General features: G+C 58.6%; 51 protein-coding genes and 1 pseudogene (2 of these 52 cut by a window edge). 29 read left to right on the top strand and 23 right to left on the bottom strand.

Annotated features, from left to right (window positions below; all coding sequences use genetic code 11):
- A protein-coding gene (locus V0R60_RS16660; protein ID WP_330080093.1) for a YrzE family protein crosses the window boundary here: on the top strand, positions 1-991 show its 3' portion. It extends 26 nt beyond the left edge of the window; only the last 991 of its 1,017 coding nucleotides appear in the window; its start codon lies beyond the left edge, outside the window; the stop codon is at positions 989-991.
- A gap of 598 nt (positions 992-1,589) precedes the next feature.
- Here V0R60_RS16660 and V0R60_RS16665 read toward each other — a convergent pair.
- The 4 genes from V0R60_RS16665 to V0R60_RS16680 all read right to left on the bottom strand — a co-directional run bounded on the left by V0R60_RS16665 (position 1,590) and on the right by V0R60_RS16680 (position 5,846).
- Positions 1,590-1,916, bottom strand: coding sequence for a DUF3325 domain-containing protein (locus V0R60_RS16665; RefSeq protein WP_330080092.1), 327 nt, complete (start codon positions 1,914-1,916; stop codon positions 1,590-1,592).
- The gene (locus V0R60_RS16670; RefSeq protein ID WP_330080091.1) at positions 1,916-3,499 is read right to left on the bottom strand and encodes a PepSY-associated TM helix domain-containing protein; all 1,584 of its coding nucleotides are present in this window, start codon (positions 3,497-3,499) and stop codon (positions 1,916-1,918) included. Before V0R60_RS16670 ends, V0R60_RS16665 begins: the two co-directional genes overlap by 1 nt.
- Positions 3,496-3,801 (bottom strand): DUF3649 domain-containing protein, encoded by a 306-nt coding sequence (locus tag V0R60_RS16675; RefSeq protein WP_330080090.1) that lies wholly within the window; start codon positions 3,799-3,801, stop codon positions 3,496-3,498. The genes V0R60_RS16670 and V0R60_RS16675 overlap by 4 nt, the downstream gene beginning before the upstream one ends.
- Before the next feature lie 74 nt (positions 3,802-3,875).
- The gene (locus V0R60_RS16680; RefSeq protein ID WP_330080089.1) at positions 3,876-5,846 is read right to left on the bottom strand and encodes a ligand-gated channel protein; all 1,971 of its coding nucleotides are present in this window, start codon (positions 5,844-5,846) and stop codon (positions 3,876-3,878) included.
- 215 nt (positions 5,847-6,061) lie between these two features.
- Here V0R60_RS16680 and V0R60_RS16685 point away from each other — a divergent pair, with 215 nt between their 5' ends.
- The 4 genes from V0R60_RS16685 to V0R60_RS16700 all read left to right on the top strand — a co-directional run bounded on the left by V0R60_RS16685 (position 6,062) and on the right by V0R60_RS16700 (position 10,501).
- On the top strand, positions 6,062-6,556 hold the full coding sequence (locus V0R60_RS16685; protein ID WP_330080088.1) for a sigma-70 family RNA polymerase sigma factor: 495 nt from the start codon (positions 6,062-6,064) through the stop codon (positions 6,554-6,556).
- Positions 6,553-7,488, top strand: a complete 936-nt coding sequence (locus V0R60_RS16690) for a FecR domain-containing protein (RefSeq protein WP_330080087.1) — start codon at positions 6,553-6,555, stop codon at positions 7,486-7,488. The genes V0R60_RS16685 and V0R60_RS16690 overlap by 4 nt, the downstream gene beginning before the upstream one ends.
- A gap of 88 nt (positions 7,489-7,576) precedes the next feature.
- Positions 7,577-9,916, top strand: coding sequence for a TonB-dependent Fe(3+) dicitrate receptor FecA (gene fecA, locus V0R60_RS16695; protein ID WP_330080086.1), 2,340 nt, complete (start codon positions 7,577-7,579; stop codon positions 9,914-9,916).
- A gap of 177 nt (positions 9,917-10,093) precedes the next feature.
- The gene (locus V0R60_RS16700) at positions 10,094-10,501 is read left to right on the top strand and encodes an HPF/RaiA family ribosome-associated protein (protein WP_136474606.1); all 408 of its coding nucleotides are present in this window, start codon (positions 10,094-10,096) and stop codon (positions 10,499-10,501) included.
- A 115-nt stretch (positions 10,502-10,616) separates the two neighbouring features.
- On the opposite strand, the gene V0R60_RS16705 is transcribed toward V0R60_RS16700, so the two are convergent.
- Together V0R60_RS16705 and hmpA are read right to left on the bottom strand one after the other, a co-directional pair.
- Positions 10,617-11,087, bottom strand: coding sequence for a phosphate-starvation-inducible protein PsiE (locus tag V0R60_RS16705; RefSeq protein ID WP_136474605.1), 471 nt, complete (start codon positions 11,085-11,087; stop codon positions 10,617-10,619).
- 171 nt (positions 11,088-11,258) lie between these two features.
- Complete coding sequence (gene hmpA, locus V0R60_RS16710; RefSeq protein WP_330080085.1) at positions 11,259-12,440, bottom strand: NO-inducible flavohemoprotein; 1,182 nt, start codon at positions 12,438-12,440, stop codon at positions 11,259-11,261.
- Positions 12,441-12,593: 153 nt separating this feature from the next.
- Here hmpA and norR point away from each other — a divergent pair, with 153 nt between their 5' ends.
- Together norR and V0R60_RS16720 are read left to right on the top strand one after the other, a co-directional pair.
- Positions 12,594-14,147, top strand: coding sequence for a nitric oxide reductase transcriptional regulator NorR (norR, locus tag V0R60_RS16715; protein WP_330080084.1), 1,554 nt, complete (start codon positions 12,594-12,596; stop codon positions 14,145-14,147).
- 80 nt (positions 14,148-14,227) lie between these two features.
- Positions 14,228-15,127, top strand: coding sequence for a chemotaxis protein (locus V0R60_RS16720; protein WP_330080083.1), 900 nt, complete (start codon positions 14,228-14,230; stop codon positions 15,125-15,127).
- A 2-nt stretch (positions 15,128-15,129) separates the two neighbouring features.
- Here V0R60_RS16720 and V0R60_RS16725 read toward each other — a convergent pair whose 3' ends face one another.
- Positions 15,130-16,218, bottom strand: a complete 1,089-nt coding sequence (locus V0R60_RS16725) for a methyl-accepting chemotaxis protein (protein WP_371922306.1) — start codon at positions 16,216-16,218, stop codon at positions 15,130-15,132.
- A 213-nt stretch (positions 16,219-16,431) separates the two neighbouring features.
- Positions 16,432-16,713: pseudogene (locus tag V0R60_RS27035) on the bottom strand (PAS domain-containing protein); the annotation flags it as partial.
- A gap of 201 nt (positions 16,714-16,914) precedes the next feature.
- Here V0R60_RS27035 and V0R60_RS16730 point away from each other — a divergent pair.
- From V0R60_RS16730 to V0R60_RS16760, 7 genes are all read left to right on the top strand, one after another.
- Positions 16,915-18,081 (top strand): efflux RND transporter periplasmic adaptor subunit, encoded by a 1,167-nt coding sequence (locus tag V0R60_RS16730; protein WP_330080081.1) that lies wholly within the window; start codon positions 16,915-16,917, stop codon positions 18,079-18,081.
- Positions 18,078-21,179: a multidrug efflux RND transporter permease subunit gene (locus V0R60_RS16735; protein ID WP_330080080.1), complete on the top strand. Its 3,102-nt coding sequence runs from the start codon at positions 18,078-18,080 to the stop codon at positions 21,177-21,179. The genes V0R60_RS16730 and V0R60_RS16735 overlap by 4 nt, the downstream gene beginning before the upstream one ends.
- Before the next feature lie 9 nt (positions 21,180-21,188).
- Positions 21,189-21,863, top strand: coding sequence for a heavy metal response regulator transcription factor (locus V0R60_RS16740; RefSeq protein WP_136474598.1), 675 nt, complete (start codon positions 21,189-21,191; stop codon positions 21,861-21,863).
- Positions 21,838-23,217 (top strand): heavy metal sensor histidine kinase, encoded by a 1,380-nt coding sequence (locus V0R60_RS16745; RefSeq protein ID WP_330080079.1) that lies wholly within the window; start codon positions 21,838-21,840, stop codon positions 23,215-23,217. Before V0R60_RS16740 ends, V0R60_RS16745 begins: the two co-directional genes overlap by 26 nt.
- Before the next feature lie 187 nt (positions 23,218-23,404).
- The gene (locus V0R60_RS16750) at positions 23,405-23,629 is read left to right on the top strand and encodes a hypothetical protein (protein ID WP_136474596.1); all 225 of its coding nucleotides are present in this window, start codon (positions 23,405-23,407) and stop codon (positions 23,627-23,629) included.
- A 206-nt stretch (positions 23,630-23,835) separates the two neighbouring features.
- On the top strand, positions 23,836-25,170 hold the full coding sequence (locus tag V0R60_RS16755; RefSeq protein WP_330080078.1) for an OprD family porin: 1,335 nt from the start codon (positions 23,836-23,838) through the stop codon (positions 25,168-25,170).
- Between the two features lie 152 nt (positions 25,171-25,322).
- Positions 25,323-26,816 carry a GGDEF domain-containing protein gene (locus V0R60_RS16760; RefSeq protein ID WP_330080134.1) on the top strand — a complete coding sequence of 498 codons (1,494 nt, stop codon included), beginning with the start codon at positions 25,323-25,325 and terminating at the stop codon, positions 26,814-26,816.
- On the opposite strand, the gene V0R60_RS16765 is transcribed toward V0R60_RS16760, so the two are convergent.
- Positions 26,813-27,289: a ferritin-like domain-containing protein gene (locus tag V0R60_RS16765; RefSeq protein ID WP_330080077.1), complete on the bottom strand. Its 477-nt coding sequence runs from the start codon at positions 27,287-27,289 to the stop codon at positions 26,813-26,815. The genes V0R60_RS16760 and V0R60_RS16765 overlap by 4 nt on opposite strands.
- Before the next feature lie 202 nt (positions 27,290-27,491).
- Between V0R60_RS16765 and V0R60_RS16770 the strand changes: the two genes are divergently transcribed.
- Positions 27,492-27,713: a DUF3820 family protein gene (locus V0R60_RS16770; protein WP_136474593.1), complete on the top strand. Its 222-nt coding sequence runs from the start codon at positions 27,492-27,494 to the stop codon at positions 27,711-27,713.
- Here the strand turns inward: V0R60_RS16770 and V0R60_RS16775 are convergent.
- The 3 genes from V0R60_RS16775 to ptsP are packed head-to-tail and all read right to left on the bottom strand — an operon-like array spanning position 27,710 to position 33,252.
- The gene (locus V0R60_RS16775; RefSeq protein WP_330080076.1) at positions 27,710-29,446 is read right to left on the bottom strand and encodes a PTS fructose-like transporter subunit IIB; all 1,737 of its coding nucleotides are present in this window, start codon (positions 29,444-29,446) and stop codon (positions 27,710-27,712) included. The genes V0R60_RS16770 and V0R60_RS16775 overlap by 4 nt on opposite strands.
- On the bottom strand, positions 29,443-30,393 hold the full coding sequence (gene pfkB, locus V0R60_RS16780) for a 1-phosphofructokinase (protein WP_330080075.1): 951 nt from the start codon (positions 30,391-30,393) through the stop codon (positions 29,443-29,445). Before pfkB ends, V0R60_RS16775 begins: the two co-directional genes overlap by 4 nt.
- The gene (gene ptsP, locus V0R60_RS16785) at positions 30,394-33,252 is read right to left on the bottom strand and encodes a phosphoenolpyruvate--protein phosphotransferase (protein WP_330080074.1); all 2,859 of its coding nucleotides are present in this window, start codon (positions 33,250-33,252) and stop codon (positions 30,394-30,396) included.
- Positions 33,253-33,535: 283 nt separating this feature from the next.
- Between ptsP and cra the strand changes: the two genes are divergently transcribed.
- Positions 33,536-34,531 (top strand): catabolite repressor/activator, encoded by a 996-nt coding sequence (gene cra, locus V0R60_RS16790; RefSeq protein WP_330080073.1) that lies wholly within the window; start codon positions 33,536-33,538, stop codon positions 34,529-34,531.
- Between the two features lie 2 nt (positions 34,532-34,533).
- A complete protein-coding gene (locus V0R60_RS16795) occupies positions 34,534-35,322 on the top strand; it encodes a TatD family hydrolase (RefSeq protein ID WP_330080072.1) in 789 nt (262 codons plus the stop codon).
- Between the two features lie 14 nt (positions 35,323-35,336).
- On the opposite strand, the gene V0R60_RS16800 is transcribed toward V0R60_RS16795, so the two are convergent.
- Both V0R60_RS16800 and V0R60_RS16805 read right to left on the bottom strand, forming a co-directional pair.
- Positions 35,337-35,687, bottom strand: coding sequence for a helix-turn-helix domain-containing protein (locus tag V0R60_RS16800; protein ID WP_136474587.1), 351 nt, complete (start codon positions 35,685-35,687; stop codon positions 35,337-35,339).
- The gene (locus tag V0R60_RS16805; RefSeq protein ID WP_330080071.1) at positions 35,684-37,000 is read right to left on the bottom strand and encodes a type II toxin-antitoxin system HipA family toxin; all 1,317 of its coding nucleotides are present in this window, start codon (positions 36,998-37,000) and stop codon (positions 35,684-35,686) included. Before V0R60_RS16805 ends, V0R60_RS16800 begins: the two co-directional genes overlap by 4 nt.
- Positions 37,001-37,336: 336 nt before the next feature.
- Here V0R60_RS16805 and V0R60_RS16810 point away from each other — a divergent pair, with 336 nt between their 5' ends.
- From V0R60_RS16810 to V0R60_RS16825, 4 genes are all read left to right on the top strand, one after another.
- The gene (locus V0R60_RS16810; RefSeq protein ID WP_330080070.1) at positions 37,337-38,743 is read left to right on the top strand and encodes an NAD(P)/FAD-dependent oxidoreductase; all 1,407 of its coding nucleotides are present in this window, start codon (positions 37,337-37,339) and stop codon (positions 38,741-38,743) included.
- 11 nt (positions 38,744-38,754) lie between these two features.
- Entirely contained in the window at positions 38,755-39,102 is a 348-nt protein-coding gene (locus V0R60_RS16815) for a cupin domain-containing protein (RefSeq protein ID WP_330080069.1), read from the top strand.
- Positions 39,103-39,209: 107 nt separating this feature from the next.
- Positions 39,210-40,382 (top strand): aromatic amino acid transport family protein, encoded by a 1,173-nt coding sequence (locus V0R60_RS16820; RefSeq protein ID WP_371922305.1) that lies wholly within the window; start codon positions 39,210-39,212, stop codon positions 40,380-40,382.
- A 62-nt stretch (positions 40,383-40,444) separates the two neighbouring features.
- Positions 40,445-41,941 carry a PucR family transcriptional regulator gene (locus tag V0R60_RS16825; RefSeq protein ID WP_330080068.1) on the top strand — a complete coding sequence of 499 codons (1,497 nt, stop codon included), beginning with the start codon at positions 40,445-40,447 and terminating at the stop codon, positions 41,939-41,941.
- A 34-nt stretch (positions 41,942-41,975) separates the two neighbouring features.
- Here the strand turns inward: V0R60_RS16825 and V0R60_RS16830 are convergent, their stop codons facing one another.
- The 4 genes from V0R60_RS16830 to V0R60_RS16845 form a co-directional block, all read right to left on the bottom strand.
- The gene (locus V0R60_RS16830) at positions 41,976-42,578 is read right to left on the bottom strand and encodes a transglycosylase SLT domain-containing protein (RefSeq protein WP_330080067.1); all 603 of its coding nucleotides are present in this window, start codon (positions 42,576-42,578) and stop codon (positions 41,976-41,978) included.
- A gap of 211 nt (positions 42,579-42,789) precedes the next feature.
- Complete coding sequence (locus tag V0R60_RS16835) at positions 42,790-45,225, bottom strand: TonB-dependent siderophore receptor (RefSeq protein WP_330080066.1); 2,436 nt, start codon at positions 45,223-45,225, stop codon at positions 42,790-42,792.
- Between the two features lie 110 nt (positions 45,226-45,335).
- Positions 45,336-46,268 carry a FecR domain-containing protein gene (locus V0R60_RS16840; protein ID WP_136478877.1) on the bottom strand — a complete coding sequence of 311 codons (933 nt, stop codon included), beginning with the start codon at positions 46,266-46,268 and terminating at the stop codon, positions 45,336-45,338.
- Between the two features lie 8 nt (positions 46,269-46,276).
- Complete coding sequence (locus V0R60_RS16845) at positions 46,277-46,780, bottom strand: sigma-70 family RNA polymerase sigma factor (protein WP_136474579.1); 504 nt, start codon at positions 46,778-46,780, stop codon at positions 46,277-46,279.
- Between the two features lie 447 nt (positions 46,781-47,227).
- Here V0R60_RS16845 and V0R60_RS16850 point away from each other — a divergent pair, with 447 nt between their 5' ends.
- Both V0R60_RS16850 and V0R60_RS16855 read left to right on the top strand, forming a co-directional pair.
- On the top strand, positions 47,228-47,455 hold the full coding sequence (locus V0R60_RS16850; RefSeq protein ID WP_136474578.1) for a hypothetical protein: 228 nt from the start codon (positions 47,228-47,230) through the stop codon (positions 47,453-47,455).
- A gap of 367 nt (positions 47,456-47,822) precedes the next feature.
- Complete coding sequence (locus V0R60_RS16855; RefSeq protein WP_330080065.1) at positions 47,823-48,473, top strand: OmpA family protein; 651 nt, start codon at positions 47,823-47,825, stop codon at positions 48,471-48,473.
- Between the two features lie 181 nt (positions 48,474-48,654).
- Here V0R60_RS16855 and V0R60_RS16860 read toward each other — a convergent pair whose 3' ends face one another.
- The 4 genes from V0R60_RS16860 to V0R60_RS16875 form a co-directional block, all read right to left on the bottom strand.
- Positions 48,655-49,206, bottom strand: a complete 552-nt coding sequence (locus V0R60_RS16860) for a hypothetical protein (protein WP_330080064.1) — start codon at positions 49,204-49,206, stop codon at positions 48,655-48,657.
- A 122-nt stretch (positions 49,207-49,328) separates the two neighbouring features.
- Entirely contained in the window at positions 49,329-50,138 is an 810-nt protein-coding gene (locus V0R60_RS16865) for an N-acyl homoserine lactonase family protein (protein WP_330080063.1), read from the bottom strand.
- Positions 50,139-50,311: 173 nt separating this feature from the next.
- Positions 50,312-51,460 carry an iron-containing alcohol dehydrogenase gene (locus tag V0R60_RS16870; protein WP_330080133.1) on the bottom strand — a complete coding sequence of 383 codons (1,149 nt, stop codon included), beginning with the start codon at positions 51,458-51,460 and terminating at the stop codon, positions 50,312-50,314.
- Between the two features lie 163 nt (positions 51,461-51,623).
- The gene (locus V0R60_RS16875) at positions 51,624-53,072 is read right to left on the bottom strand and encodes a sigma-54 interaction domain-containing protein (RefSeq protein ID WP_375547282.1); all 1,449 of its coding nucleotides are present in this window, start codon (positions 53,070-53,072) and stop codon (positions 51,624-51,626) included.
- A gap of 439 nt (positions 53,073-53,511) precedes the next feature.
- Here V0R60_RS16875 and V0R60_RS16880 point away from each other — a divergent pair, with 439 nt between their 5' ends.
- Positions 53,512-53,739, top strand: coding sequence for a hypothetical protein (locus tag V0R60_RS16880; protein ID WP_330080061.1), 228 nt, complete (start codon positions 53,512-53,514; stop codon positions 53,737-53,739).
- A gap of 114 nt (positions 53,740-53,853) precedes the next feature.
- Here V0R60_RS16880 and V0R60_RS16885 read toward each other — a convergent pair whose 3' ends face one another.
- Positions 53,854-54,507, bottom strand: coding sequence for a TetR/AcrR family transcriptional regulator (locus V0R60_RS16885; protein WP_330080060.1), 654 nt, complete (start codon positions 54,505-54,507; stop codon positions 53,854-53,856).
- A 238-nt stretch (positions 54,508-54,745) separates the two neighbouring features.
- On the opposite strand from V0R60_RS16885, the gene V0R60_RS16890 reads away from it, so the two are divergent.
- From V0R60_RS16890 to V0R60_RS16910, 5 genes are all read left to right on the top strand, one after another.
- On the top strand, positions 54,746-55,585 hold the full coding sequence (locus V0R60_RS16890) for a TauD/TfdA dioxygenase family protein (protein ID WP_330080059.1): 840 nt from the start codon (positions 54,746-54,748) through the stop codon (positions 55,583-55,585).
- Between the two features lie 51 nt (positions 55,586-55,636).
- Positions 55,637-56,407, top strand: coding sequence for a class II aldolase/adducin family protein (locus tag V0R60_RS16895; RefSeq protein ID WP_330080058.1), 771 nt, complete (start codon positions 55,637-55,639; stop codon positions 56,405-56,407).
- 503 nt (positions 56,408-56,910) lie between these two features.
- Positions 56,911-57,138, top strand: coding sequence for a hypothetical protein (locus V0R60_RS16900; protein ID WP_330080057.1), 228 nt, complete (start codon positions 56,911-56,913; stop codon positions 57,136-57,138).
- 78 nt (positions 57,139-57,216) lie between these two features.
- On the top strand, positions 57,217-57,501 hold the full coding sequence (locus tag V0R60_RS16905; RefSeq protein ID WP_330080056.1) for a DUF3077 domain-containing protein: 285 nt from the start codon (positions 57,217-57,219) through the stop codon (positions 57,499-57,501).
- An 85-nt stretch (positions 57,502-57,586) separates the two neighbouring features.
- On the top strand, positions 57,587-57,671 hold the start of the coding sequence (locus V0R60_RS16910; protein ID WP_330080055.1) for a LysR substrate-binding domain-containing protein. Its footprint extends 857 nt past the window's final position; the window shows 85 of its 942 coding nt (coding positions 1-85); its start codon is at positions 57,587-57,589; its stop codon lies beyond the right edge, outside the window.

Genomic DNA, 57,671 nt, shown 5'->3' on the forward strand with positions numbered 1-57,671 from the left:
CGCTGTCTACCCCGAGACGCACTTGACCGCAGCTCCGCTGCTTAAACGCATTTCATGGAGTGCGATTCTCGCAGGCGTTGCTTTAGCGATGGTCGCGTCGCTGATTCTGAATCTACTGGGCACCGCCATCGGCTCTGCCTCCATCGACCCGTTGCAGGAAGCCAATCCCCTGGACGGCCTGGGCAAGGGAACGGCCATCTGGGTGGTGGTCAGCGGGATTGTTTCAGTGTTCGTCGGTGCTTGGATTGCCGGGCGCCTGGCGCAACGTGAAGGAGCATTGCACGGGCTGCTGGTGTGGGCGACCACATCATTGGTGTCCCTCTATCTTGTGTCCAGTGCTGTAAGCGGGATCGTCAGCAGCGGCCTTAACCTTGCCGGCAGTGGGCTCTCGGCTGCGGGTAGCACGATTGCCCAGGCCGCCCCGCATATCGGCAACACCGTGCAGGACCAGTTGCGCAAACAAGGCATCGACTTTGACTTGAGCGATATCCAGAACGAACTCGAAACCGCCATGCGTCAAACAGGAAAACCTGAGCTCAATCCGGAGAACGTAAAAAGAGAAGCACAAGCCACGGAGCAGGATGCGCAACAGACCGCAAAAAACAGTGCGCAAAACCCACAGTCAGCCGATCAGCAACTCAGCGGATTGCTTGACCGTATCAAAGCCAAAGGTGAAAAGGCGTGGGATGCCGCCGATCGTGAAGCCATGGTCAACCTGATCAAGGCACGCACCGGGAAAACCGATGCTGAAGCCAACCAGATGGTCGACCAAGCCCAACAGGCCTACCAACAGGCCTACGCCAAGTATCAAGAGCTCAAGGCAGAAGCTGAGCAAAAGGCTCGCGAAGCTGCGGAAGTTGCAGCCAAGCGTATTTCCCAAGGCAGTTGGTTGTTGTTGATCACCCTGATCGTATCCGGCCTGGTAGCTGCGGGCGCCGGCATGATGGGGCGTCGCACCCAACCTGAAACCAAAGTCGTCGCTGCAGTGTAGGCAGGACGCACGACAAAAAAATGCCCCTACTCCGGGGCATTTTTTTGGTTCTTCACGGAATCCCGGGAACTGCGGAACTTGGCTCGATTGTCGATGGGCATATCCGTTTGATGTGGTGGCGCTACTGGCTGGTTTCGCCTTTACGGCGACCCACTTTTGTCGGGGCAAAAGTGGGCAAAACCCCTTGTCCCTGCATCCGGCCCTGCGCTGCGCTCCGGGTTCCCTCATTCCACCCTTGCTCCCGTGGGGACCGCGCCGAAGGGCCGTCCTGGCCCTGCGGCGCTCGCCGGCCATCCATGGCCGTCGCCCCACTACGCAAGGGTTCCATTCGGCCTACTGAAGGGACGGTTTGTGGCGTCTGCACGATTTGTGTAATTGAAAGCACAGCAACAGCAACAGCAAGGCGCTGGTGTTCAGCTTTTGATGTTGATCTGGCTCTTCATACATCGTCAGCCCAGACACCCTGGATCGTTCCTTCAGTAGGCTGAGTGCAGGTATTGCGTAGTCGGGTGCAGGCCATGGATGGCCCTCCGGCGCGGTCCCCGCGGGAGCAATGCCGGAGCGAAGGGATCCGTGCCGACGAAAATCGACCGGGCACCTAGTGAGGAAATATGAGCAGTACCGGCCCAAGCACCAGGCTCAACCCCACCAGCCCCAGCAACAAGCGTGGCTGATAGGGCAACAGAAATACCCACAGGGTCACCCCTGCCATCAACACTGCGAACAACTCCACCAGCCCCATGGCCCAGCCACTGCCCTGCACCGCCAGGTACAGCGCCAGCAGCTGCAGCAACCAGCCAGTGATGCGCAAGGCGCGCAAGCGCGCGGCGCTGGGTGCGCTGCCAAGCAAGTCCTTGTAATGCTTTTCCATGGCCAGGCACAGGCAGGCAAAACCGACAAAACCAAACAGGGTAACGGCCAGCATCAGCTCACCTCGCTTTCAATCAGGTTGGCGCTCGGTGCTTTTGCAGCTTTGGGCGCACGCTTGGCCGCTACTACCGGTGGGCGCCACATTTTGGCTGCCAACCAGGCCAGGAACAGGCCACTGCCCAAGGCCGTCAGGTCGAAACCTGCCATGGCCCAGTCACCCACCGAAACGGAGTGGATCAGGCCCTGGCTGGTGGTGAGCTGATTGAGCAGCGGCAAGCCGGCCCACAGCAACGCCGCCAATCCCAACTGTTCGGCCCAGGCTTTGCGGCCCGGACGCAGCGCCGCATGCAGTACCGACAACGCCCAAAGCAGGAAGAAACTGTTCACTTCCCAGTCGGCCCGGCCTTGCATACTCACCGGCAGCAAGCGGTTGGCCCAGAAGAACGCCGCAACCCCCAGCAGCAAACCGCTCATGCTGGCAATGTTCAGCACTTCCACCAGCCGCAGCTCGAAAGGTTGCGTGCCGCTCTTGGCATGCTTGAGCTGACGCTTGCCCAGCCACAGCACCAGGCCCGTACCAATAACCACCGTGCCAGCCAGGCCGAAGAAGAAGTACAGCCAGCGCATCCAGGGACCGGCGAACATACCCATGTGCAGACCGTACATGCCGGCGGAGATCACCACGGGCGTCGACTCGGCTTTGCTACCGGACTGCAGCGTGCCGTTGACGCCATCAAAGACCCAGCTCTGGCCACGCTGGTAGGCAATACGATCACCACCATGACGGGAGAACCGCACGCGGGCATTCTGATCTCCCGCGTTCTGCACTTCGATCCAGCCCAGACGCGCGTCCGGTTGTTGCTCGCGGAACTTCTCGTAGAGCGCTGGCAACGGCATCAATGGCGCCGCGACACCGGCCACCTTGACCTGCTCGGGGGCCCCGAACAGATCATTGAAAAAGCCCCGGGTGTTGTCGCCATAGCTGGCGATGATGCTCGCCGGCATGACCAGCGACATGAAAATCACCAGGCTGCTGTAGCTGATCATCAAGTGAAATGGCAGCACCAATACGCCAATGGCATTGTGGCCATCAAGCCAGGAACGCTGGCCCTTGCCGGGGCGGAAAGTGAAGAACTCCTTGAAGATCTTCTTGTGCGTAATGATACCGGTCACCAAGCCCAGCAGCATGATGAAGGCGGCAAAGGTCGACAGCCAGCGGCCCCATGGATGAGGCATTTCCAGCTGAAAATGGAATCGGTAGAAAAAGTCGCCACCGCGTGTTTCGCGAGCCTGCACCTCGGTGCCCGTGAGCGGGTCGAGGGTTTTGTCGATAAAGCCGCGCCGCCCGGCGCCTTCTGCACGCCAGCCGACACTCAGGCCCGGCTCGCGCGCTTCAGGCAAGCGAATGAACCAACTGCCCGCATCGGGTGCATGCGTTTGCAGGTAATTCTGCGCCACAGCCAGGTTTGCCAGCGGGTCCAGGGGGCGCGCCTGTACTTCGGGCTGGGCCCAGTGATTGATCTCTTCCTTGAAGTAGGACATGGTCCCGGTGAGGAAAATCGCAAACAACAACCAGCCGAAGATCAGGCCCGTCCAGGTGTGCAACCAGGCCATGGCCTGGCGAAAGCCCTCTTTCATGAGTTTTTCATCCAATAGGCCAATCCGTTGACCGCGCCCAGCACCAGGCTTGGTACCAACACGCCGCACCAGGCATGCCAGGCCGTACGGCAGGCAAAGCACCAGAGAAAGGCCACCAGGTAAAACAGGAACGACAGCATCATGCCGCTGATCACTGCCTCAGCCTTGGGGATTGGTGCCAGCAAGGTGATACAGACGCTGGCCATGGCTGCCAGCAGATATCCGCCAAACACGGCAGCCAGGCAACGTGATGTCACAGCCAGGCGATAATTCAGGGGCAGCCCGGCGGCTTTGCTTTTCATGGCATCCATCCATTGTGAAGAACCACTAATAATAATGATTTATATTCTCACAAGCAAAGCCGCTGGCAGCTTGATCAGAACGACAGGTCGACGCCAACGGTATAGCGACGACCGTCCAGCACGGTCTGATACTCCTGGTAGTCCACTTCCTTGTTGAACACGTTGTACACACCGGCCAGCAATTTCACGTTCTTGGTCACCCGATAAGTGCCACCAAGGTCGACAAAGGTGTAGGACGGAGTGCCATCAGACATGGTGGTGCGCCCCAGGTAGTCCGAGGTTTTGCCGCGATAGTTCATTCGCGCCCACGTGCCCAACTGGTCGGTCGCCTGCCAGTCCAAGGTGGCGTTGAACATGTGCCGAGGCATCTGGTTCAGTGCCTTGCCTTTCTGCGGGCCACTTTTTTGCTCGGAGGCGGTGAAGGTGTAGTTGGTAGCAAGCTTCACGCTCTGGGTGATGTCCCAGTCCAGCGTTGCTTCTACGCCTTGCATCTGCGCTTCGTCGACGTTCACCCGATCACTGATGAACTTGTACGAAGTACCGCCGATCTGGCACTGGCCCGAAGCATTGCCGGTGCTGTCGGTGCAGCGGCGGGTCTCGGTGATCTTGTCTTTGAAGTCGGTGTTGAACACGGTCAGGCCAGTGGAGAAGCCTTCGAGGTTATCCCAGATGAAACCGATTTCCTGGCTCAGGCTTTTCTCCGGCTTGAGGCTAGAGTTGCCTACGATGATTGCCGGATCGCCACCGCCACCGGTGATCTGCCCCCAATCATCCACTGCCGCGCGAATGTCTGGCGAACGATAACCACTGGACACACCCCCTTTGACAGTCCAGTTCTCGGTCAGGTGATACATCCCGTACAACCGTGGCGACCAATGCGTACCGTAGTTTTCGTCACGGTCCATACGAATGCCGCCAGTCAGGGCGAAGGCTTCGGTCAAGCGCCATTCATCCTCAGCGAACAATGCCCACGACCAGCGCGTCAGTTGGTTGACGTCGGAGGCTGCAGCCAACTGGTTGCCTTCGTCACTGAGGTCTTCGTACTTGTACTGGCCACCAAAGGTGGTGATGTGCGAGTCGCTGAAATACGACATCTGCGTATTGAGCACGGTGTTTTCCAACTCCATGCGCCGACCCGGGTTCTCGATTTTCTCGCGTTGCAGGTAACTGTCGGTGGTGATGCTTTCCCAGCGGCCGGAATGGCTGATGGCGAAGTTGGTGCGCTCATAATCGCTGAAACTATCTGTGGAGCGCGCCGAACGCCCTTGGTGGGCATAGCGATCCTGTTCGGATTTGCCCGCCTCGAAGGTAATGTCGTTGTGCTCATCAGGGGTGAACGAAAGCTTGGCGGTACCGCTGTCGGTGCTCTGCTCGTTGAAGCCGTTGACGATGTGGTCTTCGTCGCGACGCGAACGCTGCCCGTAAAGCTGCAAGCCCACGAGGTTCTCGATCAACGGCCCGGAGACAAAAGCGCTGGTGCTGTTGTAGTCGCCCGAATCGGAGCGGTCCTGGAAGGTCGCTTCAGTGCGCACGCCGCCATACCAGGTCGGCGTCACTTTACGGGTGATGATGTTAATCACCCCGCCCATGGCGTCGGAGCCATACAGCGACGACATTGGCCCACGTACCACTTCGATGCGCTCGATGGCCTCGAGCGGAGGCATCCAGCCTTGTTCGATCCCGGCACCGTCGCTGTTGGGACGAGTTGCCCGCGAGTCCTGGCGCTTGCCGTCAACCAGCATCAGCGTGTACTTGGAGGCCATGCCCCGAATACTGATATCGCTGGAACTGGCGCCACCGGTAACCACGACACCCGGCACATCCTTCAGCGCGTCGGTTACGTCACGGTAAGACTTGTTCTCGATCTGCTCGCGAGTGATCACCGAAATGGACGCCGGCGCGTCCTTGATTTGCTGGGAAAAGCCAGACGCGGTAACCACGACGTTTTCCAGTTCCAGGGCGTTCTGATTGGCAGCGCTGGCCTGGGCGGCATAAATCGAGCAGAGGGAAAGAGCAAGGCAGGATCGAGTGAAAAGCGGGGACACGTGGAGCTCTCCCTGAGATATGTAAAGGTTTGGTAAAGCGTCTTAGGGAGCGAATGCTATTTATTCTCAAATGAGAGTAAAGATTATTTACGTTTTTTACACTTTCATGGGCTATTGCGCCGCCAGTCAGCAGCGGATTGCCGACCGACCCAAGAAAACACTACAATGAGAACAATTCTTATTATGTTGCGCATTCTGGCGCCGGAGAGTTCACGGTGCCCAGCGCCTCTTCCACTTCGCTCGAAGGCCTCTATCACGCCCATCACAACTGGTTGACCGGCTGGTTGCGGCGCCGTCTGGGCTGCCCGGACAATGCCGCCGACCTGGCCCAGGACACCTTTATGCGCCTGCTGCAGGCCCGGGAAACACCGGTGCTCAATGAGCCACGGGCGTTCCTCACCACCGTGGCCAAGCGGGTGTTGTGCAACCACTACCGGCGTCAGGATCTGGAGCGCGCCTACTACCAGGCACTGGCGCAGTTACCGGAAGAACTGGCGCCCTCGGAAGAACACCGGGCGATCATTTTCGAAACCCTGCTGGAGCTGGACCGTCTGCTCGATGGCCTGCCTACGCTGGTCAAGCGTGCGTTCCTGCTCGCTCAGATCGACGGCCTTGGCTACGGTGAAATTGCCGCGCAATTGAACATCTCGCTGGCCACGGTAAAGCGCTATTTGAACAAGGCAGCCATGCGCTGTTACTTCGCCCTGTGAACAGCGCATATCAGGAATTTTCGCCGCAGGTCGCCGAACAGGCTGTGCACTGGTTGATCGAGCTACAGGGCGGTGCGCTCGACCCGCGCCAGCAGCAGGCCATGCAGCAATGGCTGCAAGCCCATGAAGAGCATCGCCGTGCCTGGGAGCACATTCAGCGGGTCAACCAGCGCCTGCGCGGGTTGTCGTCACCGCTGGCCCATGCGGCATTGCAGGCACCGCGCTCGGCCAGTCGCCGGCGCGCGCTCAAGACCCTGTTGATTCTGGGCGTGGGGGGGGCTGTCGGCTTGACCGTGCAGCAGCACAATCCCCTACCGACCCTGCTTGCCGACTACCGCAGCCCGGTGGGCGAACGTCGTCGCCAGCGATTGGAAGATGGCAGCCAACTGCACCTGAACACGCGCAGCGCCGTTGATGTGCGCTTCGATGCACAACAGCGCCTGGTGCGCCTGCTCGAAGGTGAAATACAGCTCGCCGTCGCCGCAGATGCTCGCCCATTGAATTTGCTCACCGACTTCGGCCAGCTGCAGCTCGCCGAAGGTCGCTACAACCTGCGCCAGTTCCCGCGCTACAGCCAGCTCAGCGTTCACCAGGGCAGCGCCAGCCTTGCCGGCGATGTGCTCGCAGCCGGTCGTCAGGCGCGTTTCAACGGCCCGCAGTGGCAAGCCCTGCAACTGCTCGACAGCAATGCCGGGGCTTGGGTCGACGGCATGCTGCTGGCGGCGCACATGCGCCTTGGCGATTTTCTCGATGAGCTTGGCCGCTACCGACGCGGCCAACTCAACTGCGCGCCCGAGGTTGCCGAACTGCTGATTTCCGGCAGCTATCCATTGGCTGACAGCGAGCGAATTCTCGACCTGCTGGAGATCGCCCTGCCAGTGCGCGTACGGCGTTTTACCCGCTACTGGGTGACAGTCGAAGCCCGGGTCTGATTTTTTTCACATTACCTGAGCCGATTTTTCATCTCGCGTGACAGAGAAGGCAGAACCCTTTGCTTTGACCTTCTCAAGGACCCCTTGCATGCCCCTTCGCCCGAGTCCACTTGCCCACGTTCTACGCGCTTTGTTATTCGGTACAGGCCTTAGCGTTATTGCTATCCCTGCCTTGGCTGAGCAGCCCGCAGCACGCAGCTACCACATCGCGCCGATGTCGCTGGAAAACGCTCTGAACCAGTTTGGCCGAGAAAGCGGCGTCCTGATCTCGTTTGGCTCGCAGGTCACCAGTGGCGTGCAGAGCCCAGGCCTTGAAGGCCAGTACAGCCCGCAGCAGGCACTCGACATCCTCCTGCAAGGCAGTGGTTTGCAAGCCCGTGCCGAAGGTGACAATGCCTTCAGTCTGCAACCACAAGCAGCGCTCGGCGCGCCGGTGGAGTTGGGCGTTTCCACCGTCGTCGGCGACTGGCTGGGCGCAGCCCAACAAGACAATGTGTTCGAACATCCCGGCGCCCGTGATGTAATCCGCCGCGAAGAATTCGAGCGCCAGGGCGCGATCACTGCCCGCGAAGTGCTCAACCGTATTCCTGGCGTCAACGCCCCGGAAAACAACGGCACCGGCAGCCATGACATGGCGTTGAACTTCGGAATCCGTGGCCTCAACCCACGCCTGGCCTCACGCTCCACGGTGCTGATGGATGGCATTCCGGTGCCCTTCGCGCCCTATGGCCAACCGCAGTTGTCATTCGCCCCGGTCAGCATGGGCAATATGGACGCAGTGGATGTGGTGCGCGGTGGCGGCGCCGTGCGCTACGGCCCGCAGAACGTTGGCGGTATCGTCAACTTCGTGACCCGGGCGATCCCGGACGAGCCCACCGTCAAGGCCGGCTTCCAGACCCAGACCAGCCCCTCGTCGAGCCATGACGGTTTCAAAACCAGCGCCAACCTGCTTGCTGGCGGCACCAATGACAATGGCCTCGGTGGCGCCCTGCTCTACTCCGGCACCCGCGGTGGCGATTGGCGCGAACACAGCGACACGCAGATCGACGACCTGATTCTCAAGGGCAAATTACAGCTCGACGAGGCCAACAGCCTGCACGCCATGGCCCAGTACTACGAAGGTGAAGCACAAATGCCCGGCGGCCTGAGCGTCGCCGACTACGATGCCGACCCGTACCAGTCGACGCGCCTCCAGGACAAATTCTGGGGCCGTCGCAGCATGTTCAACTTCGGCTACGACTACAAGGAAGATGCCCGGCAATTCAGCGTCAACAGCTTCTTCACCAAGACCTTGCGCAGCGGTTATCTGAACCAGGGCAGCTTCGTTTCGCTGTCGCCACGCCAGTACTGGGTGCGCGGTATCGAAACCCGCTTCTCGCAAGGTTTTGCCCTCGGCGAGAGCTGGCATGAAGTGGGCGTCGGCTATCGCTACATCAACGAAGCCGGACACGAGCTGCGTTACCGCGAGCCGCTGGCCGCCAACCAACTGCCGACCACTGCCAGCCGCAACGACCGCGACACCCGCGGCAGTACCGAAGCCCACGCAATTTTTCTCGATGACCGTATCGACATCGGCAAGTGGACCATCACCCCGGGCATTCGCTACGAGATGATCGACTCCGAGCAGTCGAACAAACTCAACGGCCAGCGCTATCAGGGCGACTACAACACCGCGCTACCGGCGCTGAACGTGATGTACCACCTCACCGACAGCTGGAACCTCTACGCCAATACCGAAGGCTCCTTCGGCAGCGTGCAGTACAGCCAGATGCCCAATCGCGTCAGCAGCGGCGAAGTCAAACCGGAAAAAGCCCGTACCTGGGAACTGGGTACGCGCTACGACGATGGCTTGCTGCAAGCGGAAATCGGCGCCTTCCTGATCAACTTCGATAACCAGTACGAAAGCAACCAGACCAACGATTCGGTGATCGCCCGCGGCGAGACCCGTCATCAAGGTATCGAGACCAGCGTGAAGTACGCGTTGGAGGGTTTGAATCCCGCACTGGCCGGTTTCGACGTGTATGCAACCTATGCCTTTGTCGACGCAAAAATCCGCGAAGATGGGCCGAACAAAGGCAATCGTGTGCCCTTCTCCTCACGGCACAAAGGCACCCTCGGGGTGGGCTACACTCAAGGCCAATGGAAGCTGAACCTGGACAGCACCTACCAGAGCGACCAGTTCGCCGACAACGCCAACACCGCGACGGAAAGTGCCGACGGCAGCAACGGACGCATCCCTGGCTACATGCTGTTCAGCAGCCGCGCAGCCTATGATTTTGGCCCGCAATTGTCGAACCTGAACGTTGCCGTTGGGGTGAAGAATATCTTCAATCACCAGTACTACACGCGCTCGTTCGATGACAACAACAAGGGCAAGTATGTCGGTGAACCCCGTACGGTATACCTGCAGACATCTGTCGCGTTTTGACCCAGCGCATGCAAAAGCCCGGCCGGCGCCGGGTTTTTGCAACAAGAAATTTATCTTTCAAAAGGGCTTGAAAAGTTGCGCCAAGTGCCTGACCTTGTAGTCAAGAGGCGATGGTTTCCACAGGCCGAAAAGGCCCCATCGATTCTCTTGCGAGCTAGCTGAATAAGGGATTGAACTATGCAAATCCAAGTCAATAGCGACAACCATATTCAAGGCAACATTCGACTGGAAGAGTGGGTCCGCAGCACCATCGAAAGCATGCTCGAACACTTTGAGGAAGATATCACCCGGGTCGAGGTTCACCTGCGAGACGAGAATGGCGACAAGCCAGGTCCGCACGACAAACGCTGCCAGATGGAGGCACGCCCAAAAGGCCATCAACCGATTTCCGTAAGCCACAAGTCTGCATCGCTCGACCAGGCTGTCGAGGGAGCAGCACTGAAGCTCAACCATGCCCTGGAGCATTTCTACGGCAAGCTACGCAGCAAACGCGCCGTCACTCAACAAACCGCCAATGAGGCCCAGAATGACGGCCTGCTACAGGAAGAATTCCTGGAAAACGAGCAAGCTCGCAGCATCAGCTGAATGACATAACGCAGACGGTAAAAAGGCGAGCCAGGGGGCTCGCCTTTTTTTATCGGCATTGTCTCCGAGATCGACTGCATCCCTTCAGTGCCCCATCGCAGCAACAGCCACCGAGTTACTTACCCTCTTCGATTTCCTTTCCACTGGCATCGATAGCCTTGGTCGACGGGTACTGGTAAGAAGCATAACGCACCACCAGAATCGCGAACGCCAACAGTAGAATCCCACCACACACATACAGCAGACCGACATCCGGCGCCTTGTGATGCGAGACATCGCCGATCAATAGGCGGGTCAGCGCCGTGATCGCCACATACAGCAGGAAGCGAATCGGCATGTGGTTGGTCTTGAAATAAATCCCGACCATCGCCCCCAGCTCGAGGTAGATGAATAACAGAAGAATGTCATCAACACTGACGCCACCCTTGCTGAGCATATCGATGAAGGTCGCGACGGCTGCATAAGCGGTAATCGCACCAATGCCGAACAAGGCCAGGTAGTGAAACGCTTCGACGCAGAGATTGCCCAGCGAGTCGGCCGAGCCATGCAGGCCCTTGCGCAGTTTGTCTGCCCATTTGATGTTCACGATTGCGGTTTCCTTGATACGGCTGGGAGGATGATGCGCCACGCGCATGACGTTTTTTCTGCATGCAGTAAAAAGGCCAGGCAGCCTGTTTGAGAAGGCGACCAAACGTCGCAAGGCACAGCCATTGCTGGCTGTGCCTTGCGATTGCAACCGTAGGTGGGGAAAACCGGGTTATTCGAGCGCCGAGGCCGGGCCGAAGAACTCGTAGCGGCTCTGCGCCTCAGGTACGCCCAGGCCCTTGAGGTGACCCTTGACGGTAGCCATAAAGCCTTTTGGACCGAGGAAGTAGGCGTCTACGTCTCGCTCTTTAGGCAGCCATGCGTTCAACTGTTCGGCAGTCAGCAGGCCGACCGCATCGGCAGGCTCGCTGACGCCATCGTCTTCGGCGTAGCAGTAGAAGCGCTTGACCTGTGGATGACGCGCCGCCAGACCATCGACCCAGTCACGGAACGCATGCACCGCACCGTTGCGCGCGCAGTGGATGAAGTGCACCAGACGACCGCTTTCCAGCGCCGCTTCGAGCATCGGCAGGGTCGGGGTAATGCCCACACCACCGCTGATCAGCACCAAAGGTTTGTCGCTGGCGCTCAAGGTGAACTCGCCCGATGGCGGGAACAGTTTGATGCTGTCGCCCACTGCCATTTGCTCGTGCAGGTAATTGGAGACCTTACCACCGGCTTCGCGCTTGACGCTGATACGGTATTGGCCGGCATCGCTCAAGGCCGACAGCGAATAGTTGCGACGCTGCTCGGTGCCATCGATGATCAGTTGCAGGCCGATGTATTGACCCGGCTCGGCTTTAAGAATCGCGCCGCCATCAACGGGAGCGAAGTAGAAAGAAACGATTTCGCTGCTTTCGTCGACACGCTGCACCAGTTTGAAGTCCCGCGCACCGCGCCAGCCGCCAGGGGCTGCTTCTTTCTGCGCATAAACATCGGCTTCAGCGCCGATGAGGATGTCGGCCAGTTGCTGGTAGGCTGCGCCCCAGGCTGCAATAACCTCAGGGGTGGCGATTTCCTTGCCAAGCACTTCTTCGATGGCGCGCAGCAGGCAGCTACCCACGATCGGGTAATGTTCCGGAAGAATCTGCAAGGCCACATGCTTGTTGATGATCTGGCCGACCAAGCCACCGAGCTGTTCGAGCTGGTCGATGTGACGGGCATACATCAGTACACCATTAGCCAATGCACGTGGCTGGTCGCCGCTGGCCTGGTGGGCCTGGTTGAACAGTGGGCGCACTTCAGGGTATTCGCTGAGCATCAATTTGTAGAAGTGAGTCGTCAGTGCTTCGCCACCGCTTTCGAGCAGGGGAACAGTGGCTTTGACGATCGCACGATCCTGGGCATTAAGCATTAAGTGACTCCTGAGCCTATGGCTTCTGATGAATACGTTCGCTAATTCAGTTTTCGTGCCAACTTTTAAACCCTTTAAAATCAATGAGTTAAAAATAACAGAGTCATAAAGACCACATCTGATATATAGTCATTAAGACCAACAGGAGTCTTTATGACCGCAAAACCCCTGCTAACCGCCCTGCTGCCACTGGTCAGCGATCTGTCCCGCGACTTGCCCGAGCGCGAACGCTATCGACGTCTGCTCGAAGCCATGCGCAGCCTGTTGCCGTGCGATGCTGCCGCGCTTCTGCGCCTGGATGGTGATTGGCTGGTGCCATTGGCAGTCGATGGTTTGAGCACGGACACGCTGGGGCGACGCTTCAAGGTCAACGAACACCCGCGCTTCGAGATCATTCTCAGCCATAACGCCCCTACTCGCTTTGCCAGCGACAGCGAGCTGCCAGACCCCTACGACGGATTGGTCGAAGGCCTGCACCAGCACCTGGAAGTTCATGACTGCATGGGTTGCCCGCTGTTTGTCGACGAACAACCCTGGGGCCTGATCACCCTCGACGCACTCGACCCGGAGCAGTTCCAGCAAGTTGAACTGGACGCCCTGCAAGCCTTTGCCAGCCTGGCCGAAGCCACGGTCAATGTTGCCGAGCGCATCGCGCGCCTGGCGCTGCGCGCCGAGGATGAGCACGAACGCGCCGAGGTGTATCGTCAGGCCAGCGGCCAGCAGTACAAGGAACTGATCGGCCAGAGCAAGCTGCACAAGCGCCTGCTGGAAGAGATCCACTTGGTCGGCAGCAGCGACCTGACCGTGCTGATTACGGGTGAAACCGGGGTCGGCAAGGAACTGGTAGCGCAGGCCATACATCAGGCTTCGGGCCGCGCCAACAAACCGATGATCAGCCTCAACTGCGCGGCGTTACCCGACACCCTGGTAGAGAGCGAACTGTTCGGCCATGTGCGGGGTGCCTTTACCGGCGCGGTCGACGAACGACGCGGCAAATTCGAACTGGCCAACGGCGGTACGCTGTTTCTCGATGAAGTCGGTGAGCTTTCGCTGACGGTGCAAGCCAAGCTTCTGCGTGTGCTGCAGAGCGGGCAATTGCAGCGACTGGGTTCAGACCAGGAACACCGCGTCGACGTGCGCCTGATCGCTGCTACCAATCGCGACCTGGCTGATGAAGTGCGGGCTGGCCGTTATCGTGCCGATTTCTACCACCGCCTGAGCGTTTACCCGCTTCGGGTGCCGCCGTTGCGTGAGCGTGGGCGCGATGTGTTGCTGCTCAGTGGCTACTTTCTCGAACACAATCGCTCACGCATGGGCCTGGGCAGCTTGCGCCTGAGCGCGGAAGCCCAGGCCGCCCTGCTGGCGTATGACTGGCCAGGAAATGTGCGAGAGCTCGAACACCTGATCGGGCGCTCGGCGCTCAAGGCCCTGGGCCAGCACCGTCAGCGTCCGAAAATACTTACCCTCAATGCCACGGACCTGGACCTCAAGCCCATCGAAGCACCGCTCAGCCAGGAACAGGCGCCGCTCACCGCGACGGCTGACTTGCCGGTGGGCGACCTGCGCCAGGCTCTCGACGTTTATCAGCGCCAACTGATCCAAGCCTGCCTTGAGCGTCATCAGGGCAATTGGGCCAGCGCCGCCCGCGAACTGGGCCTGGATCGGGCCAATCTCAGTCGCCTGGCCAAGCGCCTGGGTCTACGCTGATTTACGCAAGCCATTAAAGCCCCGGGCTGTCGGGTCGATAACCCGGCATCTCCCCCGTTCAACCTGACCTGAAGGTACCCATGGCCACGCAAAATGCCCGCGCGGACTCGTTGTCGCTGCTGCTGTTCACCCTGCGCAGCGGCAAGCTGATGGCTATCAACCTGCTCAAGGTCAGTGAAATCATTCCTTGCCCTGCGCTGACCAAACTGCCGGAGTCACATCCCCACGTCAAAGGCGTTGCTACCCTGCGTGGCAACTCGCTGTCGGTGATCGACCTGTCCCGGGCCATTGGCGAGCGGCCGTTGGAAGATCCCCAGGGCGGCTGCCTGATCGTTACCGATATCAGCCGCTCCAAACAGGGCCTGCATGTACAGGCGGTGAGCAAGATCGTTCATTGCCTGACCACCGACATCAAGCCACCGCCTTACGGTTCGGGCAGCAAGTCGTTCATTACTGGCGTGACCCGGGTCGACAATGCCCTGGTCCAAGTGCTGGATATCGAGAAGGTCATTCACGGTATCTCCCCGCCCCCTCACGAGGTCGCGGGCAGCGAATTGAGCGCCGATGATGCAGCGGTGCTGGCCGCCACCAACATTCTGGTCGTCGACGACAGCCTGGTGGCCTTGCAGCAATCGGTGCACACCTTGCGCGGCCTCGGTATCGAATGCCACACCGCGCGCAGCGCCAAGGATGCGATCAACACCCTGCTCGAGCTGCAAGGCACCGAGCAGGAGATCAACGTGGTGGTCTCGGACATCGAGATGTCCGAAATGGATGGCTACGCCTTCACCCGCACCCTGCGCGAAACCCCGGACTTCAAGCACCTGTACGTGCTGCTGCACACCTCGCTGGACAGCGCGATGAACAGCGAAAAAGCCCGGCTCGCCGGGGCCAACGCGGTGCTGACCAAGTTCTCTTCACCGGAGCTGACCGACTGCCTGATCGTTGCGGCGCGCTCAGTAGCCTTCGAAGAGCACTGACATCAATGACAGCGCCGCCAGAACTCGGCAGCCAGGCGGCGCAAGTCTTCGGCAATCGACGCCACATCACTGGCACTGAGATGGCTTTGCTGGCCAACCTGCACGGTTGATTCGCTGGCCTGGCGGATGGTGATGATGTTGCGGTTGATGCTCTCGCTGACCTGGCTTTGCTGCTCCACCGCCGCTGCAATCTGCAAGCTCATCTCACTGATCTGATTGACCCGCAGGCTGATGCCGTCCAACGCGGTGGCGGCGCGCCGGGCCTGATCGACACTGTGCCCGGCGTGCTCGCTGCTTTGCTGCATCACCTGCACAGCGTCGCGCGCGCCATTTTGCAGCACGCTGATCATGCGCTGAATCTCATGGGTCGATTGTGCCGTGCGCTGCGCCAAGCTGCGCACCTCATCGGCGACCACCGCAAAGCCGCGCCCCTGATCACCCGCCCGGGCCGCTTCGATAGCGGCGTTGAGCGCGAGCAGGTTGGTCTGCTCGGCAATCCCACGGATCACCTCCACCACACCGGTGATCTCACTGCTGTGGCTCTGCAGGTTGTGGATAACTTCAGTGGCGGCATCCAGCGAGTTGGCCAATTCCTGAATCGCACTGCGATTGAGGTCGACCAACTGATGCCCGGCACGGGTTTCATCTTCGGCTTGATCGGCCGCCTGCGAGGCTTGCTGGGCGTTGCTGGCGACCTCAGCCACGCTGGCCGCCATCTGATTGATCGCGGTGGCGATCTGATCGGCTTCGCCCTGCTGCTCCAGGCTAGTACTGTGACTGCTTTGCAGCGACTGCGCCAACGAACCACTATGCCCGGCCAGACGCCGCGAGGTGTCGCTGATTCGCCCAACCACCGCGCCGAGCTGGCCCTTGAGCATGCGCAGGGCAAAATCGATCTGGCCGATGCCGTCGCGACGGCCAGTGTACAACTGCTGGCTCAACGGATTGTCGGCAATCGCCTTGGCCTCAGCACACAAACGCTGGAAGGGCTTGAGCACCGCCAGGATCACCAGCGCACTCAGGCCGCTGGCCAACAACACTTGTACTGCCCCTTGCCAGGGTATCACCGGCAACAACAGGTGGCTGAGCACCGAGGCCAGCACCAACCCCAGGGTGACGCCCGCCCACAATTGCCCGCCAAGGCCGAACACCGGCAAGCGTTGCCACCAGGCCTTTCGACCGCTGCGTAAATCGCTGTAGCAGCGCTCGGCAGCTTCAACCTGCTCAGCACTTGGCTTGGTTCGGATCGACTGATACTCCACCGTTTTCCCTTCACTGGCGATGGGTGAAACGAAGGAACTGACCCAGTAGTGATCACCATTTCTACAGCGATTCTTCACCAAGCCCATCCATGACTGACCGTTCTTGAGGGTCTGCCACATCTGTTCGAATGCCTGGGGTGGCATATCGGGGTGACGCACCACATGGTGAGGACTGCCCAGCAGTTCTTCACGACTGAATCCACTGATCTTGACGAAGTCGTCATTGGCGTAGGTGATTACGCTTGAAAGGTCGGTGGTAGAAAGGATATTGGCGTCACCGGGATAATCCACATTGCGACCGGTCACAGGCATATTGCTCTTCATCGGAGGCACTCGTTGTTTTTCGGGAGAATCGGCAGGGCGTACGACTTTAGTGACAAACCGGCTGATTTCCTTGATCCAGCTCACGTATTTGGCAATTTGCCATCACTGGCTTTCAGCTAGCTGTCAGCGCTGTCAGTTAGCGGTCACGCTGCTGACCTGATCGAGCCGCTATAAATTAGGCATTGCCCTGGAATTTCACCTATGCGTATTCAGCCCCGCTCTGTTGTGATCTGCGTCGGCCTGTTGGTTCTGGCCGGGATTGGCTTTTGGTTGTTGGGTCGCTCGGGTGAAGAGAAAGTCGCTCACAGCCCCGCTATCCCGGTGCGCGTCGTTGCCGTCAAACAACAAGACGTGCCACGTTTTGCCAGCGGTATCGGCTCGGTGCTGTCACTGCACAGCGTGGTGATTCGGCCTCAGGTCGAAGGCGTATTGACCCGCCTACTGGTCAAGGAAGGCCAATGGGTCAAGCAAGGTGACTTGCTGGCTACCATCGACGACCGCGCCATTCGCGCTACCCTCGAACAAGCCAAGGCGCAATTGGGGCAAAGCCAGGCACAACTGCAGGTTGCCGGTGTCGATCTCAAGCGCTACAAGCTGCTCAGCACCGACAACGGCGTATCGCGCCAGACCCTCGATCAGCAGCAGGCACTGTTCAATCAACTGCAAGCCACGGTGCTCGGCAACCAGGCCGCTATAGCCGCGGCCCAGGTGCAGTTGTCCTACACCCAGATTCTTTCGCCGGTGACCGGCAGGGTGGGTATTCGTAACGTCGATGAAGGCAATTTTTTGCGCGTGGCCGATACCCAGGGGCTGTTCAGCGTCACCCAGATCGACCCGATCGGGGTGGAGTTTTCCTTGCCGCAAAACATGCTGCCGACCTTGCAGGGGCTGCTCAAGGCGCAACCTGCCGCGGTGGTTCAGGCTTACCTGGAAGGCGATGGTGACAACAGCGGCACCTTGCTTGCCGAGGGTCACCTGACCCTGATCGACAACCAGGTAGCCGCCCACACCGGAACCATTCGGGTCAAGGCCGAGTTCGCCAATCCCGACGCCCGCCTCTGGCCGGGCCAACTGGTCACCCTGAAGCTGCAGACCGCGCTCGAGCAGAATGCATTGGTGGTACCGCCACAGGTGGTGCAACGCGGCATCGACGGCCATTACGTCTACAAACTGGTCGGCGACAAGGTCGAAAGCGTGCCGGTCACCGTGGTCTATCAGGACAGCACCCTGAACATCATTGCCGGGGTCGGCCAGGGTGACAAACTGGTCTCCGATGGTCAGTCGCGGCTCCGGCCTGGCGCCACCGTAGAAGTGGCGGCTGAAGCCGCTGCGCCAGAAGAAGTGGCTAAACGTCGGGAGCAGCCATGAAAGCCCGCGGCTCGATTTCGGCCTGGTGCATCGACCGCCCGATTGCGACCCTGCTGCTGACGTTCGCCCTGGTACTGCTCGGCGTTATCGCCTTCCCGCGCCTGCCGATTGCGCCATTGCCCGAAGCCGACTTCCCGACCATTCAGGTCTCCGCCCAACTGCCCGGCGCCAGCCCGGAAACCATGGCCTCGTCGGTGGCCACACCACTGGAAGTCCAGTTCAGCGCCATCCCCGGCATGACCCAGATGACCTCCAGCAGCGCCCTGGGATCGACCAACCTGATTCTGCAGTTCAGCCTGGAAAAAAGCATCGATACCGCTGCCCAGGAAGTTCAGGCGGCCATCAACACCGCCACCGCCCGCCTGCCCCAGGACATGCCCAGCCCGCCCACCTGGCGCAAGGTCAACCCGGCCGACAGCCCGGTACTGATCCTCACGGTCAGCTCGTCGCAGATGCCCGCCAACGAATTGAGCGACTACGCCGAAACCCTTCTGGCTCGGCAACTGAGCCAGATAAACGGCGTCGGCCTGATCAACATCACCGGGCAACTGCGCCCCGCTATCCGCGTGCAGGCCCAGCCGGAAAAACTTGCAGCGTTGGGGCTGACCCTCGCCGACCTGCGCCAGGCTATCCAACAGACCAGCCTGAACCTGGCCAAAGGTGCGCTGTATGGCGACAGCAGCGTTTCCACCCTGGCCACCAACGATCAGTTGTTTCATCCCGAAGAGTACGCGCAACTGATCGTCTCTTACCGTGACGGCGCCCCGGTGCACCTGAAAGATGTCGCCAAGGTTATCAACGGCGCCGAGAACGCCTACGTCAAGGCCTGGTCCGGCGAGCAGCAGGGCCTGAACCTGGTGGTGTTCCGCCAGCCTGGCGCCAACATCGTCGAGACAGTCGACGGCATCATGGAGGCGTTGCCGCGGCTCGAACAGATGCTGCCGGCAGCGGTCGAGGTCTCGGTGCTCAATGACCGCACGCAGACCATTCGCGCGTCCCTGCATGAAGTAGAAGTAACCTTGCTGATTGCCGTAGCGCTGGTGATCGGGGTGATGGCGCTGTTTCTGCGCCAATGGTCTGCGACCTTGATTGTATCGAGCGTGCTCGCCGTATCGCTGATCGCAAGCTTTGCGCTGATGTACCTGTTCGGTTTCAGCCTCAATAACTTGACCCTGGTCGCCATTGTCATCGCCGTGGGCTTTGTGGTCGATGACGCCATCGTCGTGGTGGAGAACATTCACCGTCATCTGGAAGCCGGCGACAGCAAGCGCGAAGCAGCAATCAAGGGTTCCGGCGAAATCGGCTTTACCGTGGTCTCGATCAGTTTTTCCCTGGTGGCCGCGTTTATTCCGTTGCTGTTCATGGGCGGCGTTGTGGGCCGCTTGTTCAAGGAGTTCGCCCTCACCGCAACCTCGACCATCCTCATTTCGGTGGTGGTCTCGCTGACCCTGGCGCCGACCCTCTGCGCGCTGTTCATGGAACGCCCCGAACACAAGGACCAGCACGGGATCACTTTCGGTGAGCGCTTGCTGGGCTGGTACGAGCGCGTGCTGGTCAAGGCCCTGGCGCACCAACGCTTAATGATGGGTATCTTCGCCGTCACCCTGGCCCTGGCAGTGGCCGGCTACGTCGCCATCCCCAAGGGCTTTTTCCCGGTTCAGGATACAGGTTTCATTCTCGGTACCTCCGAGGGTGCTGCCGACATCTCCTACCCCGACATGATCAAAAAGCACCAGGCGCTGGCCAAGGTCATCGAGACCGACCCGGCGGTACGCGCGTTTTCTCACGCTGTCGGGGTAACCGGCAGCAACCAGACCATCGCCAACGGCCGTTTCTGGATCGCCCTCAAGGACCGTGGTGACCGCGATGTGTCAGCCAGTGAGTTCATCGATCGCTTGCGCCCGAAACTGGCCAAGGTGCCGGGTGTCGTGCTGTATCTGCGCGCCGGCCAGGACATCAACCTGAGTTCCGGGCCCACCCGTAGCCAGTACCAGTACGTGCTCAAGAGCAACGACGGAGCGGCGTTGAACGAATGGACGCAACGCCTCACCGAGCGTCTGAAGGCCAACCCGGCATTTCGTGACCTGTCCAACGACTTGCAACTGGGCGCCAGCGTAACCCGCATCGAAATCGACCGCCGCGCCGCTGCTCGTTTCGGCCTGACCACCACCGACATTGACCAGGCACTGTATGACGCCTTCGGCCAGCGTCAGATCAGCGAGTTCCAGACCGAGACCAACCAGTACAAGGTCATCCTCGAACTCGACGCCCGTCAACGCGGCAAGGCCGAAAGCCTCAACTACTTCTACCTGCGCTCGCCACTGACCAATGAAATGGTACCGCTGTCAGTGCTGGCTAAAGTCGCGCCACCGAGCACCGGGCCATTGTCGATCAGCCACGATGGCCTATTCCCGGCCGCCAACCTGTCATTCAACCTGGCGCCCGGAGTAGCCCTGGGCGACGCCGTGCAGATACTTGAACGCACCCAGCGTGAACTAGGCATGCCCGATTCGATCATTGGAAACTTCCAGGGCGCGGCCCAGGCCTTCCAGAGTTCGCTGTCGAGCCAGCCCTGGCTGATCCTCGCGGCGCTGGTGGCGGTGTACATCATTCTCGGCGTGCTCTACGAGAGTTTCGTGCACCCATTAACGATTATCTCCACCCTGCCCTCGGCCGGCCTTGGTGCACTGGCGCTGTTGTGGCTGTCGGGGCAGGACTTCAGCATCATGGGCCTGATCGGCATCGTGCTGTTGATCGGTATCGTCAAGAAAAACGGCATCCTGCTCATCGACTTCGCCCTGGACGCCCAGCGCACCCTGGGTCTAAGTCCTGAGGAGGCGATCCACCAGGCCTGCCTGACGCGCTTTCGGCCGATCATGATGACCACCCTCGCGGCCCTGCTCGGTGCCGTGCCTCTGATGTTCGGCATGGGTGCCGGTGCCGAGCTGCGCCAGCCCTTGGGGATAGCCGTGGTCGGCGGCTTGCTGGTCAGCCAGGCGCTGACATTGTTCACTACGCCGATCATATACTTGGCCCTGGAGCGTCTGTTCCATCGGCGCAAGACGCCGCAAAGCGTGGCGCAGCCCACTGGCAGTTGAGAACCGATCATGCGTGTGCTGATTATTGAAGATGAAGAAAAAACCGCTGACTACCTGCACCGCGGCTTGAGCGAACAGGGCTTTACCGTGGACCTGGCCCGCGACGGTATCGATGGCCTGCACATGGCCCTGGAAGGCGACTACGCCGTGATCGTGCTCGATGTGATGCTGCCCGGCCTGGACGGTTACGGCGTACTGCGCGCCCTGCGCGTGCGCAAGCAAACCCCGGTGATCATGCTCACCGCCCGCGAGCGCGTCGAAGACCGAATTCATGGCCTGCGCGAAGGCGCCGACGATTACCTCGGCAAGCCGTTTTCGTTCCTGGAACTGGTCGCCCGCCTGCAAGCCTTGACTCGCCGCAGCAGCAGCCAGGAGCCGGTGCAGATTCAGGTCGCGGACCTGTGGGTCGATTTGCTCAGCCGCAAGGCCAGTCGTGCCGGGCAACGCCTGGACCTGACCGCCAAGGAGTTTTCCCTGCTCAGCGTACTGGCCCGGCGGCACGGCGAAATTCTCTCCAAGACAGCCATCGCCGAGTTGGTCTGGGACATCAATTTCGACAGTGATGCCAACGTCGTCGAAGTAGCGATCAAGCGCCTGCGCGCCAAGCTTGACGGGCCATTCGAAACCAAACTGCTGCACACTATCCGAGGCATGGGCTATGTTCTGGAAAACCGTGCCGACTAACTCCATCGCCCTGCGCTTGAGCGCATTGTTCACCCTGGTGGCGCTCGGCGTGTTCCTGTTGATTGGCAGCGCCCTGTACAAGCAGGTCGATCGCAGCCTGGATTTGCTGCCGGCTGCGGAACTGGAGGCGCGCTTGAGTGTGCTGGAGTCATCGCTGACGCGTTACGACACCACCGAGCACTGGGCCAAGATCACCAACAAACTCAACCTGCTCAGCGAAGAAGATCGGCGGATTCGCTTCTGGGTGGTGAGCGGCCACAGCACGTTTGAATACGGTCACCCCGATGACAACCTCCGCGCCTTCGCCCTCGGGCCGCTGGGCATGCGCGACCTGCGCCTGGCCAACAACCCTTACCCGTACAAGGTACTGGTCAGCGAGCTGCCAGCCATGGGCGCGCGGCCGTCCATGCGCTTTTTAATCGCCATCGATACCGAAGCCTTCTGGCAGACTCAACACACCTTGCTGGTGGCCATCGTCAGCCTGTCGGTGTTCGGCGTACTGCTGGCCTCGGTGCTTGGCTACTGGGTCGCGAGGGTCGGGCTGAAGCCGCTGCGCACACTATCTGCCGAAGCGCAGAAACTTGCGCCACCGCGCCTCAGCGGACGCTTGCAGCTATCGGACCTGCCACCGGAAGTGGCGCAATTCGCCAGCGCCTTCAACTCCACCCTGGAACGGGTGGACCAATCCTATACCCGCCTTGAAGCGTTCAACGCCGACGTCGCCCATGAACTGCGTTCGCCGTTGACCAACCTGATCGGCCAGACCCAGGTGGCCCTGACCCGCGGGCGCAGTGCCGAGCACTACTTTGAAGTGCTGCAGTCCAACCTGGAAGAACTTGAACGCCTGCGCACTATCATCAACGACATGCTGTTCCTGGCCAGCGCCGATCAGGGCAGCAAGGCCACGGCCCTGACCTGCTCCTCGCTGGCCGAAGAAGTGGCCGCGACCCTCGACTACCTGGACTACATCCTTGAAGACGCACAAGTGCGTGTCGAGGTCAGTGGCGATGCCCAGGCGCACATCGAAAAGGCCCAACTGCGGCGGGCGCTGATCAACCTGTTGAACAACGCCGTACAGCACACCGCCGCCCGTCAAGTCATCCAGGTGCATATCAAGCAGCAGGACGGCCAGATCAGCATTGCCGTGAGCAACCCGGGGCCGGCGATTGACCAGGAACACCTGCCGATGCTGTTCGAACGTTTCTACCGGGTGGATGCTGCGCGCAGCAGTGGTGGTGGCAACCATGGCCTGGGCCTGGCCATCGTCAAGGCCATTGCCCTGATGCATGGCGGTAGCGTGTTTGTACGCAGCCAGGCCGGCGCCAATACCTTCGGGATTGTGCTGCCGGCTTGATCCAACTGCCACCCATTGGGTGGGCGCGGATTCATCCACGAAGGACTACGACGCAATCCTATCGCCGCGTTGACTATTGCTTTTAACGCAACAGTACTTCTCGAAAAAGTCACTGTTTCTTGCCTGTGTTTCCGACTAATTTAGTCGGACCTACTTAACACTTGCACCGCAAGAAGGCTGTTTCAAAATGTCCAACAGTATGGGTGTTGCCAGCGTATTCGTCCTGTCTTCCCTGTTATTGTCCCCTCTGGCCATGGCCGAGGAATCCCAGGCGTTCGTCGCTCGCAATGCACAACTTGCCGCCGTCCACGAGCAGGCTCGCGAGGCCTTCGCCGCCGAGCGTGACCAGTCGTCACAGCCCGCAGAACAGACCGCTTCCAAGGTTTCTTCGAGTGACGCAGCAGAGAGCTGATAGACCCCTCGTTTGTCTCTTTGACTCCCTTGGTAACCGCACAGGTGACTTGAGCGCCTGTGCGGTTGTCTTTCAAAGCCGCTAATGATCAGCGGCTTTTTTTTCGCGTGTCGAAAAGTGCCAGTCCGCGGGTGCGTTTGTTCATAACAAGATCACGATTCGCACAATAAAAAATTGCCTTACCGTCACCTCAAGGAGTCCACCCGGTGAACACTGCTTTACGCTTCACGCCCCTCTTCGTTGCACTGGCTGCAACGATCCCTTTCAACGCCCAGGCCGATGAGGAAAAAGCCGAAGGTTTTGTCGAAGGGTCCAGCCTTAACGTGCATTCACGCAATTACTACCTGAACCGCAACCAACTGAACCGCGGCGTGCGTGACAACCGGGAATGGGGACAAGGCTTTATCGGCAAGTTCGAGTCGGGTTACACCCAGGGCACGGTCGGCTTCGGCCTTGATGCCCATGCCATGCTCGGCCTGAAACTCGACGGCGGCGCCGGCACCTCCGGCAGCAGCATTCTACCGATCAATACCCAGGGCGATAACGAGCCGGGAAAAGCCCCTGATGCGTTTTCGACCGCTGGGGCAGCGCTAAAACTCAAGGCGTTCGATACCGAGCTCAAAGCCGGCGACTTATTCTTGACCAACCCGGTAATTGCCGGTGGCGAGTCGCGCATGCTGCCGCAGACCTTCCGTGGTGTAAGCCTGACCAACAACAGCTTCAAAGGGCTGATGCTCGAAGCCGGCCAGGCCAGTTTCACCAAGCCGTACAACCAGAGTGGCCACCGGCGCATCGACACCTTCTACGGGGCCTTGCCGGATGATCGCGAAAGCCGTCACCTGAACTGGGCCGGGATGGCCTGGAGCGGTGTACCGAACCTGACATCGAGCCTGTACGCCTCCGAGCTCAAGGATATCTGGAACCAGTACTACTTCGACCTCGACTACACCTATGAAGTGAATGACCTGCTGAGCCTCAACCCTGGCCTGCACTTCTATCACACCCAGGACACCGGCCAGGCGCTGCTTGGCAACATCGACAACAACACCTACAGCCTGCACTTCACCGTGAACATCGGCTACAACAGCCTTACTGCGGTGTACCAACGGGTCAACGGCAACACCCCGTTCGACTACATCAACCAGGGCGACAGCGTGTTCCTCGACAACTCGCAAATGTACTCGGACTTCAACGGCCCCAACGAGCGCTCGTGGAAGCTCAAGTATGCCTATGACTTCGCCGGCCAGGGCATTCCCGGGCTGACTTCGGCCGTCTCCTATTCACGCGGTGAGTTGGACCTGACCAAGGCTGACCCGAACAGCGTCGGCTATGGCGAACACTGGTACAACGCCGAAGGTCAAAACGCCCAGCACTGGGAGCGGGACTTCGACTTGCAGTACGTTTTCCAGCAAGGCAACCTCAAGGACCTTTCGGTGCTGCTGCGCTGGGCCAGCCATCGTGGCAGCCAGGGCTATTCGCAGATTGACAATGACGTCGACGAATACCGGGTAATCATCGACTACCCGCTGAACGTATTCTGATACGTTGCCCGCGCTAGAGCTGGCTCTGGCCAGCTCTAGCGCGGGCTGCCGAGCAAAGCGCTTGTCCGACAATCCTCAGCGCCCTAGAATATTGCCGCCGCGTAATCACGCCGCGACACTTTTGAAGGTCTTCGGCTGCTGCATCAATGACTTTGCCCTCTCGATCCAAGCGATCTGTTCTGTACAAGTCTCATCCGGAGCTGATCCTGAATCTGGGCAGTTGCCTGGCGGTGCTCGCCATTGTGAGTATTGTCAGCTACCTGGTGATGCGTGAGCGCAGCAACATCGAACAAAGCGCGGCCCGCTCGGCAAGCAACATTGTCGAACTGATCGAAAGCGACATCGTGCGCAATGTCGAACTCTACGACCTGTCGCTGCGCAGCTTGATATGGGCGGTGAAGCAGCCGCAGCTACGCGCCTTGTCGGCCGACATGCGCCAACAGCTGTACTTCAATCAGGCCTTTACCAACTCGGCACGGGGCGACATTCTCTGGCTCGACGCCCAGGGTAATGTGACGGCCGATTCCGCCAGCGTGATACCACGCCAAGCCAATTTCGCTGACAGCAAAGTGTTCCAGGCCCATCGTCAGAATGCAGACCTGGGACTGATTATCAGCCCACCGTTCAAGGCACGCCTGGGCAATCCGGACTGGTGCATCAGCTTCAGCCGTCGCATTGACGGCGCCAACGGGGAGTTTGCCGGCATTGCCGCCGGAGCCTTGCGCCTGTCGTACTTCACCGAGCTGTTCCGGCGCCTGGACATCGGCAATGAAAGCAGCATCAGCTTGATGAACACCGACGGCGTGCTGCTGGCCCGCCAATCAAAAGTCGCCGAAGACACGCTTGTTGGCATCAACTTCTCCGACCGCCCGAATTTTCAGCGCCTGCGCGCCGACGGCAGCGGCAGCTTTACCAGCTTCTCCGCACGCACCGGCCAATCCAGGCTCTACACCTTTGCACGGGTGGCCGACCTGCCACTGATCGTGGTGGTGGCGCGTTCCAGCAATGAGGTTTTCGAGTCGTGGCGACGCACGGTGATACTGGTCGGTGTTGCCACCGGGGTGCTGTGCATCGGCATTCTTTGGCTGACCTTGCTGCTGGGCCGCGAATTGCGTCGACGTCAAAGTGCCGAGCAGGACCTGGCGGAGTTGGCAGCAACCGACAGTCTCACCGGCCTTGCCAACCGGCGTCAGCTCGATCAGGTATTGCGCCGCGAATGGGCGCGCGCCCAGCGCAACCACCGGCCATTGGCGGTGTTGATGGTCGATGTGGACCACTTCAAGGCATTCAACGAACGTCATGGTCACCAAGGCGGGGATGAAGCCCTGCGCAAGGTTGCCGATGCGATTGCCCGCAGCATTCGCCGTCCGGCAGATCTGGCAGCCCGCTACGGTGGTGAGGAATTTCTGGTGGTGTTACCGGAAACCGAGCGCCAAGGCGCGCAGGTACTCGCAGAGCGCATACGCCGCAGCGTCGAGGCATTGCCGATGTTTGCCGAAGACACCCAACCGGTGACGGTGAGCATCGGTATTGGCTGCTACACGCCAGGCGCCCAGCAAGATCTGGCGACCTTACTGGGCAGTGCGGACGATGCGCTTTATTGTGCTAAACGCAACGGTCGCAATCGCGTTGAAACCGCAGATTAAGACTGCGCCCGAGCTCGGTCGCGCAGCGCCTTCACCTGATCATGGTTACGCTGCACACCGTGATACTGGCGCTCGACTATCGCATAGACTTCATTGCCAGGCACCATGTGCAACTTGCCAAGTTTTTCCAGCGCATCCTTGTAGGCTTTGAGGGCATGGTCCTCGCCGCGCTCGACTTCGTTGAGCACTGCTTCTTCGTCCTTGCCAGTTAGCGCCGACTTGATATTTACCCAGGTACGGTGCAGGTCACCACTCACGCTGGTAGAGGTTTCCGGATCGCCGCCCAAGGCTCGCACCTGATGCTGCAACTCCGAAGCGGCACTAGCGCATTCCCCTGCGCGCTGCAGGAAATAAGTTTTGAGCTCAGGATTCTTCACATCCTCAGCGGAGGTTTTGAAGCCTTTCTCACCATCTTTGCTGTACTCGATCAGTTCGTTGAGCACCGAGATAACATCTTTATCGGTATCGGTCATGACACTGCTCCTTTGCATGAGGGAAGATGCATAGAGATAGAGCAGTGTTCGTGCCAGTCTTGATAACAAAAATAAATCTATGTTTATCAAAGACTTATGATTAATTGAACTATCAGAACCCAAGCGTTCTGCATGAACTGGGCTTTGGCCTTCATGCAGATTGCATGTATGTTCGGGCCATCCCTTTGCAGAACTCCATGGCATGAATCCTGAAACGCTCAAACTGCTGGTTACCCGCGAAATGCCGTTCGGCAAATACAAAGGCCGGCTGATCGCCGACCTCCCCGGCCATTACCTGGCCTGGTTCGCTCGCCAGGGCTTTCCCAATGGCGAACTTGGCGGGCTGCTGGCGCTGATGCACGAGATCGACCACAACGGCCTGGGCGATCTGCTGGTGCCCCTGCGCCGCGCCCAGCGAACCTAGACCTTGACCGGTTGCACGGCCAATTCCACCCCTTCGCTGCGCTTGAGCACGGCATAGACCACCGCCGTGAGCAGGCTACCCGCCACAATTGCCAGCAAGTACAGCAAGGCATGGTTGATGGCATTGGGAATGAGCATGACGAACAACCCGCCATGCGGCGCCATCAGCTTGCAGCCGAAATACATTGACAACGCGCCAGTCAGTGCGCCCCCGGCGATGCTGGCTGGAATCACCCGCAGCGGATCTTTGGCGGCAAAGGGAATCGCCCCTTCCGAGATGAAGCACAAGCCCAACACAAAAGCCGCCTTGCCCGCTTCGCGTTCGCTCTGGGCGAACTTGCGCCGGGCAATGAAACTGGCAATGCCCAGGCCGATTGGCGGCACCATGCCGGCGGCCATGGTTGCCGCCATCGGTGCATAGCTCTGCGAGGCCAGCAGGCCGACCGAAAATGCATAGGCTGCCTTATTGATCGGGCCACCCAGATCGACACACATCATCCCGCCCAACAGCACGCCGAGCAGGATGGCATTAGTGGTGCCCATGCTGTCGAGAAAGTGCGTAAGGCCTTCGAGCATTCCCGCCACCGGTTTGCCAACCACATAGATCATCACAAGACCGGTGAACAAACTGGCCAGCAAGGGAATGATCAAAATCGGTTTGAGCGCATCCAGGCTGGTGGGTAAACGCACCCAGCGGCTGATGGCCTTAGCGCTGTAACCAGCCAGAAAGCCTGCGACGATGCCGCCGATAAAGCCGGCGCCGAGGGTGCTCGCCAGCAATCCACCGATCATGCCCGGCGCCAGCCCCGGACGGTCGGCAATCGAGTAGGCGATGTAGCCTGCCAGCAACGGCACCATGAGTTTGAAGGCCGCCTCACCGCCGATCTGCATCAACGCAGCGGGCAAGGTGCCGGGCTCTTTAAAGGCCTCGATGCCGAACACGAAGGACAAGGCGATCAACAAACCGCCCGCCACCACCATCGGCAGCATGAACGAAACCCCGGTGAGCAAATGCTTGTACACCCCGTTTTTTTCGCTGCGCCCAGCCGCACTATTGGCGCCTTGCGCCGCCGACTCCTCGCGGCCTTCGGCCAGGGCTTTGTTCAGCGTAGCCTGGGCCTGCTTCAAGGCCACGCCGGTGCCACAGCGATAAATACGCTTACCGGCAAAACGTTCGGTAGGTACCTCGATGTCTGCGGCCAACAACACCACATCTGCCTCGGCAATGGCAGCAGGCGGCAATGGGTTGCGCGCACCGACCGAGCCCTGAGTTTCCACCGTCAGTTGGTAACCCAGTTGCTGCGCCGCCTGTTGCAAGGCTTCAGCCGCCATGAAGGTGTGGGCCACGCCGGTTGGGCAGGCCGTGATGGCGACAATTTTTTTGTTGCGCTCGGCCGCCTCAGGCGGTGCATCGGCAAGCGGCTGGTAGGCCTCTGCCTGCTCCGCCGCCTGGCGAAGAAAGTGCTGAACATCGCTGAGCGCCTGAGCCGGGGTGCTTTGGAACAAGCGCTTTCCGGCAAAGCGTTGCAAATCCAACGGGCCACTGTTGACCACCAGCACCCAGTCTGCAGCAGCAATCACCGCTGCAGACAATTGCTGCTGCGGATTCTGTGGGTCATGCACTTCAACACTGGTGCTCCAGCCCAAACGCTGGGCAGCAGCTTCCAGTAGACGCGCACTGAGCACACTGGAAACCTGGCCGTTTGGGCAAGCGGTGACAATGGCAATGTTCATCTGCAACCCTCTTGTTGTGGCTGGCCCAAGCGCACGTCGCGCTCCAACTGCGCCAACTGGGTGCGGTCATTAATACCAAATCCGATCTGGGTCACCGCCTGGGCGGCAATCGCAGTGGCCAGGCGCAAGGTGTGTTCGGCAGTTGTGCTGCTGAGCAAGCCATGAACCATGCCCGCCAACAATGAATCACCGGCACCGACTGTGCTGGCCACCTTGACCGTTGGCGGCACCGCGGTAAGCGCCCCGCCTGCCTGGAACCAGTTGACCCCGTGTTCGCCCTGGGAAACCACAACATGCTCCACACCCTGGGCAAGCAGTTGACCGGCGGCTGCGTGTTGCTCGGCAAAAGAGTGCACGCTGCTGCCCAGCACTTCACCCAACTCATCGGTATTGGGCTTGACCAGCCAGGGCGCACTTTTCAGCCCTTCTCGCAAGGCTTCGCCGCTGCTGTCCAACGCCACCTTCAGGCCCATGGCCTTGAGCTGCGCGAGCAGGTGCTGCAGCCACTGCGGGCTGAGCCCACGCGGCAGGCTGCCTGCGACCACCACCGCGTCGTGACCGGGAGCAATGTGGTTGAGCTTGCTCAGCAATTGCTCACAGGCGTGGGCATCCACCTGCGGTCCCGGCCCGTTGATATCGGTGACACGACCGTCGGCTTCGACCAGCTTGATGTTGCACCGGGTTTCCCCCGGTACGCGAACAAAGCAGTCGGCAAAGCCACGCCGGGCGATCAGGCTTTCAAAAGGCTGAAGATTATCGGCCCCCAGAAAGCCGCCGACGGTAACGCTGTGGCCAAGGTCGGCCAGCACCTGCGCAACATTCAGGCCCTTGCCCGCCGCATGGCTGTGCTGGGCCTGGCTGCGGTTTACCACACCACTGTGCAGTGTCTCCAGGCTAACCGTGAGATCCAGCGCCGGGTTGAGGGTAAGGGTGAGTATCTTGGCCATTCAGTTTTTCTCCACCAACGCGCGTACGGCGCTGGCACTGCCCTGCAGCAGCGCTTGCTGGGCAAGCTGCCGGGCGTGTTCATAATTCAGTTCACGGACCTGGGCCTTGACCTCGGCAATGCTGCGCGCAGCAATGCTCAGTTCATCGACACCCAACCCCAACAACACTGCAACCGCCTGCGGGTCCGCCGCCAGCTCACCGCACACGCCCACCCACTTGCCATGGGCATGGGCGGCACGCACGGTGATGTCGATCAGTTGCAACACCGCCGGGTGCAAGCCATCGGCCTGGGCCGAAAGGCTGGGGTGACCACGGTCGATGGCCAGGGTGTATTGGGTCAGGTCGTTGGTACCAATGCTGAAGAAGTCCACCTCGCGGGCCAGCACTGGCGCCAGCAGCGCCGCCGATGGCACCTCGATCATGATGCCGACCTGCAAATCAGTGACGCTGATTTCTTCGCGCAGGCGATCGACCATCGCCTTGGCCTGTTGCCACTCTTCAAGCTGACCGACCATGGGAAACATGATACGTAGCGGACGATCATCAGCGGCGCGCAACAACGCCCGCAACTGGCTTTCCATCACCTGTGGGCGTTGCAGAGTAAGGCGAATACCGCGCACACCGAGAAACGGGTTCTCTTCCTTGGCAATCGGCCAATACGGCAACGGTTTGTCGCCGCCCACATCCAGGGTGCGCACCACCAGTGGCCGTCCCTTCAGCCCATCGAGCACCCGGCGGTACTCGGCCTCTTGCACCGCTTCATCCGGGGCTTGCTGGTGGGCCATGAAAATCAGTTCGGTGCGCAGCAGGCCGACGCCTTCGGCGCCGTGATCAACCACGGCATCAATACCTTTGCTATCGCCTATGTTGGCGAACACTTCGATGGCATGCCCATCGCGGGTGACTGCCGGCTCCAGGCGATGCTCTCGAGCCAGTTGCAAGCGCTGCTCGCGGCGTTCGCGTTCAGCCAGGGCGCGCTGCAACTCATCGGCGGGCGGCGCCACCTGCAGGCGCCCGCGCTGACCATCGAGCAACAACGTGGTGCCCGGAGCAATCAGCAACACCGCATCGCCAGCCCCGACCACCGCCGGAATGCCGAGCGCACGGGCGACAATCGCGCTATGGGCGGTGGCCCCACCACGCGCGGTAAGAATCGCGGCGACGCGGGTTGGGTCGAGACGGGCAACATCCGACGGTCCCACCTCCTCCATCACCAACACATAAGCTTGCTCTGGCACTGGCGCATCCGCTTCACCACAGAGCTGGGCCAACACCCGCCGACCAATGTCGCGCAGGTCGGCAGCCCGCTCGGCCAGCAAGGCATCGTGCAGGGCTTCCTGCTGACGCGCCGCCGCGTCGATCACGGCCATCCAGGCCGCTGGCGCACTCTCGCCTTGGCGCAGACGCTGATCGACTTCGTCGCTGAGTTCGGGGTCGGCAAGCATTTCCTGGTGGGTGATGAAAATTTCGCCAATGGCCTTGGCCTGGCTGCGCTGAATCAGCGCTTCGATCTCTGCATTGACCGTCGCCAGCGCCTGCTGCAAACGCTGGCGTTCAATTGGCAGCGACTCACCGCGCAGGGGATAGTCGAATTCACGCACGACCTGAATATGCGCCGGGCCACTGGCGATGCCGGGCGCAGCAGCCACGCCCTGAATCACCGCACCCGCCACAGGGGCGAGCAGTTCAGGTTCGGCCAGTGGCGCCGGCGCGGCTTCAACCACCGTCGCCAGCGCCTCGACCTCCTCACCCAAGCCTTCCTCAATAGCCGCCTGCAAAGCTGGCAGAGCATCGGCGGCGACACTGGGCTCGGCAATAATCTCCAGCACCTGACCACGTCGGGCGCCGAGGCTGAGCAACTTGCTCAGGCTCTTGGCCGACACGGCTGCCTGGCCGCTGTCGAGCACACGCAGGCGAATCTCGCCCTCAAAGGCTTTGGCCAATTGCGCCAGCACCTTGGCCGGACGCGCGTGCAAGCCATGGGCGTTGGCAAGGCCAATGCGTACGCTCGGCCAGTCGCCTGGCAACTCGCCCCCCAACACTTCCAGCACTGCACGGCTGCTGGTGGCACGGCCCAGTTCCTGACCGCGGCCTTCTATCAACAGCGAGCATAAACGCTCAAGCAACGCCTGATGCGCAGCGCCCAGGCTGGCCAGGCAAAACAGCCCCAGCAGCGGCTGGTCGCGATAACGCAGTGGTTGTTGTGGCGTAACAAACGCCAGCCCTGGCTGACGCACAGCCTGCTCGCTATGCAGCCACCACAAGCCCTCGCCCAGCGGCAGCGGCTCGACCTTGTGCAACACCCCGGCAAAGCTGCCGTTCACACATTCAGCGCGGTGCAACAAACGCGCAGCCCGCCAGACCAGTTCGTCAAAGTCTTCAGCGGGCACGCCCAGGCCAATCATTTGTGCATCCAGGGCCAGTTCCTGCGGGGCGCCTTGCAGCAACTTCAGCAGGGCCTCGGCGGAACTCGCCCGGCGCAACGCCTCGGCCAGATCGGTTTCACCCAGGGCACGGGTGAGCAGTTGCAGCAAACGCAGGTGTTCATCGGAGCGGGCGGCGATACCGATCGCCAGGTACACCCGATGACCATCACCCCAGTCCACGCCGTCGGGAAACTGCAACAGGCGCACACCCGTGGTAAAAACCTGGTCGCGGGTTTGCGGGGTGCCGTGGGGAATCGCAATACCTTGGCCAAGAAAGGTCGAGCCCTGCGCCTCGCGGGCTTGCAGGCCCGCCAGGTAGCCCTCGGCAACCAGGCCGTCACGGACCAGGTGCTCGGCCAGAAGCTGCAGCGCCGCCGACTTATCCACAGCCGTCTGGCCCATGGATATCTGCTCCACAGTGAGCTCGAGCATGACCTTCTCCTTTACAGCACCAAGTGGGTGCTGAGGTATTGTTGTGAATTTTTCAGCATAGGGCCAGTTGCTCGCGGCCCACGGCAGGCGGTGGTTCGGCAGAAAAATCGCCTGCTGAAACGTTTAATCTGTAATTGTGAGCACGTTACTCGATAATCTTCGATCAATGAAGCCCCATCTTGTCGGACAATTGCGACAATGGTCGTCTGCGCCGTGAACACAGGATCGGCGACAATTCCCGGTCAGGCTGTGCAAGCAGCCCCGGTATAACAAGGAATTTGCGGTGAAACTCAGCGATATAGCCCGTCTGGCCGGTGTGTCCGTAACCACTGCCAGCTATGTCATCAATGGCAAGGCCGAACAGCAACGTATCAGCAACAGTACGGTAGAGCGCGTGCGCGCGGTGGTTGAGGCCCATGGCTTCACGCCTAACCCGCAGGCGGCAGGCTTGCGTAGCCGTCACACCAAGACCCTGGGGTTCATCCTCCCGGACCTGGAAAACCCCAGCTACGCACGCATTGCCAAGCAACTGGAACAAGGTGCGCGGGCCAAGGGTTATCAACTGCTGATTGCCAGCAGCGACGACCAGCCAGACAGCGAGCGCCAGTTGCAGCAGCTGTTTCGCGCCCGTCGCTGCGATGCACTGTTCGTTGCCAGCTGCCTGCCGGCTGGCGACGACAGCTATCGCCAGTTGCAGGCCAAGGGCCTGCCGATTATCGCCATCGACCGTGGCCTGGACCCGGAGCACTTCTGCTCGGTGGTCAGCGATGACCGCAACGCCAGCCTGCAACTGACCCGCAGCCTGCTCGCCAGCAAGCCGGCGCACATTGCCCTGATTGGCGCCCGCCCGGAACTGAGCGTCAGCCAGGCACGCGCAGGCGGCTTCGATGAAGCCTTGCAAGGCTTCAACGGCAACGTCAGCCATTACCAAGGCGAAGCCTTCAGCCGCGAATGCGGCCAACGCCTGATGAACCAATTGCTCAGCGAGCTGGGCGGCTTGCCCGATGCCCTGATCACCACCTCCTACGTGCTGCTGCAAGGCGTGTTCGACGTACTGCAAACGCGTCCGGCCGACTCGCGCAGCCTGCAACTGGGCACCTTTGGTGACAACCAGTTGCTCGACTTCCTGCCGCTGCCGGTCAACGCCATGGCCCAACAGCATGGGGTAATGGCTGAAACTGCACTGAAACTGGCCCTGGCCGCCGTGGAAGAAAAACAATACGAACCCGGCGTGCATGCCGTAAGTCGAACCTTCAAACAACGAATCATCAAGGCCTGACCATGCGCCTGATCGACACCCACACTCATCTGGATTTTCCAGACTTCGACCCTGACCGTACGGCGCTGTTGGCCAAGGCCAGGGCCGTGGGTGTCGAACGCATGGTGGTGCTGGGCGTGTACCAGGACAACTGGCAGCGGGTGTGGGAACTGGTCAGCAGCGACCCCAACCTGTTCGCCGCTTTCGGCCTGCACCCGGTGTACCTCGAGCAGCATCGCCCGCAACACTTGCAGGAGCTGGGCGACTGGTTGAACCGGCTGCGTGGCGAGCGCCAACTGTGCGCCGTGGGCGAATTTGGCCTGGACTACTACCTGCCCGAGCTTGATCGCGAGCGCCAGCAACATTGGTTTGAAGCGCAACTGCAACTGGCCGTCGACTTCAACCTGCCCGCCCTGCTTCACGTGCGGCGCAGTCATGCTGCGGTGATTGCCACCCTCAAACGCTACAAACTCCAGCGCGGCGGCATCATCCATGCGTTTGCCGGCAGCGTAGAAGAGGCCCGCGAATACCACAAGCTTGGCTTCAAACTGGGCCTGGGCGGCGCCGCAACCTGGCCGCAAGCCTTGCGCCTGCACAAAGTACTGCCGCAACTGGCGCTGGAAAGCCTGGTACTGGAGACCGACGCCCCGGACATGGCCCCGGCAATGTTCGCCGGCCTACGCAACAGCCCGGAGCATTTGCCACACATCGCCGAGGCACTGGCGCAAATAATCGGCATTACGCCGGAGCGCTTGGCCGAGGTGAGCACGCGCAATGCGTGTGAGTTGTTTGGTTGGACGCAAGTCGTCTGACGCAAGGCTCTCACTTAGGCGCTGGCTTTTCGTGACGCTGGCCGGGCACCGCGCTTCTTGATAATCACCTGCTCTTGCGCGCCTTGGATCGGGGCACTGATGATTGCGCCTAAGGTCATCCTCATGCCGAAGATGCGCAAAATGCCATTGAGCGTATTGATCGTGGGATTACCCCTGTCAGTTTCCAACTGATAAAGCGCTTTCGTCGACATTTTGCACATAGTGGCAAAAGTCGCCTGATCGAGCCCGGTCACCTCGACGCGCAAGCGACGAATCGAAATCCCCAGGGTTTCCCGGCCGGTTATATTCTGCTGCGTGATGTCCTCAATCAGCCTCTGGCGTTCTTCGATCGAGATGGTTTTCATCGCAGCCCCCATTCACCTAAACGGACATCCAAATTGTTCAAAGGAATTGACTGCGCGGTACGTACACTCTCCGGCATCTCGCTGAGCAGACCAGGAAGCGCACGGAAATCCTCAGCTGCACGCCTTAATCGGCTCATCAGGTAATTCGAGTCGAGCAGGCCATCAAATGAGGCGCACACAGAGTGCCAATCAGGGGCGCCAGCGCGCTCACTCTGCCACTTTGTTACTCGAGTAACGCCTTCAGGATCAAGCACCATCGGTGCCAGGTCATAGATAGGTGCCAGTTGCAGCCGACCCTTGTGATGAAAGATCGATGTATTGCGGCCATGGTTGTCAGAGTTGCCCAAAATTCGGTTGAGCAGATCGCGACGTACGTATTCGAAAACAAGGTCTTCGATCTCATCAGCTTGCTGATTGGCTTTCCACAACTGGCACAGGCGCTTTATCACGTTTTCATGCCTCATAGCAGAGCCAGGCACGGTATTTGCGCACACTGAATAGATCGACTCCATTGCGATGCGCTCTACCTTGCCGTCCTCTACACATCTATCGAAGCGCGGCATCCAAAGACTCGGTTTCTCGGCTTCCTCCAGCGCCAACCCATTGGTTGAGACGGTATCAAGGCCCAGTGCCGCAATCGCCCGATAATAATGGAACTCGGCACGCAGGATGTCTCTGTCGCGCTCGGTGACTTTGTTGCGAGCGAACTTCACCAGCCAGTGACGATAAGCCTGGTTGTCTGCGAGCACTGCATCAGCGTGAAAACCGCCATCCACATCCTCGGTCATGAGCAACTTCGGCGCCTCTCCCTGAGCACCCGTTGCACCGCCCATTGCCGCACCTAGTTCATACGCGTATTCGAGAAAATCGTTGGATCGCTCTACGACGTTTTGCCGAGCAAAGGCTATGTCTCTGGCAGAGTCGATCAGTTCGGCCGACTCTTTGATCCGTAAATGGCCAATGGGCGCCGGCGTGCACCGTTTGAACAGGAACAACTCCATGTCCATTCCCTCAGGCTTCTCGTGCCCGAAACGCGCTTCGAGGGATCTGCGCGCCGCACCGGCGGGGACGATGTCATAGACAAATGCCGGATAGCCGACGGTGTCCGTGTTCGTCCAGCTCAACGGTAGATTCACACTTACCGCGGGCTCGAAAATGGACTCAATGCTTTCGATGAACGCCAGCAAATAGCCTTGGTCATAGGCAGCGGAGAAGCGCCCTTCAGCCACATGCGTACCATTTTGAGCGGTAAGAATCAAAGCGTCATGCCATCGTCCCTCTACGTAGGTTTGTAGAGTAAGTTGCTCTGCCATGACGCCCTCGAAAGTCGGTACTTTAGTACTGCTTAATATAGTGCACCGGCCGTTAGTCGGCAATAAAGTTCTTATTACCTCTATTTTCAATACATAATAGGTAATTTAGTGCTGATTACTAGGATTAACGTGCTCTGCTATCTGGCGTGAAGCGGCAGCAACGCCTGGCTTTACGTTGAGCCAGCAACATTGCCGCGAGGCACGCCCACCACTGCCGGTGCAACGTGGTTTCGTACGATCGTATGAGCACCCGGTACTAATTCCTAAAAGCGTCTAATTGTCGCACCGCATGCCCCCGTTGACACTGGCCCCCATTCCACTAGCCAGGGGCTCACAATGAAACTAACGCTTACCCCTCCGCTGAAACCCAGCCACTGGATGTCAGCCACCGATCTGCTCGCCAACAGTACAGTCCCCCTCACCGGCAACCATGACGCGGATGTGGTGATTATCGGCGGTGGTTTTGTCGGGCTGTGGACGGCCATGACCATCAAAGAGCTTGAACCGGACGCCCGCGTCATGGTGCTCGAGCAACATGTGTGCGGCGGTGGCGCTTCCGGGCGCAATGGTGGTTTCGTCATGTCATGGTGGCCGAAGATCGGCACCTTGCGCGGCTTCTGCAACGAAGAGCAAGCTTTGTTCCTCGGCAACAAAGCTGAGCAAGCGATCACAGAGCTGGGTGAGTTCTGCAAACGCCACGGCATCAACGCCCATTTTCAGCAAAGCGGTTGGTTATGGACGGCAACTACTTCGCAGCATATCGACACCTGGAACGGCACCCTCGCAGCCTGCGAACGCTTGGGCGTGCAGCCTTTCGAGCGGCTTGATGCCAAGGAAGTAGCGCAACGCACCGGGTCAGCGGTACACCTGGCCGGTGTATTCGAGCGCAGCAATGCCACGGTACAGCCCGCGCTGCTGGTCGAAGGCATGCGCCGCGTAGCGTTGACCATGGGGGTCGAGATTCACGAAGGCACGGGCGTGAGTGACATTGAACCTGGCCAACCCGCCTTGGTGAAAACCGCCCAGGCTAACCTGCGGGCCCGCTCTGTGGTGCTGGCCGTCAACGCCTGGGCGGCAACGATCCCGGCACTGGCGAAGCTGATTGTGCCGGTCAACAGCTCCATCGTGACCACCGACGCGATGCCACAGCGTTTGGCCGACATCGGCTGGACCGGTGGCGAGGCCATCACCGACTCACAACTGATGGTGGATTACTACCGCACCACCCGCGACGGCCGTATCGCCTTCGGCAAAGGCACCGGCGCTCTGAGTTTCGGTTCAAAAATTGGCGAAGTGTTCAGCGAAGATGCCGCCAGCCTGGCGCTGACCGAGGCCGACCTGCGCCGCACCTACCCCATGCTCGGTAAAGCATCGATTGCCGCGCAATGGTCCGGCCCGATCGACAGAACATACGACAGCTTGCCGGTGTTCGGGCGCTTGAACGCCCACCACAACATTCATTACGGCATTGGCTGGAGCGGTAACGGTGTCGGCCCCAGTCGCCTGGGTGGGCGCATTCTGGCAAGCCTGGCCCTCGGCCGTGCAGACGCGTGGAGCAATTGCCCGCTGGTTGAGCGCAACTGCCGCACCTTTCCGCCCGAGCCTATCCGCTACTGGGGCGGCTCGTTGGTGCGCAACGCCGTCATCCGCAAAGAACGTTCGGAACTGGCCGGCGCTGCGCCTGCCGCCCTGGACCGCTTTCTGGCCAGCCTTGCGCCGGCCGGACTCGAAGACAAAGCCTGAGGATTTCAATCATGTCGATCGTTCGTATTGCCACTCATGCCCCGCTGACCTTTGGCGACGCAACCGCCCTCGGCGACCCGCTGCACTCACCCGTTGCCCAGGCCCGTACCGCAGCGCACCAGCAACTGCCCGACGGGCGCGGCACCACGGGGGTTTGGGAATGCAGCCCGGGCAGCTTCCGCCGCCAGGTAGCACAGGCCGAATACAGCTACATCGTTAGCGGCAGTGGCCGCTTCGCACCCGATCAAGGCGAGCCGGTGGCCTTTAGCGCCGGAGACGCCTTGTACTTCCCTGCCAATACCCAAGGCACCTGGACCATTGAGCAAACTGTTCGCAAAACCTACGTGATTCTTGAGTGAGCTGTTGACCGGCCACGCTTCCCACATACAAAACGAGGTAACAATAAGTGGGTGTACAACAACCTATCGAAGCGCCTTCGGGACTGAAGGCCCACGCCCTTGGGCGAATGGAAACCATCGGCATCATCATCGGCACGAACATCGGCGCCGGCGTGCTGAGCATGGCCTTCGCCGCGCGCAAGGTCGGCTACATACCCTTGCTGGCGTGCCTGGCCATCACCTGCCTGTTTTGCATTATCACCATGCTCTACGTGGCCGAAACCTGCCTGCGCACCCGTGAAAACAAACAACTGAGCGGCCTGTCGCGCAAATACCTCGGGCCGTTCGGCGGCTGGCTGATTTTTATTGCCGTGGCCGCCAATAGCTATGGCGCGCTGATCGCCTACATGACCGGCAGCGGCAATATCCTTACCGACTTCTTCGGCCAGTTCGGCCTGAGTCGGCAGATGGGCAGCCTGATCTTCTTTGTGCCCTCAGCCCTGGTGCTGTACCTGGGCCTCAAAGCCCTGGGGGTGGCGGAAAAGCTGATCAGCGCCGGCATGGTGATGATCGTCTGCCTGCTGATTGGCGCGACGGTAATGCATGAAGACACGCAACTCATGCACCTGTGGCAAAGCCAGTGGCAGTACGTGGTACCGGTGTTCAACCTGGCGGTCTTTGTATTCGGTGCGCAGTTCCTGGTACCCGAACTTGTGCGCGGTAACCTCGACACCCCCAAGCGCCTGCCACGCCTGATTATCGGCGGCATGCTGCTGACCTTCGTGCTGGTGGCCGCTATCCCGGCGTCGGTCATTGCCCTGGTGGGCACTGAAAACCTCAGCGAGGTTGCCACCCTCAGTTGGGGCCGTTCGTTGGGCCAGTGGGCCTACTACGTTGCCAACACCTTCGCCCTGTTGGCCATGCTCACCTCGTATTGGGGCCTGGGCGGATGCCTGTTCACCAACATCTTCGATCACTTCCGTCTAGGTGACGAAAGCCATCGCGGCAAACGCCTGATGGTGCTGGCGGTGGTGGCGATTCCACCCTTCATCCTTGCCTATTCGGGTGTCAGCGGCTTCGTCAATGCGTTGTACTTCGCCGGTACCTTCGGCGGCGTGTTGATGGGCATCATTCCGGTACTGCTGCTCAATGCCGCACGCAAGCATGGCGATAAAGAACCTGCGTTCAAATGTGGCTGGTATGCTCATCCAATCATTCAGGCCGGCATCATCGTAATCTTCGCCTTTAGCGGCGTGTATGCGGTGCTGTCCGCCATCGGAATGCTACCTTCCAGCTGGTGATGACGCGACACACGGGCCGGATGATCCCGGCCCCCTGCGTTACTCACTGGAGCGACCTGAGCATGTCACTTCACATCCGTGACTTGATTGCCCTCCCCGAGCTCCGCTCTCACCTTTTGAGCGGAGCCGATGGCCTTGAGCGCGAAGTGCGCTGGGCTCACGTTTGCGAGTTGCCCGACCCCAGCGAATGGCTGGGAGAAGGCGATGTGCTGATGACCACCGGCCTTGGCGTTCCCGCTGAGCCCCAGGCGCAACGCGAGTATGTGCAACGGCTTGCCGACGCGGGCATCGCCGGCATGATGATTGGCGAGCACATGCAGGCGCCCGACAACCTCGATGCCCTTGCCGACTGCGCCCAGCAATTGGGTTTTCCGGTAATGCTGACCGAGTACGGCGTACCGTTCGCGGCCGTGACCCGAGCAATCATCGATGCCAACCAGAAAGAGGAATACCAGCGCCGCAGCGCGCTGGCCCGGGTGTATGAAAGCGCCAGACTGAGCATCACCGGCCTGAGCCTGGCGGCATTGGTTGAGCGTTTGGAAGCCGACATTCAATGTCGCCTGTATGTGCTTGTGCTCGAAACACTCCTGCCCTGGGACGAACAACTCGCCCCCTTGCCCGATACCCAGCGCACCGCGCTGCTTGCCAGCCGCCCCCGGCATGGCGAGCAACAACCGATGCTGCGCCGCCACACCTTGCCGCAAGGCGAAGCGTTGAGCATTGAGCTGTCGACCGATCAGAGTTGCTTACTGGTGGTGACCGGCGATCGCTTGCCCGACTATGGCCTGTTGCATCACCTAACCGCGGTGCTTGGCCTGGAAGTACAACGCCGCCAAGCCGAGCGTGAACGCCGTTTGCGACTTGGCTCGGAACTGATAGACGACCTGCTGCACCAGCGCCTCGGCCACGAGCAGGCCAGCCAGCGACTGCACGAACAGTTACCCGGCCTGACCTTGAATCAGGCCGTTTTCAGCGTAGCCCGAGCGCCGGGCCTGCACGGCAAAACTGAAACGCTGCTCAGGCTGCTGAACGAGCGCTTGCTGGTACGTATTCAGGGTGAAGAACTCATCCTGCTGCACGCCGATGGATTGCAGCCGTTGCTGAGCGAGCAACTTGACCTGAACCTGGGTTCAAGCGCCCCGCTGCAGAGTTTGCAGCGCAGTGCAGAAGCGCTGCGTGAAGCCCTGCTGGCCTGCGCCCATACCCACGCCCAGCGCCGGGTGTGCTGCTTTGCAGAACTGGAAACCGACACCCCCTGGCTACCCCGCACCCCGGACGAAGCCATGCGTGCTTTCCGCTCGGTACTGGGCGCGCTGCATGCCTATGACCAAGCACAAGGCACTGCCCTGCTTCAGACACTGCAGGTGTTTCTCGAAGAAAACCGCTCGTGGCTGCACGCCGCCAAACGCCTGCATGTGCACAAGCAGACGCTGGTTTATCGCATCCGCCGGATTGAAACGATCAGCGGCCGATCCATGGACAGTACCGCCGACGTGGCGACACTGTGGTTTGCCCTGCAAAGCCGCTGGGTAGTGGCCGATCTGCCGAACACCCCGTAACTAACGGCCCACACTGCCACCGCCATGGACAGCATCAAAACCAGCCGCGATCATCCTCAAGCTCCGCCCGGCACTGCTTGAGCTGTGCACCATAAACCTTGGCCTGCTGCTCCACCTTGCGCGCGACCTGCATCAGCCAGGGCTTGGCGCGGTAGCTGCCGCGACTGAAACCACCACGGCCCTCGTGGTAGGCCAGGTACTGGTTGTAGGTGTCCCATTTGGAAATCCCCAACTGACGCTGGGTACCTGCGGTGTACCAGCCAATGAACATGACCGCATCATCGAAGTTGTCCCGCGAGCCGCCATTGCCCGTGCCAGCCTTGTACTCACCCCACACCTGGTCCTGAGCCTGTGCATAACCATAGGCCGAGCTGACACGCCCCCACGGAATCACCCACAGCAGGTAGTCCCGCGGTGGCAGCGCATCGTGGATGTAGCTGCTTTCCTGCTTCATGATCGCCATCGCCACATGTTGCGGCGTACCCCACTGCTTCTGCATCTCTAGCGAGTCTTCGTACCAGTCAGGGTATTGGCGATAGATACTGCAGAGGTTGCCCTGATCCCTTGGCGGCGCGGTAGCGCAGCCCGCCAGAATCACCAACATCAGCATGAATACCCAAAACCGCCCTTGTTTCATCAACCGCCCCAGCAAGAAATGAGGGCTTGGTTGCCCTTCGTATATAGCGCAGAACATGAACTGAGCACGCTCCGCTGACCTCCTATGATGACCCATGCCTGGGGAGGGTCACCTGATCGACGACATTGTTTTGTAACGCCAACTCGAGCAAGAACCAGTACTGACGCACACCTGCGCTGATAACCATCATCAGCACAGGTTGCCCAAGCGTTTAGAAATCCCAACGTGTGGTAAACATCACATTACGCGGGTCACCGTAGTAAGCCGTGTTATAGAAGCCGATGTTGGTGTAGTAGTACTTGTCGAACAGGTTGTTGACGTTGACCGATGCAGACAGGTGGTCGGTAACCTGATACTTGGCCATTACGTCCACCAACCAATAGGCCTCTTGGGAAAATTCCTCGTACTGGTTTTTGGGCCGGTTGTAGATGTCTTGCCAGGCTTTGCCCTGCCAGCGCGCACCACCGCCGATGGTCAGGCGTTCAAGTGGGCCTTTGAATTTGTACGAGGTGTAAAAGCTGAGCTGGTCTTGCGGCTCCCAGGTGGAAACCTTGTCGCCATGTTCATCGCGAATGATCTTGTGGGTGTAGCCGGCCTGCGCCTGCCAGCCGGGTGCCAGTTCCCCAGACAACTCGGCTTCAAAGCCTTTGGTTTTCGCATCGATTCCGGTGTAGGCGTAACCGACAGAGGGGTTGGTGGGACTGGAGTTGTACTCGGCGTCTGCCTCAGCACGGTTGCTTTCGTGCACTTCGAAATAGGCCAGGCTGGTATTGAGCCGGCCGTCGAAAAATTCACCCTTGATACCCACTTCGTAGTTTTTGCCTTCGTCCGGTTCCAGCAACTTGTTGTTGCGGTCGCGGTTATAGGTTTGCGGCATGAAGATGTCGGTGTAACTCGCGTACGCCGTGAAGTGTTCATTCAGGTCGTAAGTGACACCGGCATAAGGCACCAGTTTGCCGGTCTCGGTAGAGTCGTAGTCACCGGTCAATTTGTAGTTGGCGACACGGCTGCCAAGCAGGATGTTCAAGTCGTCGGTGATGTTGAAGCGGGCAGTTATATAACCCGCGGTTTGCCGGGTAGTCTGCTCGTTTACTTGGGTTGGCTCGCCCCAGTCCGGCTCGGGGAAGTTGCCGTTGAAGTTCCAGAAGTCGACGACCCGATTACCGTTCACGTAGATCGGTGCGCCGTAGTCCCTGCCTTTCCAGTGCGAGTTGGAGGCCGATGAGCCGACGACCAATTCATGCTCACGACCCATCAGGCTGAATGGGCCGCTAAGGTAGAAATCGGCAGAGTCGGCGCGGGTGGTGCCAGTGAATTTGTTGGCGTAAAGCGTGGACAAGCCGGTGCTGGGAAACGGCCCCAACTGGATAGCCCCCAGCGGTGCGTGGTAACTGTTTTCCTGATGAGTGAACTGCCCCTTGGCCACCCAACCATTGGCGAAGCTGTGCTCCAGGGTCGAGAACACGCTCTGGGTGGTCTGCTCCCAACTGCTCCACTTGGCGCCGTTGTTGTAGGAGCGCGAAGCGTCGATGCGGTCGCCGTTGCGGTCATACAGCGGGCGACTGCCGGACCAGCCCGAACTGGTCGGGTCGTTGTTCTGATAATCGAAGCCCACGGTCAGCAGCGTGTCTTCGCTCAGGTCCGCTTCCAGGGTGCCAAAGTAGACGCTGGTTTTGCGCTGGTAGCGATCCATGAACGCGTGCTTGTCTTGATACGCCATCACCGCACGACCGCGCACATTACCGCTGTCGGTCAGCGGGCCGCTGACGTCGATCTGGGACCGATAGTTGTCCCAACTGCCCGCACCCAGATCGATACTCGCCTTGAAATCGCGCGTAGGTTTTTTGCGCACCAAATTGATGGTTGCCCCGGGCGCTCCGGCGCCAGTCACTAACCCTGTTGCGCCCTTGAGAATTTCAACACGGTCGTAGATGGCCATGTCACTGAGCGTTTGCCCAGACGAATAGGCCGAGTTGCGCAGGGTCGGGATACCGTCGTACTGGAAATTCTCGACCGAAAAACCGCGCGCGTAGTAGTTGGTGCGCTCACTGTCGTAGGTCGATACGGTAATGCCCGGGGTGTGGCGCATAACGTCGTCGATGGAGTTGAGCGCGAAGTCGTCCATGTGCTGGCGGGTGATCACCGTAATGGACTGCGGCGTTTCCCGCGGCGTCAGCACCAGGCGCGTGGCGGTGGCAATGGTGCCCGGCGTGTACGAGCCGGTGCCTTCGGTAATAGTGCCCAACTGGTTGGAGATAACCTCGGTGGCACCCAGCTCCAACGCATCGCCGTTGGCCTTGGTGATAATCACATAACCGCCATTGCTCTGCCTTTGCGCCTGCAAGCCGCTGTTGACCAGCAAGCGTTCAAGCCCTTCCTCGACGCTGTACGTACCGTCCAACCCGCGGGTGGTGAGGTGTCGCGCCTGCTCGGTATCGAACGACAGCGTTACCCCCGCCTGCACACCAAATTGGGTCAGGGCGTTGCCCAGCGGGCCGGCCGCAACGTGATAGGCGGTTTGGCTTTGCGCCATCGCCTGGACCGGCATCAATGCCAGAACCGGTACGCCGGTGAGAGATGCACCGAGCACCGCCATGCGCACGGCGCGCGTTAATCGGGTGGTGGCGTTTGGGGGTGGAAGGGACATGCGGTGATCCTTCTGAGTCATGACAGAAACGCGCTGTAATCGCGGCTTATGTCATTGACGGATGAGAATCAAAATCAGCCAGAACACGGCAAATTAATTTCAGCCGTGGCTTAGGCGGGCTCGATGCTGGCCCAATAACGCGTCAAATAGCGCACTTTCACCGGCAGGGTTTTGCTCAGGTTTTCCAGCACGGTATCGGTGTCATCGATACGGAACACCCCGGAAATACTCAAGCCCTCGACCGCCACGGCGCAGCGCAACACACCGGGGCGATAACGCCCCAGCTCTTCGACAAAATCACCCAGGCGCCAGTCGTTGACACTCAGTAGACCGTTGCGCCAGGCGCTGGAATTGGCCGGCAACGCTGTAGCCGCTTGTACGTGTTCGGTATCAAAGGTGAGCTGCTGCCCGGCCACCAACCGCACCGCGTGCTCGGGGTGATGCAACGAGCGCACCTCAACCGCCGACGCCTGCACGCAGACACGGGTTTGCCCAGCGAGTTGACGCACACTGAATTCCGTTCCCAAGGCGCGCACACTGCCATCGCCGGTATGCACAATAAACGGCCGTTGGGCGGGGTCTTTGGCAGTCTGGATGAGAATTTCGCCACGGTAGAGTGTGATCAGTCGCTGCTGAGCATCGAAGCTTATATCCACCGCTGAATCGACGTTCAGGGTGAGCTGCGAACCGTCGTCCAGACGCAAGCTGCGACGCTCCCCGGCCTTGGTCAGTTGCTGGGCAAACAGTGCGCGATAAGGCACCTGCTCACTGACCAACCAAGTGCCGCCAACAGCCAAGAGCACACCGAGAATTTTCAGCACATCCCGGCGCTGCGCCTGCGCCGCCGTCAGCCCGGACAGCGCCGCGCGTGGCGACACCTGCTGCCATTGTTGCTGCAGTGCTTCCACCCTCGCCCACGCTGCAGCGTGCTGGGGGCTGGCTTGCAGCCACTCACGCCAGGCCTGGGTGCGCGCCTCGCAGGGGTTGCCGTCATTGAGCTGCACATACCAGGTGGCAGCAGCCTCGAGGGTTTGCACGTCCAGCGGCGCGCTCATGGGTTTTCGGCCAGCAACAGGCAGCGGGTCATAGCGCGGATAAGATGGTTTTTCACCGTAGTGACCGACACATCGAATCGTTCAGCGGCGGCGATATAGGTGAGCCCTTCCAACTGCACCGCGAGGAATATGTCGCGGGTTCGACTGCCCAACTCATCGAGCATGGTGTCGATGGACACAAGCATTTCGATGATGCTCAGGCGGATTTCCGGAGAAACGTCCACAGGCTCGGGCTGCAGCGCCAAGGCTTGCAGATAGGCTTGCTCGATGGTGCGCCGGCGGGATTTGTCGATCAGCAGCGAACGCGCGATCGCGCTCAGGTAGCCACGCGGCTCACGGATGGGCTCAGCGTTGCGTGCGGTCATTACACGTATGAAGGTGTCTTGTGCCAGGTCGGCCGCATCGGCGGCATTGCCCAGGCGAACCCGCAACCAGCCTTTTAGCCAACTGTTGTGCTCGCTGTACAGCCGCTGGAGCGCGGTGTGATCAAGTGCCGACATGAGAATGACCGCAAGGTGTTAATGGTAATCGCTCGCATTATCTTGGCCGCTGCCTTGGTATGCAAGGATGATTTCCACCAAGGCGGAGAGTTAGCTGTAGGAAACGGTCGAGCCTTGTCGGTTAATGACGTAGTTTCGTTCATGGTTCGGAGCTGAATCTTCAGAATTTCCCGATTCCATGTAGTCCATTTCCGAATCATACTTTTGCCGCACTTGTGGCATTGCGATGGCCTTATGAGGGCTCTAGTCTCGGCGGGTCGTTGGTGTTCAACGACCGGTTTTGACAGACCGCACTCACCGAAGACATGTGCAAGCTTTATGGCGATTGTACGTGGGGCACCTTCGTGTGCGCCGAGTTCTCCGGTGTTCGGTCTGTCAACCCGCGTACAATTGCCACCCATTTGTTTGACAGCAGATTCGTGGCGACTCCACTCACCGGGAGGCACCATGTTGAAAATCGTTCCTGATCCACCCAATGTCAACAACCAGTCTCTTGAAGACGTCCTCATCCAAATCTCCGAATACATGGTCTGCGCTCTGACCATCGCGCAACAGACAGTCCTGCTGCATTCCAGCGCCCCTGGCCAGGTGCTTACCCTGGCCACCATGCACGAAATCGAAAACGCCCAAAACCTGATCGAAGTGGCCTTGAGCAAGGTGCAGTTGAAGCATTGAATTATGCACAGGCGAGCACCGGCTTTGTTTTGGCAAGGCTGGTTGCTTTCGAATTTGCCTAGAGAACACCAAGCGTAAAGCATCTGATGTGCCTCAGCTCTTCTCGCAGAGCTATGCACCAATATCGTCCAGAAAACCAATGCCCTTCGCAGAGTCGGCGGTTTTGATTGAGCGCCTTTACCTAGACTCAACGATTTTGTGCTCGCTTGAAACTTGAAACATACTTACCAGATACAGAAATTACCGAAGGAGCATACCGAAAAAACGCAAAACAACCTCATCAGAAAATATGATCTGCTAGGACAAAGCGGTCTACTCTTTCCCCATGAGAATGCTGCACAATCAGCAACTCTGAGAAGGAGAGCCCATGGAGCAAAACACCTTAAAGCTGATCGTGCAAGTCGCGGGGGTTGGCGGCTTGGGCCTAAGCGTTCTTCTTATAATATATAGAGAAATAATAAGAAAGAATATATTCCCGACACTCGGAAAGAGTCACGCCTACAAAATAATAATGACGATAATTGGTTGCACGTTCATAGTTTCCCTAGCAGGTCTTTCTTCATGGGTTTGGATACAAACTCACCCCCGTAACGAGGAGCGTGAAGCTAACCCATGGGACCGACTTGATGGAGAGTACAAACTTATGCTGCTCGACCTTGCTAAGCAGGGATGCTATTTCTTCAAGTGGAATAATGCGGACATACTGCAAACACCTGATTTCGTGTATGCGGCTCAAGCACAGTATGTTAATGAGAAAATTGCGGCCGTTGCTGAACAAGATCGTCTAATCATGGTGGGCTTTGCTGAGTCGGGTGGACCCGATGCATACGCACAAAAGCTCAGTGAGAGATATGCAGATAATGCCAAGAGATACATAGTTAACACCTTCAACATCCCGGATAATGAGATAGCAACCGTGGGAGTCGGTCACGCAGGTAATTCACCCCGAGTTGACGATTATTTTTGTGGTGCCAAGCTAATACATGAATCCGAACTTAATGAAATTATCAAAAAATAATTTCCAAGATGGTCGCTGAAGCGATGCGTCTAAACATGGTGCTCCTCAAAGCGCCCGCTACAACCGAGGCCAAGGGCGACTCAAAGGCAAATAGTGCAAATTTCGCAGACGGCCCATGAGGCATGGCGCGTTTAAAAGTTGGAGCGGGTAGCTCCAACTTTTATTTAGGTAAAATTATATATCAATAAGCCGATTTACCATGCAACGAACCAGCCATGCTTGATCGGAATTGAGTCCCCCAATGACCATCAACATTGGTAATAATATAAAAAGAGTCAAAAGTATGACCTGGAATAGGTTTGCCAGCCTTGTCCAGGCGTGTAAATGAAAGCGCTACATGATACTTGTTTGCATTCCCCTTTCCGTCACTACCAGACTGAACAACATACCGGTAGTCCCAACGGGTATTTTCCCATCCAATTTGCTTTGCAAGCTGCTGCAAATTTTGGTCTTTTGCATAGGCTTCAGGTGTTTGCCAAACAGTGACTTGGTTACCAGACATGCGCACATGTGGGTAGTTGAGCGTCTTGGCCCAGGTTAATTCATCTTTGGCATTGAATGTTGTCAGAAAGTTATCCAACGCTTTGCATGGAACATCAAACTCCTGACTATAATTGCCCTTCGCATCCTTTGCGCAACTGTCTGGCAGGTCAGCGTGAGCGGTTGCTGCAAAGGCTTGGGAGGCGGCAATCCCTGCAACCAAAAACAACGGCGCTTTAAATACAGATTTCATAATCACTCCTTATTATTTTACATCTACAGTCTGGCACCCTGCGACAAAACAGGATTTATTTAATATCGCTTGAAAGATCAAGCCCTTCAAGTGCGAGAAATCTTACGATGACTCACACATTCTCATTGCAGACCAAACAGCGTCTCTGAGGTGATTCTGCGGATTGAACCATCCGTGAGTAATTTTGACTGCTCCGGATCATGGCCATAGAGGATAAAAGCCCCTTTAGACTTCAACTGCTTAAACAAGTTAAAGTTATTAAGCATTCCTTGAGCATCATTCACTACCATTGCATCGGGAAGCGTCATCTTTTCAAGCGAAGCCTTTAAGTAGCAAGCATCCGCGGTAATGACGACTTCTTTACCATCTACCTTGACTTTAAGTGACTGATGCCCGGGCGTGTGCCCAAAGCTAGGAATTAGCACAACCGACCCATCACCGAAAAGATCATGCTCTCCATCGACCTCAAGACGGTCGTGACCTAAATCATAATGTCGAGGTGAATATATTTCTTTTTCGATATTCTCTTCATTTTTAGCGGCTTCCCACTCACGCTTTTGAATAACCAATTGTGCGTTAGGGATACAAGCATTCCCACCACAGTGATCGAAATGCAGATGAGAGTTAATGATGAAGTTTATCTTTAGTGGGTCGACACCAAACGCTTCCAAACGCTTAGCTACATCCTCACCAGGCACAAAGTTAACCGAAGTTAAATCAGCAAAAACGCCGAGTGAGTTTTTTACCACATCCGGATCTTTGGACTGCAAGGGCAATTCAAGCCCTGTATCAAACAGGACTGTACCCTTGGGATGCTCGATCAAATAGCACGGCACTGGAATTGCCAGATCACCAGTTTCACCAGCCATAAAAAAACCATAAGGCATAGTGATCCAGCCACAAGTCATTGCATATAATTTAACTTCTTCCATCGCTATAGCCCTTTGAATAATAATGGTTAGGCTTTAATATTTCAGGCAATCAATAATTTCAGTTAGATTAATTCTAGCAGATCACACTTCTGCCCATAACAGCCAAGCCTGAAAACTTGACCATTAAAACAGAAATACAGCAAATTTATTATGAAAACAAAACCAACTTCCCCTTACCAGGCAGCCCGATAGATCGCCTCGATATCTGCAGCTGTGAACTTTCGAGGATTGTTGCGCATCAACCTGTCAATATTGCTGGCCTCCTCGGCCATTGATGCCAAAGCGTCCTCTGGAATATTGAAAGCGCGAAGGCCGTTAGGGATGTCTACCGCAGCACACAGTTCAGCCATTGCATCGACACTCGCGTCTGCAGCCTGGCTATCGCTTAAACCGACGATATTCACGCCCATTGCCTGAGCGACGTCGCGAAGACGCTCCGTACAGGCAAGTTTGTTCCAGCGCATTACATAGGGCAGCAGCAAAGCGTTGCTAACGCCGTGTGCGATTTTGAAGCGTCCGCCCAGCGGGTAAGCCAGCGCATGTACTGCTCCCACGCCTGCGTTTCCAAAAGCCATACCAGCCATAAGACTCGCCGTAGCCATGTCTTCCCGAGCCACAAGATCATCGGGGTTGGCATACGCTTTAGGCAAAGCGCGAGCAATCAACTTGATGGCTCCAAGAGCAATTGCATCGGTGATCGGTGATCGATTGATCGAAAGGTACGCTTCGATCGCATGCACAAGCGCATCGACACCGCTGGCAGCGGTTACGTTACGTGGGCACGTGCGCGTCATGACTGGGCTCACGAGAGCCACGTCAGGCAGCAGGTAGTTGCTCACAATGCCTTTCTTGAGCTGCGCATTTTTGTCGGAGAAGATCGCCACGTTAGTGACTTCCGAGCCCGTGCCTGCCGTAGTAGGAATCGCGATCAGTACAGGCCCCTTGCGGCTTACTTGATCGACGCCGAACAGCTCGTCCAGCGTGCCATCGTGTCCTGCGAAAGCCGAGACACCTTTCGCGATGTCGATAGCGCTACCGCCCCCCAGCCCAATGAGCCCATCATGACCACCCTCGCGAAATGCACGGGTACAATCTTCGACCAAACTGATCTCAGGCTCTGGTTGAACTTGGTCATAGATGCCATAGCGGCGGCCCCCTATGTGGGCCAAGGCGAGGTCAACTGTACCCGACTTGAGCAGGATCGCATCGGTCACGATTAATGGATTATTGACCTTCAGCCGGGTCAGCTCAGCGTCCAGCTGTTCAACCGCGCTGGAACCGGTCAGGAGTTTATTGGCGATCAGAAAGGTAGAAACACTCATCGGCTCATCCTCATTTTTTTTATTGAGATGAACCAGGAGAGAACAAAACATGTGCCAATTTCTTGAAAAGCCCGGGCTAGAAGGGTTTACCTCGTTCTTGCTAACCGCTGACACGACTACGTGATCACAATTTCAATCACAAAAGCGACTACCGATTAGAAACCTAATCAGATCTTTCCCAGCGCTTCATCTTCTGGACGATGGTTGCTTGGCTCACACCCAGCGCTTTGGCTGCCAGGCGCGTGGTCTTGTGGACGCGCATTGCTGAAAGGATCGCGCTCCGCTCTGCGTTTTCTAGAACCTTGCGCAGCGGCAGGCGATTTTGATTTAAGCGATCATCGTGCAGGTTAAGGATCTCCTCAGGGAGGTCCAACGCCTCAATCGTTTCACTTTCGCAAACAACTACCAAACGTTCGACCAGGTTGATCAATTCGCGAATATTCCCAGGCCATGCATAATCACAGAGCAGGTCTAGGGTCTCTAGCCCCCAAGACATGTTGCGCTCATAGCGCTCGTTGAACTGCCTTAGGTAATGCTCCAACAGCGTGGAGATCTCTCCGGCGCGCTCGCGAAGCGCGGGAATGCGGATAGGCACCACGTTCAGTCGATAGTACAAGTCAGCGCGGAACAACCCCTGCTCTACTCTCTGTCGCAAGTCATGGTGGGTGGCGCTTATGATTCGGATATCTACTTCGCGCAGTTCAAGCCCACCCACGGGTATGAACCGCTTCTCCTCGATGACCTTCAGAAGCTTGACCTGTAGCGACAAAGGAAGATCGCCAATTTCGTCAAGAAACAACGTTCCGTGATTCGCCAGTTCCAGGAGCCCTCGCTTACCTTTGGCCGCTGCGCCAGTAAACGCCCCAGGCGCGTAGCCAAACAACTCCGCCTCGATCAGGTTTTCCGGCATTGCTCCACAGTTGAGCGGAATGAAAGGTTCCTTGGCCCGAGCGCTAGAATTGTGAATGTACTGAGCGACGAGACTTTTGCCGACCCCCGTCTCCCCTAACAGCAGCACCTTCACGTCACTGCCTGCTACGCGTCGTGCCTGTGCGAAAAGTGGGCCTGATTGCGCCTGGTCAAAGACCAGCGAAGACTGAGCCAGTTTTCTGTATTCACCCGCATGCAACTGCGCTGTGCTCTGACGCAGCTTCTTGAGCCCAGCGAGCTCATCGCGCTCATGCTTCATACGCAGAAGCTCGGTCATGTCACGTACGGCGCTGACCACGTAGCTGATGCGGCGATTCTCGAAAATAGGGGTGGCACTCACCAGCAGCTTCTTACCGTTACTAAGGCTCTGCATGACAGAAACCGGAGCGCCTTGCTGAAGTACGCGCAAAGATGCGGATTGCGAAACGACACCGTCGCGCACCAGGTCGTGCATGCTGCGTCCAATGAGCTGTTCGCTCTGCAGTCCAGTCAGACGCTCATACGCGCTGTTTACCTTAACTGTAATCCCTACCCCATCCGTGATGTACACGCCGTCGTGCAGGGCGTTCAGAATCGTATCGAATGTCTGGCCGGTAAAGTTCAAGGCAACGCTCCGAGATAGTAGAGTCGTAAGTGTAACGTTTGCTAGCTCATTGTGAGCCGTCTCTGGTTTCTCAGACATTTCCTTGGATAGGATTCATGCCAGTGTCTTAGGTGCACTCACCCTCATGCATGGATGGCTTTCCGGAAGGCGGAGAGCTTGCTGTAGGAAATGGTCGAGCCTTGTCGGTTATTGGCGTGGTTTCGCTCATGGTTTGGCGCTGAATCTTCAGAATTTCCCGATTCCATGTAGTCCATTTCCGAATCATACTTTTGCCGCACTTGTGGCATTGCGATGGCCTTATGAGGGCTCTAGTCTCGGCGGGTCGTTGGTGTTCAACGACCGGTTTTGACAGGCCGTAATTGACCTCTAGAGCACGTGCCCGCGTTATGGCGGCTGTACGTGGGGCACCTTGTGTGCGCCGAGTTCTAGAGTCCTCGGTCTGTCAACCCGCGTATAGCTGCCACCCACTTGTTTGACAGCAGGTCTGTAGCAGCCCCACTAGGCTCTAGAGGTTCGCATGTTGAAGATCGTTCCAGATCCACCCGGCGCTACTAAACAGTCTCTCGAAGACGTCCTCATCCAAATCTCCGAATACATGGTCTGCGCTCTGACCATCGCACAACAGACAGTCCTGCTGCACTCCAGCGCCCCTGGCCAGGTGCTTACCCTGGCCACCATGCACGAAATCGAAAACGCCCAAAACCTGATCGAAGTGGCCTTGAGCAAGGTGCAGTTGAAGCATTGAGTTATGCACAGGCGAGCACCGGCTTTGTTTCGGCAAGGCTGGTTGCTTTGGGGCTGGGTGTTTGGTGAGGGGGTAAACGGGACCGCGGGATGCCTACGAAATGCGGACCACCTGTTAATCAAACGAAGAGGGACGCAGGCAACCGATAGCCATGGCGACAATACTGTCGAGCAATGCTGAAGACTCCAGTTGGGCTGGCATATCTTCCAGCACCGAACGGATCACACTGCGCAAGCCTTGTCCGAGCAGATAAGCCGCCAGGGCCGGGTGCTCGGTGGTGACCTCGTGCTCGTACATCTGCAAAAGCGGTAACCAGGTCGCTTCGATGAATTCACCCGTAGTTTGGTAAGGGCCGCGCCACATACCGAGGTGAAGCGCTGAGTGGTAACGCAAATGAAAGACCTTGTTCAATTTGAACAGTCGCGTTTCAACCCGAATGATATTGGCCAGAATGTCGCGCAGCGCCGACTTCAATGGCACGCCCACCAACCTTTCGCGCACCTTCAACAGCTCCTCGGACTCCTGGTCGAGAATGCGCTCGTACAACAAGGCTACGATTGCGTCTTTGTTGGGGAAGTATTGGTATATCGAGCCGACTGCAACCCCTGATATTTCCGCAATACGGGCGACGGTCAGTGACCCCTCGCCTGATTCATCCAGAATCCGCAGGCACGCCTGCTCCACGGCATCCACCAGCGCGCGCGAGCGTGACTGGCTCGGGCGCTTGCGTAATGCGGGAAGCTGCCCCGCCGAAGCTATTCGGTCCATCGTGGTTTAACCGCCCTTGTTGTTATTAGAAATCCGAGCGCTGCATTTTGAGCTGCACCAAGTAATTAATAAATATTAAATAAATCAATTAGTTACCTAGTTAATTAAGCACTTTCGGAATGCGAATATCTCGACCTTGGGCAGATGAGTATGATCGTTTTCGTCGATCAGACAACGTCCAAATGCGCAGTGATGCGCTCTACAAGATCGCAAGCTGTAACCCAACCGGGAGATTGCCATGCCGTCATCTTTCACCGTTCGGCCCTTAGGTTCGAACATAGGCGCCGAAGTGCTTGATCTAGATCCCGCTTCAGTATTTTTGCCGCAAACGCTGGCGGCACTTGAGGCAGCACTGGTTAAACATGAAGCCCTTGTACTGCACGTCCCACAGTTGCGACCAGAGCAACACTTGGCGATTGCCAAGCATTTTGGTGAACCTGAAGTTCATACCTTCTATCCCAACCTGGGCGAAGGATTTGAACAGATCACTGTGATCGACTCCAAGCTGGGTGATCGTGCGGATATGTGGCATCACGACGAGAGTTTTCTTCCCAGCCCGCCAATCGTCACCATGACCCATGCGCAAATCTTGCCGCCGGTGGGCGGCGACACCTGCTGGATCAGCATGACCACTGCCTACGACGCTTTGTCTGAGCGCATGAAGCAGTACCTCGACGGCCTTAGTGCGTGGCATGACATGAACGGACCGATGACCACAGCGCTGCGCCAGAACGTCGTCACTCACGACCGTTACCTTGAAGTGATCAACATGAACCGTCGGCACTTGCATCCACTGGTGATCAAGCATCCGATGTCAGGTCGCAAGGCGTTGTACTTGAGCCCGACGTACACCACCCATATCGATGGCCTGACCATCCTTGAAAGCGATGCGGTTCTGGCCTACCTGCACGCCCAGTGCCAACAGGTTCAATTTGGCTTTCGTCACCGCTGGACTGTCGGCGACATGGTGATCTGGGATAACCGCAGCGTGCTCCACAATGCCATCCTGGATTACCAACCGCACCAGCGCCGTATGCAGCGCGCCTCGGTATTCGCTCGCAACACCGCCAACGCGTGACTCATCAATGGTTGATCACCCTGATGTGTGGGTGGCTCAAGGGGAATACCTATGTTGCAAGACAAGCTGAACCAAGACCTGTTGGCTCGATACACACCCAAGCCGGGGCGTTATGCGCTGCTGCCTGAACTCACCCCACAACAAACACTGGCGCTGCTGTGCCGGGTGTTGTTTCGCGAGGGCTATAACGACCACATCGCCGGTCACATCACTGTTCGCCAGGACGACGGCACCTACTTGGCCAACCCATGGGAGCTTACCTGGGGAGAAGTGAGCGCCTCGGACATCGTGCGCCTCGATCACCAGGGCACGGTAATCGGAGGTGAATGGAACATCACCCCGGCCATCAACTTGCATATGGACTTGCACGCCGCACGACCGGATGTGCACGTGGTTATCCACAACCATCCGCAGTGGGGTTCGGTGTGGTCGGCGGCCGGGCGCATCCCCTCTGTCTACGACCAGACATCCGCCTTGGTTGACACCGACCCGGTGCTCTATGACGAGTATCGCGGCACGGTGGAAGACACCGAATTGGGCCGCGCCGTGGTAGGCGCACTCGGTACAAACAAATGGGCGCTGCTCGCCAACCACGGCGTACTGGTTGTGGCCAACGGCATTCGCCAGGCACATTTACGAGCGATCACATTGGAGTGGCGTAGTCGTTTGGCTTGGCATGTTGAGGCGCTGGGTGGGGGCGCGCCGTTACCTGGCCATGTGGTGGATGCTACCGGCAGGCGAACCGATACGAATGGGTTTCCGTTTTTGTGGGAGGCCATGGCGCGGGAGGAAATCCGGCGTGATCGGGGTGTTCTTGAATAAGTGTTTCTAGACCTGGAAACGGCGGCATCTACCGATGTAGATGTCGCCGGCACTCGGTACTTTCCTTGGATCGGATTCATGCCGCTGTGTTAGGTGCCCTCCCCCTCGTGCATGGATGACTTCCCGGAAGGTGGAGTGGTTGCTGTAGGAAATGGTCGAGACTTATCGGTTAGTGGCGTGGTTTCGCTCATGGTTTGGCGCTGAATCTTCAGAATTTCCCGATTCCATGTAGTCCATTTCCGAATCATACTTTTGCCGCACTTGTGGCATTGCGATGGCCTTATGAGGGCTCTAGTCTCGGCGGGTCGTTGGTGTTCAACGACCGGTTTTGACAGACCGTTTACTGAGTTCGGATCACATGTGCATCGCTTGACGGCGGCTGTGCGTGGGGCACATTCGTGTGCGCCGAGTTCCGATATCCTCGGTCTGTCAACCCGCGTACAGCTGCCACCTATTTGTTTGACAGCAGAGACTTGGTAGCTCCACCGATGTCGGAGTTAGTCATGTTGAAAGTAGTCCCTGATCCACCAAGCGCCATCAATCAGTCTCTCGAAGACGTCCTCATCCAAATCTCCGAATACATGGTCTGCGCTCTGACCATCGCGCAACAGACAGTCCTGCTGCACTCCAGCGCCCCTGGCCAGGTGCTTACCCTGGCCACCATGCACGAAATCGAAAACGCCCAAAACCTGATCGAAGTGGCCTTGAGCAAGGTGCAGTTGAAGCACTGAGCCACGAACAGGCGAGCACCGGCTTTGTTTCGGCAAGGCTGGTTGCTTTGGGGGTGGTTTTTTTGAGGAGTGGGATGGATGAGCGAGAAGTCAGTTGGCAACCGCGGTTCAGGGTTTAGAACGATAGGTGTCGGGGTGTTTGGTGAGGGGGTAAGCGGTACTGCGGATGATCGACTGTTCCGGGTTGAGCCTGGGCATGATGCTGGGTTTGTTCTGGAACAGGCTGCGCTGCTGATGGGGTGTGTGGGGAAGCTGACTCAGCATGTGATGTTCGAGCAGGATGAAGCGATGCTCTGCGCTGCGCATTATTTGAGTGGAATGGCGAAGGCGCTGGTTGAAGATTTGGCGCATGGGATGGTGTAAGGATTACTCCTATCGGAGAATTCTGCACTTACCCTGGCGCAAGTTTTCGAAGCGCCTGGAATTACATTCAATAATGGAGAGTGCAATGTTCTCGTCCGAGCGACTGAAAGGTATCGATGTCTTTGTCGCGGTCGCTGATTTTGGCAGCTTCACCGCTGCCGCCGAACGAC

This window comes from Pseudomonas auratipiscis, assembly GCF_036324085.1.
GTDB lineage: Bacteria > Pseudomonadota > Gammaproteobacteria > Pseudomonadales > Pseudomonadaceae > Aquipseudomonas > Aquipseudomonas auratipiscis.

Bases quoted from the DNA above. Each gene is read 5' to 3' on its own strand.
- V0R60_RS16855 (WP_330080065.1), top strand. From the start codon at position 47,823: ATGGAGCAAAACACCTTAAAGCTGATCGTGCAAGTCGCGGGGGTTGGC.
- V0R60_RS16665 (WP_330080092.1), bottom strand. From the start codon at position 1,916: ATGCTGGCCGTTACCCTGTTTGGTTTTGTCGGTTTTGCCTGCCTGTGC.
- V0R60_RS16805 (WP_330080071.1), bottom strand. From the start codon at position 37,000: ATGGCAGAGCAACTTACTCTACAAACCTACGTAGAGGGACGATGGCAT.
- V0R60_RS16735 (WP_330080080.1), top strand. From the start codon at position 18,078: ATGAAAGCCCGCGGCTCGATTTCGGCCTGGTGCATCGACCGCCCGATT.
- V0R60_RS16670 (WP_330080091.1), bottom strand. From the start codon at position 3,499: ATGAAAGAGGGCTTTCGCCAGGCCATGGCCTGGTTGCACACCTGGACG.
- V0R60_RS16890 (WP_330080059.1), top strand. From the start codon at position 54,746: ATGCCGTCATCTTTCACCGTTCGGCCCTTAGGTTCGAACATAGGCGCC.
- V0R60_RS16870 (WP_330080133.1), bottom strand. From the start codon at position 51,460: ATGAGTGTTTCTACCTTTCTGATCGCCAATAAACTCCTGACCGGTTCC.
- V0R60_RS16700 (WP_136474606.1), top strand. From the start codon at position 10,094: ATGCAAATCCAAGTCAATAGCGACAACCATATTCAAGGCAACATTCGA.
- V0R60_RS16880 (WP_330080061.1), top strand. From the start codon at position 53,512: ATGTTGAAGATCGTTCCAGATCCACCCGGCGCTACTAAACAGTCTCTC.
- V0R60_RS16825 (WP_330080068.1), top strand. From the start codon at position 40,445: ATGTCACTTCACATCCGTGACTTGATTGCCCTCCCCGAGCTCCGCTCT.
- fecA (WP_330080086.1), top strand. From the start codon at position 7,577: ATGCCCCTTCGCCCGAGTCCACTTGCCCACGTTCTACGCGCTTTGTTA.
- V0R60_RS16745 (WP_330080079.1), top strand. From the start codon at position 21,838: ATGTTCTGGAAAACCGTGCCGACTAACTCCATCGCCCTGCGCTTGAGC.
- V0R60_RS16740 (WP_136474598.1), top strand. From the start codon at position 21,189: ATGCGTGTGCTGATTATTGAAGATGAAGAAAAAACCGCTGACTACCTG.
- V0R60_RS16720 (WP_330080083.1), top strand. From the start codon at position 14,228: ATGGCCACGCAAAATGCCCGCGCGGACTCGTTGTCGCTGCTGCTGTTC.
- ptsP (WP_330080074.1), bottom strand. From the start codon at position 33,252: ATGCTCGAGCTCACTGTGGAGCAGATATCCATGGGCCAGACGGCTGTG.
- norR (WP_330080084.1), top strand. From the start codon at position 12,594: ATGACCGCAAAACCCCTGCTAACCGCCCTGCTGCCACTGGTCAGCGAT.
- V0R60_RS16835 (WP_330080066.1), bottom strand. From the start codon at position 45,225: ATGTCCCTTCCACCCCCAAACGCCACCACCCGATTAACGCGCGCCGTG.
- pfkB (WP_330080075.1), bottom strand. From the start codon at position 30,393: ATGGCCAAGATACTCACCCTTACCCTCAACCCGGCGCTGGATCTCACG.
- hmpA (WP_330080085.1), bottom strand. From the start codon at position 12,440: ATGCTTAATGCCCAGGATCGTGCGATCGTCAAAGCCACTGTTCCCCTG.
- V0R60_RS16750 (WP_136474596.1), top strand. From the start codon at position 23,405: ATGTCCAACAGTATGGGTGTTGCCAGCGTATTCGTCCTGTCTTCCCTG.
- V0R60_RS16865 (WP_330080063.1), bottom strand. From the start codon at position 50,138: ATGGAAGAAGTTAAATTATATGCAATGACTTGTGGCTGGATCACTATG.
- V0R60_RS16860 (WP_330080064.1), bottom strand. From the start codon at position 49,206: ATGAAATCTGTATTTAAAGCGCCGTTGTTTTTGGTTGCAGGGATTGCC.
- V0R60_RS16850 (WP_136474578.1), top strand. From the start codon at position 47,228: ATGTTGAAAATCGTTCCTGATCCACCCAATGTCAACAACCAGTCTCTT.
- V0R60_RS16765 (WP_330080077.1), bottom strand. From the start codon at position 27,289: ATGACCGATACCGATAAAGATGTTATCTCGGTGCTCAACGAACTGATC.
- V0R60_RS16775 (WP_330080076.1), bottom strand. From the start codon at position 29,446: ATGAACATTGCCATTGTCACCGCTTGCCCAAACGGCCAGGTTTCCAGT.
- V0R60_RS16770 (WP_136474593.1), top strand. From the start codon at position 27,492: ATGAATCCTGAAACGCTCAAACTGCTGGTTACCCGCGAAATGCCGTTC.
- V0R60_RS16830 (WP_330080067.1), bottom strand. From the start codon at position 42,578: ATGAAACAAGGGCGGTTTTGGGTATTCATGCTGATGTTGGTGATTCTG.
- V0R60_RS16730 (WP_330080081.1), top strand. From the start codon at position 16,915: ATGCGTATTCAGCCCCGCTCTGTTGTGATCTGCGTCGGCCTGTTGGTT.
- V0R60_RS16815 (WP_330080069.1), top strand. From the start codon at position 38,755: ATGTCGATCGTTCGTATTGCCACTCATGCCCCGCTGACCTTTGGCGAC.
- V0R60_RS16875 (WP_375547282.1), bottom strand. From the start codon at position 53,072: ATGTCTGAGAAACCAGAGACGGCTCACAATGAGCTAGCAAACGTTACA.
- V0R60_RS16895 (WP_330080058.1), top strand. From the start codon at position 55,637: ATGTTGCAAGACAAGCTGAACCAAGACCTGTTGGCTCGATACACACCC.
- V0R60_RS16820 (WP_371922305.1), top strand. From the start codon at position 39,210: ATGGAAACCATCGGCATCATCATCGGCACGAACATCGGCGCCGGCGTG.
- V0R60_RS16810 (WP_330080070.1), top strand. From the start codon at position 37,337: ATGAAACTAACGCTTACCCCTCCGCTGAAACCCAGCCACTGGATGTCA.
- V0R60_RS16800 (WP_136474587.1), bottom strand. From the start codon at position 35,687: ATGAAAACCATCTCGATCGAAGAACGCCAGAGGCTGATTGAGGACATC.
- V0R60_RS16900 (WP_330080057.1), top strand. From the start codon at position 56,911: ATGTTGAAAGTAGTCCCTGATCCACCAAGCGCCATCAATCAGTCTCTC.
- V0R60_RS16675 (WP_330080090.1), bottom strand. From the start codon at position 3,801: ATGAAAAGCAAAGCCGCCGGGCTGCCCCTGAATTATCGCCTGGCTGTG.
- V0R60_RS16845 (WP_136474579.1), bottom strand. From the start codon at position 46,780: ATGTCGGCACTTGATCACACCGCGCTCCAGCGGCTGTACAGCGAGCAC.
- V0R60_RS16885 (WP_330080060.1), bottom strand. From the start codon at position 54,507: ATGGACCGAATAGCTTCGGCGGGGCAGCTTCCCGCATTACGCAAGCGC.
- V0R60_RS16905 (WP_330080056.1), top strand. From the start codon at position 57,217: ATGAGCGAGAAGTCAGTTGGCAACCGCGGTTCAGGGTTTAGAACGATA.
- V0R60_RS16795 (WP_330080072.1), top strand. From the start codon at position 34,534: ATGCGCCTGATCGACACCCACACTCATCTGGATTTTCCAGACTTCGAC.